At 32.4% G+C, this 57,671-nt stretch carries 55 protein-coding genes (2 of these 55 cut by a window edge); 42 read left to right on the forward strand and 13 right to left on the reverse strand.

Annotated elements, in window-relative coordinates; translation table 11 throughout:
* Positions 1-532, forward strand: the final stretch of a protein-coding gene (ltaS, locus tag LQ611_RS05570; protein WP_103362197.1) for a polyglycerol-phosphate lipoteichoic acid synthase LtaS. The gene continues 1,409 nt to the left of window position 1, outside the view; the window shows 532 of its 1,941 coding nt (coding positions 1,410-1,941); its start codon lies beyond the left edge, outside the window; it ends in the stop codon at positions 530-532.
* A gap of 587 nt (positions 533-1,119) precedes the next feature.
* Here the strand turns inward: ltaS and LQ611_RS05575 are convergent.
* Positions 1,120-1,935, reverse strand: a complete 816-nt coding sequence (locus LQ611_RS05575) for a ZIP family metal transporter (RefSeq protein ID WP_103362198.1) — start codon at positions 1,933-1,935, stop codon at positions 1,120-1,122.
* A gap of 85 nt (positions 1,936-2,020) precedes the next feature.
* Here LQ611_RS05575 and LQ611_RS05580 point away from each other — a divergent pair, with 85 nt between their 5' ends.
* From LQ611_RS05580 to LQ611_RS05605, 6 genes are all read left to right on the forward strand, one after another.
* A complete protein-coding gene (locus LQ611_RS05580) occupies positions 2,021-3,892 on the forward strand; it encodes an ABC-F family ATP-binding cassette domain-containing protein (protein WP_103362199.1) in 1,872 nt (623 codons plus the stop codon).
* A gap of 22 nt (positions 3,893-3,914) precedes the next feature.
* Positions 3,915-5,693 carry a DNA helicase RecQ gene (gene recQ, locus LQ611_RS05585; RefSeq protein WP_025905404.1) on the forward strand — a complete coding sequence of 593 codons (1,779 nt, stop codon included), beginning with the start codon at positions 3,915-3,917 and terminating at the stop codon, positions 5,691-5,693.
* An 87-nt stretch (positions 5,694-5,780) separates the two neighbouring features.
* Positions 5,781-6,743: an ABC transporter ATP-binding protein gene (locus LQ611_RS05590; protein WP_025905405.1), complete on the forward strand. Its 963-nt coding sequence runs from the start codon at positions 5,781-5,783 to the stop codon at positions 6,741-6,743.
* Positions 6,740-8,254, forward strand: coding sequence for an ABC transporter permease/substrate-binding protein (locus tag LQ611_RS05595; protein ID WP_025905406.1), 1,515 nt, complete (start codon positions 6,740-6,742; stop codon positions 8,252-8,254). The genes LQ611_RS05590 and LQ611_RS05595 overlap by 4 nt, the downstream gene beginning before the upstream one ends.
* 102 nt (positions 8,255-8,356) lie before the next feature.
* Entirely contained in the window at positions 8,357-9,424 is a 1,068-nt protein-coding gene (hisC, locus tag LQ611_RS05600) for a histidinol-phosphate transaminase (RefSeq protein WP_103362200.1), read from the forward strand.
* Between the two features lie 64 nt (positions 9,425-9,488).
* Positions 9,489-10,070 carry a 5' nucleotidase, NT5C type gene (locus LQ611_RS05605; protein ID WP_025905408.1) on the forward strand — a complete coding sequence of 194 codons (582 nt, stop codon included), beginning with the start codon at positions 9,489-9,491 and terminating at the stop codon, positions 10,068-10,070.
* Positions 10,071-10,238: 168 nt separating this feature from the next.
* Here LQ611_RS05605 and LQ611_RS05610 read toward each other — a convergent pair whose 3' ends face one another.
* The 4 genes from LQ611_RS05610 to LQ611_RS05625 all read right to left on the reverse strand — a co-directional run bounded on the left by LQ611_RS05610 (position 10,239) and on the right by LQ611_RS05625 (position 15,412).
* Positions 10,239-11,741 carry a peptide MFS transporter gene (locus tag LQ611_RS05610; RefSeq protein WP_025905409.1) on the reverse strand — a complete coding sequence of 501 codons (1,503 nt, stop codon included), beginning with the start codon at positions 11,739-11,741 and terminating at the stop codon, positions 10,239-10,241.
* Between the two features lie 477 nt (positions 11,742-12,218).
* Complete coding sequence (locus LQ611_RS05615; protein ID WP_103362202.1) at positions 12,219-13,733, reverse strand: peptide MFS transporter; 1,515 nt, start codon at positions 13,731-13,733, stop codon at positions 12,219-12,221.
* A 294-nt stretch (positions 13,734-14,027) separates the two neighbouring features.
* Complete coding sequence (queF, locus tag LQ611_RS05620) at positions 14,028-14,528, reverse strand: preQ(1) synthase (protein ID WP_025905411.1); 501 nt, start codon at positions 14,526-14,528, stop codon at positions 14,028-14,030.
* Positions 14,528-15,412 (reverse strand): DMT family transporter, encoded by an 885-nt coding sequence (locus LQ611_RS05625; RefSeq protein WP_025905412.1) that lies wholly within the window; start codon positions 15,410-15,412, stop codon positions 14,528-14,530. Before LQ611_RS05625 ends, queF begins: the two co-directional genes overlap by 1 nt.
* A 375-nt stretch (positions 15,413-15,787) precedes the next feature.
* Between LQ611_RS05625 and nrdI the strand changes: the two genes are divergently transcribed.
* The 8 genes from nrdI (at position 15,788) to LQ611_RS05665 (ending at position 23,810) form a co-directional block, all read left to right on the forward strand.
* Complete coding sequence (nrdI, locus tag LQ611_RS05630) at positions 15,788-16,186, forward strand: class Ib ribonucleoside-diphosphate reductase assembly flavoprotein NrdI (RefSeq protein WP_025905413.1); 399 nt, start codon at positions 15,788-15,790, stop codon at positions 16,184-16,186.
* Complete coding sequence (nrdE, locus tag LQ611_RS05635) at positions 16,149-18,254, forward strand: class 1b ribonucleoside-diphosphate reductase subunit alpha (protein ID WP_025905414.1); 2,106 nt, start codon at positions 16,149-16,151, stop codon at positions 18,252-18,254. The genes nrdI and nrdE overlap by 38 nt, the downstream gene beginning before the upstream one ends.
* Positions 18,255-18,282: 28 nt before the next feature.
* Positions 18,283-19,254, forward strand: coding sequence for a class 1b ribonucleoside-diphosphate reductase subunit beta (gene nrdF / locus LQ611_RS05640; RefSeq protein ID WP_025905415.1), 972 nt, complete (start codon positions 18,283-18,285; stop codon positions 19,252-19,254).
* A 149-nt stretch (positions 19,255-19,403) separates the two neighbouring features.
* On the forward strand, positions 19,404-19,820 hold the full coding sequence (locus tag LQ611_RS05645; protein ID WP_103362203.1) for a FixH family protein: 417 nt from the start codon (positions 19,404-19,406) through the stop codon (positions 19,818-19,820).
* Positions 19,821-19,946: 126 nt separating this feature from the next.
* The gene (locus LQ611_RS05650) at positions 19,947-20,918 is read left to right on the forward strand and encodes an ABC transporter permease (RefSeq protein ID WP_025905417.1); all 972 of its coding nucleotides are present in this window, start codon (positions 19,947-19,949) and stop codon (positions 20,916-20,918) included.
* On the forward strand, positions 20,908-21,873 hold the full coding sequence (locus LQ611_RS05655) for an iron chelate uptake ABC transporter family permease subunit (protein WP_103362205.1): 966 nt from the start codon (positions 20,908-20,910) through the stop codon (positions 21,871-21,873). The genes LQ611_RS05650 and LQ611_RS05655 overlap by 11 nt, the downstream gene beginning before the upstream one ends.
* Entirely contained in the window at positions 21,870-22,670 is an 801-nt protein-coding gene (locus LQ611_RS05660; protein WP_119493800.1) for an iron ABC transporter ATP-binding protein, read from the forward strand. Before LQ611_RS05655 ends, LQ611_RS05660 begins: the two co-directional genes overlap by 4 nt.
* A 102-nt stretch (positions 22,671-22,772) precedes the next feature.
* Positions 22,773-23,810, forward strand: a complete 1,038-nt coding sequence (locus LQ611_RS05665; protein WP_025905420.1) for a ferrated catecholamine ABC transporter substrate-binding lipoprotein SstD — start codon at positions 22,773-22,775, stop codon at positions 23,808-23,810.
* Between the two features lie 44 nt (positions 23,811-23,854).
* Here LQ611_RS05665 and murB read toward each other — a convergent pair whose 3' ends face one another.
* Complete coding sequence (gene murB, locus LQ611_RS05670; RefSeq protein WP_025905421.1) at positions 23,855-24,772, reverse strand: UDP-N-acetylmuramate dehydrogenase; 918 nt, start codon at positions 24,770-24,772, stop codon at positions 23,855-23,857.
* A 69-nt stretch (positions 24,773-24,841) separates the two neighbouring features.
* Positions 24,842-25,363: a GrpB family protein gene (locus tag LQ611_RS05675; protein ID WP_107596544.1), complete on the reverse strand. Its 522-nt coding sequence runs from the start codon at positions 25,361-25,363 to the stop codon at positions 24,842-24,844.
* A gap of 96 nt (positions 25,364-25,459) precedes the next feature.
* Between LQ611_RS05675 and LQ611_RS05680 the strand changes: the two genes are divergently transcribed.
* Positions 25,460-26,347, forward strand: coding sequence for an EMYY motif lipoprotein (locus LQ611_RS05680; protein WP_103361492.1), 888 nt, complete (start codon positions 25,460-25,462; stop codon positions 26,345-26,347).
* Positions 26,348-26,390: 43 nt separating this feature from the next.
* On the opposite strand, the gene LQ611_RS05685 is transcribed toward LQ611_RS05680, so the two are convergent.
* Positions 26,391-26,624: a hypothetical protein gene (locus tag LQ611_RS05685; RefSeq protein ID WP_025905424.1), complete on the reverse strand. Its 234-nt coding sequence runs from the start codon at positions 26,622-26,624 to the stop codon at positions 26,391-26,393.
* Between the two features lie 185 nt (positions 26,625-26,809).
* Between LQ611_RS05685 and ytxJ the strand changes: the two genes are divergently transcribed.
* On the forward strand, positions 26,810-27,130 hold the full coding sequence (ytxJ, locus tag LQ611_RS05690) for a bacillithiol system redox-active protein YtxJ (protein ID WP_025905425.1): 321 nt from the start codon (positions 26,810-26,812) through the stop codon (positions 27,128-27,130).
* 101 nt (positions 27,131-27,231) lie between these two features.
* Complete coding sequence (locus LQ611_RS05695; protein ID WP_107572603.1) at positions 27,232-28,353, forward strand: glycerate kinase; 1,122 nt, start codon at positions 27,232-27,234, stop codon at positions 28,351-28,353.
* A gap of 49 nt (positions 28,354-28,402) precedes the next feature.
* Here LQ611_RS05695 and pepT read toward each other — a convergent pair whose 3' ends face one another.
* From pepT to gdpS, 4 genes are all read right to left on the reverse strand, one after another.
* Positions 28,403-29,629, reverse strand: coding sequence for a peptidase T (gene pepT / locus LQ611_RS05700; RefSeq protein WP_025905427.1), 1,227 nt, complete (start codon positions 29,627-29,629; stop codon positions 28,403-28,405).
* A gap of 36 nt (positions 29,630-29,665) precedes the next feature.
* The gene (locus LQ611_RS05705; RefSeq protein WP_025905428.1) at positions 29,666-30,130 is read right to left on the reverse strand and encodes a threonine/serine exporter family protein; all 465 of its coding nucleotides are present in this window, start codon (positions 30,128-30,130) and stop codon (positions 29,666-29,668) included.
* A 13-nt stretch (positions 30,131-30,143) separates the two neighbouring features.
* Positions 30,144-30,911, reverse strand: a complete 768-nt coding sequence (locus LQ611_RS05710) for a threonine/serine exporter family protein (RefSeq protein WP_107565265.1) — start codon at positions 30,909-30,911, stop codon at positions 30,144-30,146.
* A 98-nt stretch (positions 30,912-31,009) separates the two neighbouring features.
* Positions 31,010-32,080, reverse strand: coding sequence for a GGDEF domain-containing protein GdpS (gdpS, locus tag LQ611_RS05715; RefSeq protein ID WP_037588737.1), 1,071 nt, complete (start codon positions 32,078-32,080; stop codon positions 31,010-31,012).
* Positions 32,081-32,336: 256 nt separating this feature from the next.
* Between gdpS and LQ611_RS05720 the strand changes: the two genes are divergently transcribed.
* Complete coding sequence (locus LQ611_RS05720; protein ID WP_025905431.1) at positions 32,337-33,392, forward strand: glycosyltransferase family 4 protein; 1,056 nt, start codon at positions 32,337-32,339, stop codon at positions 33,390-33,392.
* 6 nt (positions 33,393-33,398) lie between these two features.
* On the opposite strand, the gene LQ611_RS05725 is transcribed toward LQ611_RS05720, so the two are convergent.
* Positions 33,399-34,049: a YigZ family protein gene (locus tag LQ611_RS05725; RefSeq protein ID WP_025904518.1), complete on the reverse strand. Its 651-nt coding sequence runs from the start codon at positions 34,047-34,049 to the stop codon at positions 33,399-33,401.
* Positions 34,050-34,129: 80 nt separating this feature from the next.
* On the opposite strand from LQ611_RS05725, the gene LQ611_RS05730 reads away from it, so the two are divergent.
* The 23 genes from LQ611_RS05730 to LQ611_RS05840 all read left to right on the forward strand — a co-directional run.
* On the forward strand, positions 34,130-34,645 hold the full coding sequence (locus LQ611_RS05730) for a hypothetical protein (RefSeq protein ID WP_107565263.1): 516 nt from the start codon (positions 34,130-34,132) through the stop codon (positions 34,643-34,645).
* A 73-nt stretch (positions 34,646-34,718) separates the two neighbouring features.
* The gene (gene fakB1 / locus LQ611_RS05735) at positions 34,719-35,585 is read left to right on the forward strand and encodes a fatty acid kinase binding subunit FakB1 (protein ID WP_107565262.1); all 867 of its coding nucleotides are present in this window, start codon (positions 34,719-34,721) and stop codon (positions 35,583-35,585) included.
* A 55-nt stretch (positions 35,586-35,640) separates the two neighbouring features.
* Positions 35,641-36,093, forward strand: coding sequence for a hypothetical protein (locus LQ611_RS05740; RefSeq protein WP_239709444.1), 453 nt, complete (start codon positions 35,641-35,643; stop codon positions 36,091-36,093).
* A 9-nt stretch (positions 36,094-36,102) separates the two neighbouring features.
* Complete coding sequence (locus LQ611_RS05745; protein ID WP_107572605.1) at positions 36,103-36,927, forward strand: helicase-related protein; 825 nt, start codon at positions 36,103-36,105, stop codon at positions 36,925-36,927.
* Between the two features lie 224 nt (positions 36,928-37,151).
* Positions 37,152-37,607: a ComF family protein gene (locus LQ611_RS05750; RefSeq protein WP_239709446.1), complete on the forward strand. Its 456-nt coding sequence runs from the start codon at positions 37,152-37,154 to the stop codon at positions 37,605-37,607.
* 48 nt (positions 37,608-37,655) lie between these two features.
* A complete protein-coding gene (gene hpf / locus LQ611_RS05755) occupies positions 37,656-38,228 on the forward strand; it encodes a ribosome hibernation-promoting factor, HPF/YfiA family (protein WP_037588746.1) in 573 nt (190 codons plus the stop codon).
* A 166-nt stretch (positions 38,229-38,394) separates the two neighbouring features.
* The gene (gene secA, locus LQ611_RS05760) at positions 38,395-40,926 is read left to right on the forward strand and encodes a preprotein translocase subunit SecA (RefSeq protein WP_107572607.1); all 2,532 of its coding nucleotides are present in this window, start codon (positions 38,395-38,397) and stop codon (positions 40,924-40,926) included.
* Between the two features lie 12 nt (positions 40,927-40,938).
* Positions 40,939-42,049, forward strand: a protein-coding gene (gene prfB, locus LQ611_RS05765; RefSeq protein WP_107565259.1) for a peptide chain release factor 2 whose coding sequence is annotated in 2 segments (ribosomal slippage) — positions 40,939-41,010 and positions 41,012-42,049 — 1,110 coding nt in all. Because the reading frame shifts where the segments join, the coding sequence is not laid out codon by codon here.
* A gap of 143 nt (positions 42,050-42,192) precedes the next feature.
* Positions 42,193-42,513 carry a cytochrome c551 gene (gene cccB / locus LQ611_RS05770; RefSeq protein ID WP_025904526.1) on the forward strand — a complete coding sequence of 107 codons (321 nt, stop codon included), beginning with the start codon at positions 42,193-42,195 and terminating at the stop codon, positions 42,511-42,513.
* Positions 42,514-42,832: 319 nt separating this feature from the next.
* Positions 42,833-43,717, forward strand: coding sequence for a LysM peptidoglycan-binding domain-containing protein (locus LQ611_RS05775; RefSeq protein WP_107572608.1), 885 nt, complete (start codon positions 42,833-42,835; stop codon positions 43,715-43,717).
* Positions 43,718-43,840: 123 nt separating this feature from the next.
* Positions 43,841-44,416: a TlpA family protein disulfide reductase gene (locus LQ611_RS05780; protein ID WP_037588750.1), complete on the forward strand. Its 576-nt coding sequence runs from the start codon at positions 43,841-43,843 to the stop codon at positions 44,414-44,416.
* Positions 44,416-45,066: an HD domain-containing protein gene (locus LQ611_RS05785; RefSeq protein ID WP_025904529.1), complete on the forward strand. Its 651-nt coding sequence runs from the start codon at positions 44,416-44,418 to the stop codon at positions 45,064-45,066. Before LQ611_RS05780 ends, LQ611_RS05785 begins: the two co-directional genes overlap by 1 nt.
* 8 nt (positions 45,067-45,074) lie before the next feature.
* Positions 45,075-45,305, forward strand: a complete 231-nt coding sequence (locus tag LQ611_RS05790) for a DUF2198 family protein (RefSeq protein WP_025904530.1) — start codon at positions 45,075-45,077, stop codon at positions 45,303-45,305.
* A 132-nt stretch (positions 45,306-45,437) separates the two neighbouring features.
* Positions 45,438-47,420, forward strand: coding sequence for an excinuclease ABC subunit UvrB (uvrB, locus tag LQ611_RS05795; RefSeq protein ID WP_107565257.1), 1,983 nt, complete (start codon positions 45,438-45,440; stop codon positions 47,418-47,420).
* Between the two features lie 5 nt (positions 47,421-47,425).
* Positions 47,426-50,260 (forward strand): excinuclease ABC subunit UvrA, encoded by a 2,835-nt coding sequence (gene uvrA, locus LQ611_RS05800; protein WP_025904532.1) that lies wholly within the window; start codon positions 47,426-47,428, stop codon positions 50,258-50,260.
* Positions 50,261-50,277: 17 nt separating this feature from the next.
* Complete coding sequence (locus LQ611_RS05805) at positions 50,278-50,592, forward strand: SHOCT-like domain-containing protein (RefSeq protein ID WP_107572610.1); 315 nt, start codon at positions 50,278-50,280, stop codon at positions 50,590-50,592.
* A 132-nt stretch (positions 50,593-50,724) separates the two neighbouring features.
* Positions 50,725-51,657 (forward strand): HPr(Ser) kinase/phosphatase, encoded by a 933-nt coding sequence (hprK, locus tag LQ611_RS05810; protein ID WP_025904534.1) that lies wholly within the window; start codon positions 50,725-50,727, stop codon positions 51,655-51,657.
* On the forward strand, positions 51,657-52,475 hold the full coding sequence (lgt, locus tag LQ611_RS05815) for a prolipoprotein diacylglyceryl transferase (RefSeq protein WP_103361504.1): 819 nt from the start codon (positions 51,657-51,659) through the stop codon (positions 52,473-52,475). Before hprK ends, lgt begins: the two co-directional genes overlap by 1 nt.
* Before the next feature lie 18 nt (positions 52,476-52,493).
* Entirely contained in the window at positions 52,494-52,976 is a 483-nt protein-coding gene (locus LQ611_RS05820) for an acyltransferase (RefSeq protein WP_025904536.1), read from the forward strand.
* Between the two features lie 8 nt (positions 52,977-52,984).
* Positions 52,985-54,421, forward strand: coding sequence for a tetratricopeptide repeat protein (locus LQ611_RS05825; RefSeq protein ID WP_107596536.1), 1,437 nt, complete (start codon positions 52,985-52,987; stop codon positions 54,419-54,421).
* Between the two features lie 63 nt (positions 54,422-54,484).
* Entirely contained in the window at positions 54,485-55,432 is a 948-nt protein-coding gene (gene trxB, locus LQ611_RS05830; RefSeq protein ID WP_025904538.1) for a thioredoxin-disulfide reductase, read from the forward strand.
* A 486-nt stretch (positions 55,433-55,918) separates the two neighbouring features.
* Entirely contained in the window at positions 55,919-56,824 is a 906-nt protein-coding gene (gene rapZ / locus LQ611_RS05835) for an RNase adapter RapZ (protein ID WP_025904539.1), read from the forward strand.
* Positions 56,821-57,671, forward strand: partial view of a gluconeogenesis factor YvcK family protein gene (locus LQ611_RS05840; RefSeq protein WP_025904540.1) — the 5' portion only. Its footprint extends 136 nt past the window's final position; only the first 851 of its 987 coding nucleotides appear in the window; the start codon lies at positions 56,821-56,823; its stop codon lies off the right edge, out of view. Before rapZ ends, LQ611_RS05840 begins: the two co-directional genes overlap by 4 nt.

The raw sequence follows: 57,671 nt of genomic DNA on the forward strand, positions 1-57,671 counted from the left end.
CATCATTTACGGAGACCACTATGGTATTTCTGAAAACCATAATAAAGCAATGGCTAATTTACTTGGTGAAGATGAAATCACACCAGCTAAATTCATGGACTTAAACAGAACACCATTCTTTATGAAAGTACCAGGTCTTAAAGGTGGTGTCGATGAAACATACGGTGGCCAAACTGATGTAATGCCTACATTATTAGACGTATTAGGTATTAAATCAAACAACTACATTATGTTTGGTACAGACTTATTAGCTAAAGGACACGATCAAACAGTTGCATTTAGAAATGGTGACTTTATAACGCCAGAATATAAATCAATCGGTAGCACTGTGTACGACAATAAGACTAATAAACCTATGAAGACGAAACCTAAAGATTTAGAAGAAAATAAAAATAACGTCGAAAAAGAACTCGAATTATCAGACCAGTTATTACACGGAGACTTATTCAGATTCTATGATAACCCTGACTTCAAGAAAGTTAAGCCATCAAACTATGAATACAAATCCGGTAACGGCTATCAAGAAAAATAATTATGAGTCGATGAGTACCACAAAATCATGAGATTTTGTGGTACTTTTTTTGTTGGGAATGGGGGTTGTGGGGTGTGACTAGGAAAAGTACTTTTTAATATGGATTATGAGATAGAAGATGATGTGGATGATGCAAGATTTAGGGTAAAGATGTGAGTTAAAGTTGTAGTAAACTCACATCTTTTCAAAAATTATATAATTATTTAAGAATGAACACTTTTGATTAATTAAAAAATATCCAAGTCATGGCTTAACTCCAACTTAAGCCAAGAGGTAGCGCAAGTCGTAGCTTAACTCCTAACTTAAGCCAAGAGATAGCGCAAGTCGTAGCTTAACTTCTAAATAAAGCCAAGAAATCGCTCAAGTCATAGCTTAACTTTCTAATAAAGCCAAGAGATGGTCCAAGTCATAGCTTAACTCCAACTTAAGCCACGACATTCCCAAAAACATCGACATCCCCAAAATCCCCCAATATCATTACCATCCCCAACCCCCACATCTCCCACATCTCCCTCAACCCCCACTCACCAACACATTAAACAATGAAAAAATCCCAATCGTCCTCACGATTGGGATTTCTATTCTATCTAACCTAAAGCAACGTCTAGTATCATCATTATTGTGAAGCCACCCATTAATCCTAATGTTGCTAAGTCAGTGTTGTTACCTGACTGTGATTCGGGGATGAGTTCTTCTACAACGACAAATATCATTGCGCCGGCTGCGAATGCTAATGCATATGGTAAAACTGGTGTCGCGATGACAACTAGTAATGCGCCTAACATTGCGAATACAGGTTCAACTAAAGCTGAAGCTTGACCATAGTTAAATGACTTCCATCTTGATAAACCTGATGCACGGATTGGCATCGAGAGTGCTGCGCCTTCAGGAATGTTTTGTATACCGATACCGATTGCTAAGCCGAGTGCGCCTAATAATGTTGCGCCTTCATTTCCAGTTGCTACACCACCGAAAGCAACACCGATAGCCATACCTTCAGGAATGTTATGCAATGTGATTGCTAAAAATAGCAAAGTGTTTTTGCCTAATTTAGTATCTGGTCCTTCTACTCGCTGACTTTTATCAACTGCGTTTTGGTGTGCGTGTGGTATGACAAAGTCTAATAGTCTAATAAACAATCCGCCTAAAAGAAAGCCGATTGCTGCTGGTAACCAAGGCATTGCTAAATGTGAACTTTGTTCTATAGAAGGTTGTAATAAAGACCAAAAACTAGCTGCAATCATGACGCCTGCAGCGAATCCTTGCATTGTATTGATAACTTTTGTGTCTATATTTTTGAACAAGTAAACGAACGATGCACCGAATGCTGTTAGCAACCATGTGATGATACCTGCGAATAATGCTTGCAAGTATGGTGGTAGTTCTGTAAAAATCTGTTGCATAGTTTTTGCTCCTTCATATCTTTTGTGTGAAAAAAAGTGTATAATATATTAATTGAAAACTGAGAATACTAAAGGATGTTAATTCATGGAAGCATATAAAATTGAAAAACTTAATAAGCAATATGGTGACAAAATTATTTTTGATGATTTAGATTTATCCATTTCTTACAAAGAACGCATTGGTTTAGTTGGAATCAATGGAACAGGGAAAAGTACTTTGCTTAAAGTTATTGCAAATATTGATGATGATTATGATGCGAAGACATCTTATCCTAACCAATACCAAATTGCATATGCAAGCCAAAAGCCTGAACTTGATGAATCTTTAACTGTAATCGATGAAGTATTAAATAACGAAACTGAAATGACGAAAGTGATTTCTAAATATGAAAATGCTTTAAATCAATATCAACAGACGGGTGAATCTAAGGATTTAGATCTTATGATGAAATATCAATCTGATATGGATCGATTAAATGCATGGGATTACAGTGCAGACGTTAAAACTATTCTATCAAAACTAGGTATAAATGACTATCTTAAAAAAATAGCTACATTAAGTGGTGGACAGAAAAAAAGAGTTGCATTAGCAAAAGAATTAATACGTAAACCAGATTTATTATTATTAGATGAACCGACAAACCATTTGGACATTGAAGGAATTGAATGGCTCGTTAACTATATTAAACAATACCCCCACACAATCATGTTTGTTACACATGATCGTCATTTCTTAAATCAAGTTTCTACAAGAATTGTTGAACTTTCAAATGGTAAACTCACAAGTTATCCAGGTAATTATGAAGCGTATATTGAAGCAAGAGCTGAAAAAGAAGAAATTGAGGCACAACAACATGTTAAAAAGAAAGCGCTGTATAAACAAGAATTGAATTGGATGAGACAAGGTGCTAAAGCTAGATCAACGAAACAACAAGCAAGAATCCAAAGGTTTAATACGTTAGAAGAAGATTTATCAAATAGAAAAACACAAGGTGAAGCAAGTTTGAATTTAGCGCATTCTCGCCTTGGTAAACAAGTATTTGAGTTAGACGATATTTCTAAATCTGTTGGAGATAGAAAGTTATTTGAACACTTTACAACGATTATTCAAAAAGGCGATAGAATTGGTATTGTTGGAGAAAACGGTGCAGGTAAAACAACATTACTCAATATTATTAGTGGGTTAGATCAAACTTTTGAAGGTAATCTCATTACTGGTCAAACTGTAAAAATTGCTTATTTTAAACAGCAAGATGAAAGTTTAACTTCAGATAAGAGAATGATTGATTATTTAAGAGAAGAAAGTGAAGTTGCTAAAGAAAAAGATGGCACAGTTGTATCTGTTACGCAGCTGTTAGAAAGATTTCTTTTCCCAAGTCAAACGCATGGCACGCAAATTAATAAATTATCAGGTGGAGAACAAAAACGTTTATATTTATTAAAATTATTAGTTCACGAACCGAATGTATTAATTCTTGATGAGCCTACAAATGATTTAGACACTGAAACTTTAACAATATTAGAAGCTTATATTAATGAGTTTGGTGGAACGGTTATAACGGTAAGTCATGATAGATATTTCTTAAATAAAGTGGCCAATAAATATTGGTATATACATGATCAACAAATCGAACCTATGCTAGGTACATTTGAAGACTATTTAGAATATAAAAGAGAGCTTGAGAAAAAAGCAACACAGCAACATAAAGAAGTTCAAAAAACAGAAACGAAACCTAAGACTTCAGCAAGATTATCGTTCAAAGAAAAGCGTGAACTAGAACAACTCGAGAAAAATATCGAATATATAGAAACAAGATTAGAAGAAATTGACCAAGAAATGGTTGAACATGCTACAAATTATGAAAAATTAAATGAACTCGCAAATGAAAAGACATCAATTGAAACGCAATATGAAGAAGATTATATGCGTTGGTCATCCTTATCAGACAGATTATAAGCGTATAGAGGTGTATATATAGATGCAAAATATTTTAAAAGAGTATTTCGGATATCAACAATTTAGAGATGGACAGAAAGAAATTATTGATAAAGTTATTGATCATCGTCCCACTTTAGGTGTTATGCCAACAGGTGGCGGTAAATCGATTTGTTATCAAGTACCAGGTCTATATTTAGATGGATTAACGATTGTAATTAGTCCATTGATTTCATTAATGAAAGACCAAGTTGATAGCTTGAGATCGATGGGTATCAAAGCTGAATTTTTAAACAGTACTTTAACAGCTAAAGAGAAAAAAAGAGTAGAGAATGAACTTGTCTCAGGACAGTTGAAATTTCTATATATTGCACCTGAAAGATTTAATCAACCACAGTTTATACAAATGTTGAACAAATGTAATGTACAGCTTATCGCATTTGATGAAGCACATTGTATTTCGAAGTGGGGACATGATTTTAGACCAAGTTATCAAGAAGTGATTACACATGTTATGAGCTTGCCTCATCATTTTAGATTGGTGGCATTAACAGCAACAGCTACTAAAGAAGTACAAGAAGATATTTCTCAAAAATTAGGTATTGCTGAAAGTGATATTGTTGAAACGTCTATTAAACGTGAGAATTTAACGTTTAAAGTGAACAATACATATCAGAGACTTAATTTTGTTAAAGATTATGTGAAGAAAAATATTCATCAATCAGGTATTATTTATTGTTCTACTAGAAAACAAGTTGAACAATTAAGTGAAACATTTGATGATTTAGAAATTAAGAATGTGATGTATCATGCTGGCTTACCAAAAGATGAAAGAGAACGTGCACAACGTAAATTTATTGAAGATGATATCAAATTAGCAATCGCAACAAATGCTTTTGGTATGGGGATTGATAAATCAAATGTTAGATTCGTGATTCATTATAATATGCCTCAAGATATCGAATCATATTATCAAGAGGCTGGTCGTGCTGGTCGTGATCAGTTAGACAGTGAATGTATCTTATTATTCTCAGACCGTGATATAGACCTTCAAAAATTCTTCATTTCTTCAAGTTCTGCAGATGATGAATACAAAGAAAAGCAAGGCGAAAAGCTTCGACAAATGATTCAATATACGAAGACGACTAAATGTTTAGAAGCGATGATGATTCATTACTTTAATCCTGATGAAAAATTAGAAGAGTGTGGCAGATGCTCTAGTTGTTTACAATCAGAAAAATCCTATAACATGACAACTGAAGCACAAAAAATATTAAGTTGTATCGCAAGGTTAAAACAAAAAGAAAAACGTAATATGATTATTCAAGTATTAAGAGGTGAACAAACACCTCAAATAACATCTTTAGGATATGATGAACTCAGTACTTATGGCATTTTAAAAGATTATACGACGAATGAATGTCATCATTTACTAGATGAATTGCGTTATAAAGGCTATTTAAATGAACATAAAGAAATATTAAGTGTTGACCAAGATGCAATGGATGTATTGCGTGGAAAAGTTGAAATTATGACTACACCATTTAAATCTAAGCCGAAAGAAATCGTTGATATCCAAACAATTACAGATGTTGATAGATCTTTATTTGATCGATTAATAGAAGTTAGAAAAGATTTAAGTAAAGAATTAGAAGTTTCACCACTTTCTATATTCTCTGACCAAATTTTAGAGCAATTTGCTAAACGATTACCTGAATCTAAAAAAGAAATGATTTTAATAGACGGTATTGGTAGTTATAAATTGAAACACTATTGTCCGATATTTATTGAAACCATTAAAAATTATAAACAACCCATTTAAGAAGAATAGGCATTTTATTGTGAAATTAGGGTAAATAATATAGAAGAAATTCTAGCACTGATAAAAAGAGGAATGTGGTGTCTATTAATGATTAAGTTTGAAGCTGTTTCAAAGATATACGGGGATAAGAAAGCAGTAGACAATGTAAGTTTTAATATTAATGAAGGTGAATTCTTTGTACTTATAGGACCTTCTGGGTGTGGAAAGACTACAACACTTAAAATGATTAACAGGCTAATACCTTTATCAGAAGGGTTTATATATTTTAACGATAAACCAATAAGTGATTATGATGTTGCGGAGATGCGATGGGATATTGGATATGTACTCCAACAAATTGCACTATTCCCGCATATGACGATTAAAGAAAATATCGCGCAAGTACCAGAAATGAAGAAATGGAAAAAGAAAGATATTGCTAATAGAGTCGATGAATTGCTCACTATGGTTGGTTTAGATCCTGAAACATATCGAGATAGATATCCAAGTGAGTTATCTGGTGGACAACAACAACGTATTGGCGTTATTCGAGCACTTGCTTCCGATCCGCCAGTTGTCTTAATGGATGAACCATTTAGTGCACTAGATCCAATTAGTAGAAAGAATCTACAAGATGATTTACTTGAACTTCAATCGCAAATTAAAAAAACAATCGTCTTTGTAACGCATGATATTGAAGAAGCGATGAAAATGGGAGACCGTATTTGTTTATTGAATCAAGGACATGTGGAGCAAATTGGAACGACAGAAGACTTTATTCATCGCCCTAAAAATGATTTCGTAAAATCATTTATTGGTAATGTGGATGCGCATGTATTGAAGCAAGTGAAGCTCGGTGATATTGCGCAACCAATTTCAGACGTAAATACACAATCTATTGATCAATATCCTAAAGTGTCACCAGATCAAACAATTGATGACATATATGGATTATTGGCAGAACACGAAGCGATTGTGATGGATTCAGAAAATACAGCACCTAGCCATATTGTGACAAGACAATATGTGTTTAGTTATTTAGCTGAAAAGAATAGAGGTGTTTCTTCATGAATGCATTAATCGAAACACTTTCAAGCCGTAAAGGGCAACTTTTAGAAACGTTAATTGAACATATTCAATTATCATTTATTGCACTTTTAATCGCAGTCGTCATCGCAGTTCCGTTAGGTATATTACTGACAAAGACTAAAAAGCTAGCCGAAGTTATTATTAACATCGCAGCTGTTTTACAAACAATACCATCTCTTGCTTTACTAGGTTTAATGATTCCGCTATTTGGTATAGGACGTATACCGGCAATTATTGCACTTGTTATATACGCGTTATTACCGATATTAAGGAATACATATACCGGTATTAAAGAAGTAGACCCTTCGTTAATTGAAGCGGCACGTGGTATAGGTATGAAGACTGGTAGAAGATTGTCTAAAGTTGAGTTACCACTTGCAATGCCAGTTATGATGGCTGGTATTCGAACAGCTATGGTATTAATTATTGGTACAGCAACATTAGCAGCTTTAATTGGTGCTGGTGGTCTAGGGGATTTAATATTATTAGGTATTGATCGAAATAATACATCTCTTATATTACTAGGTGCGATTCCTGCAGCTATTTTAGCGATTTTCTTTGATGTATTTTTAAGAATTTTAGAAAGAATTTCATACAAAAAATCTTTAATTATTCTTGGAACAATATTAGTTATATTCTTATTATCTGTGACGATACCTTTATTTGCTCAAAAAGGTGATAAAATTACTTTAGCAGGTAAACTAGGATCTGAACCAGAAGTTATCACAAATATGTATAAGATTTTAATTGAAGAAGAAACTGACAACACTGTTGAAGTTAAAGCAGGTATGGGTAAGACTTCTTTCCTATTTAATGCATTAAAGTCTGACGAAATAGATGGATATTTAGAGTTTACAGGTACAGTTCTTGGTGAATTAACAAAAGAAACACCGAAATCAACAACAGAGCAAGAAGTATATAATCAAGCTAATAATAGTCTTGATAAAAAGTTTGATATGCAATTGCTTGAACCGATGAAATATAATAATACGTATGCTTTAGCAGTTAAAAAAGAATATGCTGAAAAACATAATATTAAAACTATTTCAGATTTAAGTAAGGTTGAAGATGAAATTCGACCTGGTTTCACTTTAGAGTTTAATGACCGCGAAGATGGTTACAAAGGTATTCAAAAGAAATATGATTTAAACTTTAAAGATGTTAAAACAATGGAACCTAAATTAAGATATCAAGCGCTTGAAAGTAATGATATTGATTTAATTGATGCATATTCAACAGATGCTGAGCTTAAAGAATATGGCATGGTTGTCTTAGAAGACGACAAAAAATTATTCCCACCATACCAAGGTGCACCACTTATGAAAAAAGAAACAATTAAAGAGCATCCAGATGTGGTGAAAGCTATGAATAAATTAAAAGGCAAAATATCTGATGAAGAAATGCAAGAAATGAATTATAGAGTTACGATCAAGGATGAAGATGCTTATCAAGTCGCGAAAGAATATTTACAGAAGAATGACTTGATTGATTAAATACCATTGATTTATGAAAATGATTAGGTCTATAATACTAATAAATTAACAAACGGTAAATTTCGGTTTACCGTTTTTATATTTCAACTTGGAGGTCTAAAAATGAAGCAACAATTAAGTGAATTACAAGCATACCAACCGGGGTTATCTCCGAGACAATTAAAAGAAAAGTACGGCATAGATGGAGACATGGTCAAACTTGCTTCAAATGAGAATTTATATGGTCCTTCACCAAATGTTAAAGAAGCAATCAAAGCTAATTTAGATGAATTATTTTACTATCCAGAAGTAAAACAATTTGAAGTGAAAGAAACATTAAGTACATTTCTCAATGTGAAGAAAGAACAAATATTCTTTGGTTCAGGTTTAGATGAAGTGATTATGATTATTTCAAGAGCAGTTCTTGAAAAAGATGATGAAATTTTAACGAGTGACATGACATTTGGACAGTATAGACATCATGCTATTATTGAAAGTGCCCAAGTTAAAACAACACCGATTAAAGATGGATATTTTGATTTAGATGCAATGTATGAACAAATTACAGATAAAACGAAACTGATTTGGATTTGTAATCCGAATAACCCAACAGGCACATATTTACCTCATGATGCTATAGAAGCATTTATTCAAAAAGTACCAGATGATATTATCGTTTTAATCGATGAAGCATATATTGAATTTGCTGTTGCTGAAGACATGCCAAATAGCTTAGAATTGCTTTCAAAATATAATCAAGTCGTTGTCTTACGTACACTTTCTAAAGCGTATGGATTAGCAGCACAACGTATTGGTTATGCAATCGCGAATGAATCATTATTAGACCAATTAGATATTGTCAGATTACCATTCAATGTAACGTCACTTTCAGCTGTTGCAGCAGATGCCGCGATTAAAGATCAAGCTTACTTAAAAGACATTACAACAAAGAATCGTCATGAAATTGAAAAATTCTTAAATGCACCTTTTAAAGAACATATTTACGATAGCCAAACGAACTTTATATACGTTAATACAGACGAACCTCAAGTATTATATGATTATTTAATAAAAGAAGGCTTTATTACAAGACCATTCCCAAATGGTGTGCGTATTACGATGGGCTTTAGTGAACATAACGATAAGATGATACAAGTATTAGAAGAATTCTTTAAAACACACAGTTCGTAATAAAGGAAAGGCAATACGTTCTTTGGTATACTAGTAGACATTGATATATAAAGGAGAAGGTATAATGACGAAGCAAACAATTGGTATCGATATGGATGAAGTGCTAGCTGACACAATAAAAAAACTTTTAAGACGTTACAATGAAGAAACTTCTTCTAATGTTACTATGGAAGAACTTAAAGGTACAAAAATCCGTAATATGATGCCTGAACATCAAGGTATTTTGACAAGTATTTTAAGAGAAGATGGATTTTTTAGAGACTTAGAAGTATTTCCAGACGCTGTAGAAGTTGTACAGAAGTTAAATGAATACTATGACGTTTATATTGTTACAGCAGCAATGGACGTACCAACATCATTTGCTGATAAATATGCTTGGCTAAGAGAACATATGCCATTCTTAGACCCTCAACACTTTGTATTTTGTGGAGATAAAGGTATCGTCAACACAGATTATTTAATTGATGATAATCCTAAACAACTTGAAAGCTTCAATAATCATTCAATTATGTATGCAGCAGATCATAATATTGATATTGATAAATGGCCAAAAGTTCAAAACTGGAAAGAAGTAGAAGCATATTTCTTAGGTGAAAACGGGGAATATAATAAACAACAAGAATCTTTATCAGAATCATATAAATAAAGTAAAAGACTGGGACATAATGTAATGTCTCAGTCTTTTTTAGTATCTTGGCAGTAGATGACTGAATTGAAATGCGCTTGTACCAAGGTTTTCCAACTCTAGTCATCCTTGCCGGGGCGGGACTACGAAATCTTTTTTTACAAATTAGATTTCTGTCCTGCTCCCTTTTTAATGTATGCCTTGCATAAGTTTTTTAATTTTTGGTGTCATTGATAATACAATAAGCGAAACGACAATAGCGATTGCGCCGATTAAACCAAAGTAGTTCTGTTGACCTAATGGCTCAATCAATTTAACTAATTGTCCGTTAATACCTTGTGCTGTTGCGTTCGTTAAGAACCAAAGACTAAGCATTTGTGCTGAAAAGGCTTTTGGTGCAAGTTTAACTGAAACACTTGATCCAGTAGGTGATAAACATAATTCACCTATAACACAAAGGAAGAAGCTGAGTACTAACCAAATTGGATTCATCAGTTCTGCTTGTTGCATCATCATTGCAATCATCATAGCAATAAATGAAATACCAGCGAATGCTAAACCAATTACAAATTTAAGTGGAGTAGAAGGATTGTATTTACCTAATTTTTGCCACAAGAATGAAATAACTGGTGCAAATAGAACGATGAAGATTGGGTTAATAGATTGGAACCAACCTGCTGGTATCACGAAATTAATGCCATATGCATTTAAATCTAATTGTGTATGTTCTTGCGCGAATACACCAAGTACGTTTGATCCTTGTTCTTGAATGCTCCAGAATAAAACAGAAGCTAAGAACAATGGTACATACGCAAGTAATCTTGATTTTTCTGTTTGATCTATATCAGGGCTTCTATACATAATTGTCCAGTAAACAAATGGTATAACGATACCGATAATTAAAACAATTAAACTGATTGAATTAAATGTAAGATGACCTGTTAAATATAAAATAGCTAAAAGAATAACAATACCGATTGCACTATATGTAAACATTTTAGCGTATTTAACTTTTTCTTTATGATTGAGTGGGTTAGAAGGATGATTTTCAACTTCCCCAAGACTTCTTTTTTGGAATAGAATGTATGCTACTAAAGCTAAAAGCATACCGAAAGCTGCGATTGAGAATCCTTGGTGGAAACCAACGCTTACACGTACTTTGTCGATAATAAGTGGTGATAATAAAGCACCCATATTAACTGACATATAAAAGATAACAAAACCTGCATCTAATCTATTATCATTCTTATGATATAAACCACCCACAACATTTGAAATGTTAGGTTTCATAAGTCCCGAACCTACAATGATTAATATCATAGAAATAAGAAATGCACCTAAACCAAATGGTAAAGATAACACTAAGTGACCTAGCATAATAAGTACTGCACCGTACATTAATGATCTACGAGAGCCGAGTAATCTATCAGCTACCCAACCACCTAATATACCTGTCATAAATATTAATGAACCATACATGGCCATAATTTGTTGAGCTGTAATTTTATCTAAACCTAGTCCGCCTTGGCTGACAGTAAAGTATAAATAATACAGTAAAATTGCACGCATTCCATAATAACTAAAACGTTCCCAGAATTCTACAAAGAACAATATACCTAAGCCGCGAGGATGTCCAAAAAATCCATGTTGAGGGACAGTTTCAACCATTTCCTCTCGCGTCATTTTGCCCATAAAAAATCGCTTCCTTTCTAAACTTCCCCTGATTGTCGGGTAAGTTTAAAGAACATTTTAACCCTATATGTTAGTAAATTCAATAAAATTTTAATGAGTTCTAATATTGTGAATATTCTAAAATAATTAATATATCAATAATAAGTATTTTTACACATATTAGTTAATTGTTTAATAGGTTTAGGGAGGGGGAGGATTTATGTGTGGGATCTTGGTGGTATCGTTAGGGACAGAATTCCGAGAAATGTCCGTAAGAGATAGCGTTCTAACTACCACAATTCAGAAAAATGGAAGTCAGAGAATTCTAATTACCAGAATTTGAAATAATGGAAGTTAGAGCATTCTAATTACCAGAACTCGAAATAATGGAAGTTACAGCGTTCTAATTCCCACCTAACTCCCACTAATCAAAACTTTCTTAATACTAAAAAAGGCAAGGACAACTTTTGTTGTCCTTACCTCGTAAATGGCTAGATCTTATTTTACGCCTGCCATTAATGTTTTAATTTTTGGACTTGCTACAAGTAAGATGATTGAAATGATGATTGCGAATATACCTGAGTATAAGAAATAATCATTTGAACTAATACTTGTATAAATTTTTACCATTTGAGCATTCAAACCTTGAGCCATAGCGTTTGATAAGAACCAAACACTCATCATTTGAGCTGTGAATGCTTTTGGTGCTAATTTAGTCGTTGTTGATAATGCGATTGGTGATATACAAAGTTCACCTAATGTTACTAATAAGAAACTTGCAAATAACCAAACTGGGTTAATTAATGTTGATGTGTCTGATAATGGAACGACCATAATAATATATGAAAGTCCTGCTAAGAATACACCTATAGCAAATTTATAAACAGTAGGTGGGTTGAATTTACCTAATTTAACCCATAATACTGAGAACACTGGTGCTAAAATAATAATGAAGAATGGGTTAAGTGATTGGAACCAAGCTGCTGGTATATTAAAATCAATTGCGCCACCTGTTAATTTAGCCATGCTTAATTGTGTCTTAGTATCTGCGAATTGTGCTAATACTGTAGAACCTTGCTCTTGAATCATCCAGAATGCTACTGCTGCAATGAATAATGGTATATATGCATATACACGTGTACGTTCATAATCTTCAGTCTTTTTACTTAATGAAATTTTTACGAAATAGTAAATTGGTAGAGCAACACCAAGTATTGAAATAAAGTTTGCGAAATTAGGCAATGTTAATTGTCCGAATAGACTTAGGATGAAACAAATAATTGCGATAATTACGACAGTGATACCAACAATTTTGACCATTTTTTTCTTTTCAGAAGATGATAATGGATCGGGTACTTCGATACCTGCTAAACCTAAATATTTCTTGTTTGTGATGAAATAAATGATTAAACCGATGAACATACCAACTGCTGCTACTGCAAAACCAGCATGGAAGCCTACGTTTACTTGTAACCAACCGATTAATAATGGTGAAATTAAAGCACCTAAGTTGATTGACATGTAGAAAATAGTAAATGCTGAATCCATTCTTGGGTCATTCTTTTCATATAATAAACCTACTGTAGAAGAAATGTTTGGTTTCAATAATCCTGTACCAATAATTAAGAACAATAGCGCGATTAATAGCAATGTAAAATTATTTGGTAGTGATAATAAGATGTGACCAATCATGATGAGTATTCCACCGTAGAATAATGCATGACGTGTACCAGTAATTCTATCAGCAATCCATCCACCAATAACACCACTCATATAAACAAGTGCACCGTAGATAGAAACGATTTGAAGTGCTAAACCTTGATCAATACCAAAGCCGCCTTTTGCTACTGAATAGTAAATGTAGTAGGCAAGAATAGCCTTCATTCCATAATAACTAAATCTTTCCCAGAATTCGGTAAGGAATAATGTAGCCAAGCCTTTAGGATGACCAAAGAAACCTGTACGTGGTGTACTTTGGATAATTTCCTCTTTAGTATAATGTTTGTTACCCATTTTTTACTTCCCCTCATAATAAACTGTATTCATTTTTAGATGTACTTAAAATTAGCACATGTTAAATTGTAATGCTTTCGCAAAATAAACACAAGGTAAAGATTAACAATATTCATACAATAATGACTATTAAAAATAATAGCGTCAATAGTGGCAAGGCTTAAGATAAATGTGAACAAATTTTTAAAATTGTAAGCGTTTTCTTAATTGGTGAGTAATATGTTTTGAAATGTGAAATTTATACATATAAAAAACCGAGTCATGTTGAATATGACTCGGCTATATATTGAATTATTATCTGTTGTCGATATTTTCAGGATATAAATCGTGGTTCATCATACGGTACTCTGCCATTTTTTCGTATTTAGAATCTGGTCTTCCATAGTTTGTATAAGGATCGATAGAAATACCACCACGTGGCGTGAATTTACCTAAAACTTCTATATAATGGGGATCCATTAATTCTATTAAATCATTCATGATAACGTTCATACAATCTTCGTGAAAATCACCATGGTTTCTAAAGCTGAATAAGTATAATTTTAATGATTTAGATTCTACCATTTTAATGTTTGGTATATAAGAAATATAAATTGTCGCAAAATCAGGTTGTCCTGTGATAGGACATAAAGAAGTAAATTCTGGACAATTGAATTTTACAAAGTAATCTCTACCTTGATGTTTATTGTCGAACACTTCTAATACTTCAGGTTTGTATTGATCATGATATTGATTGTTTTGATTCCCTAATAACGTAATATCTTTTAATTCGTCTTTGTTTCTTCCCTCTGACATTATGATTCTCCTTTATTAATTGCTTCTTTAGGTTTAGGATTTCTTTGGGCTTTCTTGAACATATAATAGCCTGCTAAGAATATAATAATGTATCCTAAATAACTGAGTAAATCTGGTACTTCTTTAAATAAGATGAAACCGAGTATGGCACTGAATATGACAGATGCGTATACAAATATTGAAATATCTTTTGCTGCTGCGAAACTATAGGCAATTGTTATACCGAATTGACCAACTGTTGCAAAGACACCTGATAACAATAATATGATGACTTGTGAAAGTGTCATAGGTTCAAATGTAAAGATGACAAATGGAATTAATGCGACCGTAGAAAAGAATGAAAAGTAAAATACTGTTGTATATGATTTTTCACGTTGTCCTAAAGGTCGTAGGGCAGTATAAGCACCTGCAGCAAAAATTCCAGATAATAAACCGATAACTGCTGGCATCATATCTGAATCAAATGTAGGCTTAATTATAAACAATGCACCAAGAATCGCTACAATCATTGCAATTACTTGGTATTTGCGTGCTTTTTCATTTAAAAATATCGCGCAAAGTAGTATAGTCCAGAATGGGTTTAATTTCATTAACATATCCGCATCACTTAAAACCATGTGATCAATCGCATAAATATTGAGTAATACACCAATAAGTCCAAGTGTAGAGCGCAAAATGAGTAACGGTTGATTTTCTAATTTACCGAAAAATGGTGCTCTATACTTCATGACAAAGTAAATCGGTACAATCATTGCGATGAGGTTTCTAAAAAGTGATTTTTGAAAAACTGGTAAGTCACCAGATAATCTGAAGAATACTGCCATTAAACTAAAACCAATCGAAGAAATGAGTATTGCAATTATTCCTTTTACTGTGGAATTCATGTAAACACCTTCTATTTTTTATCAATGAACATATATTATCATAATTCACTTTAAAAAGTATATGACTTGTTCGTTGATTGTTTTCGACAAATAAATTTTTATGAAAGCAATTTTCAAATGTTGATATAGCAACGCTTAGTCGAAACAAGAAGAAAGTCAACCCTATTTTTTTAAAAAATATAAGGTATTATAAGTGTTATGAATCATTTAAAGTGCTATAATGAATCACATAATATAGTATGTGCTTATAAAACGTAACACTATATCTTGTGTTTTGTGCATTTGAAATAAAAATGAATAAAGTGTTCATTTTTTTGTATTTTTTATTTCATTTATACAGTTGTATAAGCATTTACATGTGGTAGGTGAAAGTTTATGAAGATAATTTATTACTCTTTAACTGGTAATGTACGACGGTTCATACAGAGAGCAGGATTGTCTGACACAATGGCTCTCACTGAGGCAAACAAGACAAATGAAATAAATGAACCATTTATAATGGTTACAGGTACAATTGGATTTGGCCAAGTACCTGATACTGTACAAGATTTTTTGAAAGTGAATCATCATAATCTTAAAGCAGTAGCAGGTAGTGGAAATAGAAATTGGGGACAGAATTTCGCGAAAGCTAGTGAAGAGATCGCGAATCAATATCATGTCCCTTTATTGATGAAATTTGAGTTACACGGTAACCAAGCTATAGCAGATGAATTTAAGGAAAAGGTGGTTAATCTCTATGAAAATGATAAACAAACAAAAGAAAAATCATATTGAATTAAACAATAAGGTAACAAAGAGAAGAGAAGACGGCTTTTTCGATATTGAAAAAGATCAAGAAGCATTAGAAGTATATTTAGAAGAAATTGCAGAAAAAACAATTCAATTCAATGATCCTATTGAACGTTTACACTTTTTAGTTGAACAAGACTTTTATTATGACTTATTTAAAGAATATAGTGAGACATCATTAAAAGAGATTAACCAGTTTGCAGATTCAATTCCTTTTCAATTTGCAAGTTACATGTCAGCTAGTAAGTTCTTCAAAGATTACGCTTTGAAGACTAATGATAAATCAGAATACCTTGAAACATATAAAGAACACGTTATTATTGTTTCTCTATATTTAGCTAAAGGTAATGTTGAACAAGCTAAACAATTTGTTGAAGGTATGATTGAACAACGTATTCAACCTGCAACACCAACATTCTTAAATGCTGGTAGAGCTAGACGTGGTGAGTTAGTAAGTTGTTTCCTATTAGAAGTAGATGATAGCTTAAATTCAATTAACTTTATTGATTCAACAGCTAAACAATTAAGTAAAATTGGTGGCGGTGTAGCAATCAACTTATCTAAATTGCGTGCACGTGGTGAAGCTATTAAAGGTATTAAAGGTGTCGCTAAAGGAGTATTACCAGTTGCTAAATCACTTGAAGGTGGCTTTAGTTATGCTGATCAACTTGGTCAAAGACCTGGTGCGGGTGCAGTATACTTAAACATCTTCCATTATGATGTATTAGAATTCTTAGATACTAAAAAAGTGAACGCAGATGAAGATATTAGATTATCTACTATTTCTACTGGTTTAATCGTTCCATCTAAATTCTTTGATTTAGCTAAAGAAGGTAAAGATTTCTATATGTTCGCACCACATACTGTTGAACGTGAATATGGTGTGACACTTGATGATATCAATCTAGATGAATACTATGATGAACTTGTAGCAAATCCTAATATCATTAAAAAAGCTAAAGATGCACGTGATATGTTAAATACAATTGCTCAAACGCAATTACAATCAGGTTATCCTTATTTGATGTTTAAAGATAATGCGAATAAAGTACATCCTAACTCTAATATCGGACAAATCAAAATGAGTAACTTATGTACAGAAATATTCCAATTACAAGAAACGTCAATTATTAACGATTATGGAACTGAAGATGAAATCAAACGTGATATTTCTTGTAACTTAGGTTCATTAAATATTGTAAACGTGATGGAATCAAAGAAATTCCGTGATTCTGTACATATTGGTATGGATGCTTTAACAGTTGTATCTGATGATACAGATATTAAAAATGCACCAGGTGTAAGAAAAGCAAACAATGAGCTACATTCTGTAGGTTTAGGTGTTATGAACTTACACGGTTTCTTAGCTAAAAACAAAATTGGTTATGAATCAGAGCAAGCTAAAGACTTCGCAAATGTATTCTTCATGATGATGAACTACTATTCTATCGAACGTTCAATGGAAATTGCGAAAGAAAGACAAGAAACATATGTAGATTTCGACAAATCTGATTACGCTTCAGGTAAATACTTTGAAAAATATATCCAACAAGATATTAAACCTGAATACGATAATGTTGCGGCATTATTTGAAGGTTTCGATATTCCAACTGCAGAAGATTGGAAAGCATTAGCAGAAGCTGTTAAAGAACATGGTTTATACCATGCATATAGACTTGCTATTGCACCAACTCAAAGTATTTCATATGTACAAAATGCGACAAGTTCTGTTATGCCAATTGTCGACCAAATTGAAAGAAGAACATATGGTAATGCAGAAACATTTTACCCAATGCCATTCTTATCACCTGAAACAATGTGGTATTACAAATCAGCATTTAATACAGATCAAATGAAATTAATTGATTTAATTGCAACGATTCAAGAGCATGTAGACCAAGGTATTTCTACAATTTTATATGTAAATTCTGAGATTTCAACACGTGAACTTTCAAGATTATACGTATATGCTCACCATAAAGGCTTAAAATCACTTTACTATACACGAAATAAATTATTAAGCGTTGAAGAATGTACAAGTTGCGCAATCTAATCAATTTAATTAAGATAGGAGATCTAACATGAAGGCAGTAAACTGGAATACACAAGAAGATATGACGAATATGTTTTGGCGTCAAAACATCTCACAAATGTGGGTTGAGTCAGAATTTAAAGTATCTAAAGATATAGCAAGTTGGGAAACATTAACAGAACCTGAAAAAAATGCTTTTAAAAAGGCATTAGCTGGTCTTACTGGATTAGATACACATCAAGCTGATGATGGCATGCCTCTAATCATGATGCATACGAAAGACTTACGTAAAAAAGCAGTGTATTCATTTATGGGTATGATGGAACAAATACATGCGAAAAGTTATTCACATATATTCACGACATTATTACCATCTAGTGAAACAAATGAATTATTAGATAAGTGGGTTGTTGAAGAACCACACTTGAAATATAAATCAGAAATGATCGTAGGTAATTATCATAAATTATGGGGTAAAGAAGCTTCAATTTATGATCAATACATGGCTAGAGTATCAAGTGTGTTCTTAGAAACATTCTTATTCTACTCAGGTTTCTACTATCCATTATATTTAGCAGGACAAGGCCGTATGACAACTTCAGGAGAAATCATCCGTAAAATTTTACTAGATGAATCTATTCACGGTGTATTTACTGGTCTAGATGCACAAAGTTTAAAAAATGAATTGTCACAAGACGAACAAATTAAAGCAGATAGAGAAATGTATCGTATGCTTGATTTACTTTATAAGAATGAATACGAATATACAAAAACATTATATGATGAAATAGGATTAACAAATGATGTTATGAACTACGTAACATATAATGCGAATAAAGCATTAGCTAATTTAGGATTTGAACCATATTATGAAGAAAAAGCGTTCAACCCAATTATTGAGAATGCATTAAATACAAGTACTAAAAACCATGACTTCTTTAGTGTTAAAGGTGACGGTTATGTACTAGCATTAAATGTAGAAGCACTTAAAGATGAAGACTTCATCTTTGATGAAAAGTAAAAAATTAAGTAGTAGTCTAGGACATGTACCTTGTCCTAGGCTATTTTTTATGAGGATAAAAAGTTAACATATTTTTCAATATTTATTGGAATTTATGTGATATTTATTGTTTATAATGAAGATAATATATTGAAAGGTGGGTTATATTCATGAAAAGAATATTACTAGGGGTATTAACTGTATTGGTCATTTCTGTGCTAGCAGCATGTGGAAATGACAAGAAAGAGGATGAGCATCATCATTCAGAACATAAGTCTTCTGATAAACCTCAAGCTTTGGAAGTTGCTTTAGATGTGCCTAAAGAAGCTAAAAGTGGTGAAGAAGTAGAGGTTTCAGCAAAAGTGACACTTGGTGATGAAAAAGTAAAAGATGCAGATGAAGTGATGTTTGAAATCGTTAAAGATGGGGACAAAAAATCTTCAGAAATGAAGAAAGTTAAAGAAAATAAAGATGGTGTATACACTTTAAAATATAAATTTAAAGAAGCGGGTCAATACAATGTAACAAGTCATGTTACTGCTAGAGATCAACACACAATGCCAAACAAAGATATTAATATAAAATAATTATAAAAGAGTGGTGGAATTTAATTCCATCACTCTTTTTTATAAATGGCATTGCATTTAGTCATATTCTTCATTACAATAGAGATAATGATAATCGTTATCAACTAAAGAGAAGTAGGGTGTGACATGGGAAAGTTTTTAATGCGTTTAGATGTTTTAATCATATTATTAGTAATTGCAACGTTCTTCTCTATTTTTATAGGTGTTTCAGAAGTAAAACCTTTACATATATTAAATTTAACTGACGAACAGAAGAACATTTTAGTGTCGAGTAGAATTCCGAGAACAGTCAGTATTATTATTTCAGGGAGTTCATTAGCTATTTGTGGACTGATTATGCAACAGTTAACAAGAAATAAATTCGTTTCTCCAACAACTGCAGGGACAATGGATTGGGCGAGATTAGGTATATTAATTTCTCTTATCGCGTTTCCAGAAGCCAATATACTACTTAAATTATTATTTGCTACATTATTAAGCTTATTTGGAACAATGCTATTTATGCAAATTCTCCGTAGAATTCAATTTAAAGATGTTATTTTTATACCTTTAGTTGGTATCATGCTCGGAAACATTGTGTCGAGTTTTTCTTCTTTTGTTGCATTACGTACAAATGCTGTACAAAGTATTGGTAATTTTATGCAAGGTAATTTCTCAATTATTACAAGCGGTAGATATGAAATTCTCTATATTAGTATTCCGTTATTGATTTTAGCGTTTATATTTGCGAATCAATTTACGATTGCTGGTATGGGTAAAGATTTCAGTGTGAATTTAGGACTTAATTATCAAAAAGTTGTCAATATTGGACTTATCATTGCATCAATTATTACAGCACTTGTTGTTGTAACAGTTGGTATGATGCCATTCTTAGGATTAATTATTCCTAACTTAGTTTCAATATTCAGAGGAGATCATTTGAAAAATGCATTGCCACATACAGCAGTATTTGGTGCATTGTTTGTGATGATTTGTGATGTCATAGGAAGATTAATTATATTCCCTTATGAAATTACAATTGGTTTAACAATAGGTGTGATTGGTAGTTTCATATTTATAGTATTGCTGATGAAAGGACGTTCAAGAAATGCTCAATAAATTAACCCCCATACATAAATTAATCCTTTTATCTGTGTTAACGCTATTAATTGCAGCACTTTATTTACTTTATAACATTAATCCTAATATATTGGAGTATCAATTAACCGGACGAGTTAGAAAAGTTATCGCAATGTTATTAGTAGGTGGCAGTATTGCAGTTTCGACGGTTATTTTCCAAACAATCACGAATAATAGAATTTTAACACCTTCCATTATTGGTTTAGATGCAGTCTATATGTTTATTAAAACGTCTTTAATATTTTTATTTGGTTCCACATCGACAGTCGTACTGAATAATCATCTTAACTTTTTAATTACATTGGTAGGTATGATTCTATTTAGTTTATTCTTATTCCAAATATTGTTTAGGTCTAAAGATCAAAATGTATTCTTCATATTACTATTAGGTATTGTTTTTGGAACATTCTTCTCTAGTTTCTCTAGTTTTATTGAAATGATGATAGATCCTGAAGAATTCTTATCAATACAAAGTGCAATGTTCGCGAGCTTTAGTGCAATAAATGAAGGTTTACTTACGATATCAGGCATTGTTTTATTAATTATGATATTCATTGCTTTTAAGATAAAGAACTACTTAGATGTATTGTCATTAGGAAGAGATCAAGCCATTAACCTTGGTGTTAATTATACAAATGTGACGAGATGGTTGATGGTTATGGTTGCACTACTTGTTACAATTTCAACAGCCCTTGTTGGACCCATTACATTTTTAGGTCTACTAGTCGTGAATTTAGCACATGAATTCATCAAAGAATTCGATCATAAATACATATTACCGGCTTCAATACTCATCAGTTGGATAAGCTTATTTTTAGGTCAATGGGTCGTGGAGCACGTGTTTGAAGGTAATACAGAAATTAGCATCATGATTAACTTTATAGGTGGCATTTACTTTATATTCTTAATTTTAAAGGAGCGTAATGTAGCATGATTAAAGTCGAAAGATTAACAAAAGCTTATCATCAGCATAAAGTTGTTGATGAAGTAGATATAGAAATTGAAAAAGGGAAAATCACATCATTCATAGGTCCAAACGGTGCAGGTAAAAGTACGGTCTTGGCTATGGTCAGCCGCTTAATTGATAAAGATAACGGTAAAATTACGATAGACGATCAAGATATCGCTTCAATGAAAAGTAATGAACTTGCTAAGAAACTAGCAATTTTAAAACAAGCTAATCATACAGAACTTAAGATTTCAGTAAGACAACTTGTGAGTTTCGGAAGATTTCCATATTCAAAAGGTAAATTAAAAAAAGAAGATCAAGCTATGATTGATAAAGCGCTAGATTATTTAGGACTCACTGAAATTCAAGATAAATACTTAAGTGAACTATCAGGCGGTCAAAGACAAAGAGCTTATATCGCGATGACGATAGCTCAAGATACAGAATACATTCTATTAGATGAACCATTAAACAATCTAGATATGAAACATTCTGTACAGATTATGAAAATCTTAAGAAGACTTGTGAAAGAAATGAACAAGACAATCGTAATTGTTATACATGATATTAATTTTGCTTCATGCTATTCAGATAGAATTATCGCGATCAAAGAAGGTAAAGTTGAAATCGCTGGTATTAAAAACGATGTTATTTGTGAAGATGTATTACGTGACATTTATGACTTAGAAATTAAAATTCAAGAAATTAATGGTCAACGTATTTGTGTCTATTTTGATGATGAATACATCGAAGAAGAAGAAATTAAAACATTAGCTATGTAGCAAAATTGATACAACATTGAAAGGAGTGATGTTCGTAGTTTGTTGGGCAATAGGGTTTTGGACACATAATTTATCATAATATTTGAAGGAGAGACATTGATAATGAAAAAAGTTTTCAGTTTTATTTTAATTGCAGTATTATCAGTTGTACTTGTAGCATGTGGAAGTAATTCAAGTAGTAAAGAAAAATCATCAAAAGGTGATACGAAGAGTGAGTCTAAAACAGTAGAAATCCAATCGAAATATCAAATTCGTGGTGAAAAGAAAGATGGCAGTGATTCAAAAACTATAGAAGACAAAGTTAAAGTACCTGTTAATCCTAAAAAAGTTGTAGTATTAGACTACGGTGCTTTAGATACAGTTGAAGCTTTAGGTGCTAAAGATGCAGTTAAAGGTGTACCTAAAGGTGAAGGTGGCGCATCATTACCAAAATTCTTAGATGCATTCAAAGGTGACGACATTGTAAACACAGGTTCAGTTAAAGAAGTAAACTACGATAAAGTTGCAGAAATTCAACCAGACTTAATCTTATTCTCTGGTCGTACAGCTGGAACTGAAGTACAAGATGAATTGAAAAAAGCAGCACCAGATGCAGCACGTTTATATGTTGGTGCAGATGATAGCAATTACTTAGAATCAGTAGAAGAAAACACAACTAACTTAGGTAAAATCTTCGACAAAGAAAGCAAAGCAAAAGAATTAAATGCTGATTTAGATAAAAAAGTAAAATCTGCTAAAGATAAAGCTAAAAAATCAGACGACAAAGCAATGTACTTATTAGTTAACGAAGGTGAATTATCTACATACGGTCCAGGAGCTAGATTTGGTAGCTTAATCTTTGATGTATTAGGTGTTACACCAGTAGATAAAGATATTAAAGCAAGCGGTCACGGACAACCAGTAAGTTATGAATATATCACTGAGAAAAACCCTGGAATCATCTATGCTATGGACAGAGGTCAAGCAATCGGTGGTAAATCAACTGCTAAGAAAGCATTATCAAACGACGTAATTAAAGATGTAGATGCAGTTAAGAACAATAAAGTTGTTAACGTAGATGCACAATTATGGTACTTAGCTTCAGGTGGCGTAAGAACAACTGAAAAACAAGTAGACGAAGTTATTAAAGGTTTAGAATAATAACATAAGAAAAGCATGGGACGCGATGTCCCATGCTTTTTTATTTATTCTAAAGGTTCTCCGATGATTCGAACTTCTCTTTTAAGTTCTACACCAAATTTTTCTTTAACGACTTTTTGAACGTGTTTAATGATGTTCTCATAGTCTGTAGCAGTTCCGTTATCAACATTAACGATAAATCCAGCATGTTTGGTAGAAACTTCTACACCACCTATTCTATGGCCTTGTAATTCAGCGTCTTGAATAAGTTTACCAGCAAAGTGGTTTGGTGGTCTTTGGAACACGCTTCCGCATGAAGGGTATTCTAAAGGCTGTTTATCTTCACGACGTTGTGTTAGATCATCCATAGTCGCTTGAATGGAATGAATGTCACCATCTTGCAATTTAAAAGTTGCTTCTAGTACGACTAGGTGTTTACGTTGAACAATACTTGTACGATAGTCCAATTCTAAGTCTTCACCTTTAATGATATGCAACTGACCAGTATCATCGACTGCTTTAATATGGTCGATACAATCTTTGACTTCACCGCCATATGCACCAGCGTTCATATATACTGCGCCACCGACAGATCCAGGTATACCACAGGCAAATTCTAAACCAGTTAAATGGTGATCTCTAGCACGTCTTGAAACATCAATAATTGCTGCACCGCTTCCACATGTAATAGATTGATTTTTCACCGTTATTTGATCGAATTGTAATAAGCTTATAACAATTCCTCTTATACCACCATCACGGATGATAATATTAGAACCATTCCCCAAAAATGTAAGTGGAATTTGATTGTTATAAGCAAATTCTATTATCTTTTGTACTTCTGTATAAGAAGTAGGTGATAAGTAGAAATCTGCATTGCCACCAGTTTTTGTGAAAGTATATTTTTTAAGTGGCTCATTTACTTTTATAAGGGATTTTGGGAGAAATTTAGAAAGCTCCTCCAAAATTGTATGATTCTCCAACGCACGACGTCCTTTCTGTATTATGCTCTCACATTATTATATCAAGATTTATCATCTTAAGCGAATGGGTTATTTTTTATGTTTTTGAACAAGTTGTTGAAACCATTTTTGTTTTTGAGCTTCGTAATCTTTTATACTATTTGCTTCAAGTAAAGCAGCTTTCTTAAATGATTCAAATGTTTGTATGACATCTGTATTATTTGTTAAAAGTGACTCTACAGTTAAATAATCATATAACATTTGATTGTTTTGTTCAACAATATGTAAACGTGCTGTTTGCTTCAAGCTTATCATGTCTTGGAATTGAGCCATCATGACTTTTTTATTGTAACCATTATGTAATCGATATATGCGGTGATAATTGAGTCTTTTTTCGTCAAGGCTTGTAATATCGTGAAGAGACTTAACTGTAACAAGTACATCTACGATAGGTTCTGTAACATATTGTGTTTGTTTCGTACCACCGATATGGAATACATCTATCACTGGCGTATCAAGTAAATGTATTAATAATTGTTGAATACTTTCAAAATTTAGTTTAAAATCATCTGATGATTGTAGTTGAATAAAGGGTTGTGGAAGTTTAAGCATAATAGCTCCTTTCTAAAATCCATGCATGAATATACTATATAACATTTTCATTATCCATGAAATTATGTATAATACAAGTGAAACAGGGGTGCAATGATGAAAATTAAATTATTTTATTTAATGATATTTGTTCTTGTTTTAATTATTGCAGCTTGTGGTAACGAATTACATTCAGATCTTCAAAAGTATAAAAGGGAAATGAAACCTATTTATAAAAAAGAGAATTCAATTCTGAAAGATATAGATAAATTAAGATTAAATCAGTTAGATCAACTTATTGGTACGGAAGTAACAGTTGAAAAACGTAAAGAATTGAATGAACTTCAAGATAAACTCGAAAAGCAAATTATACCTGAAGTTAAAGATCTTAGTAAACAAGCTCATAATATAAATGTAAGCACAAATGAGGTTCAAGATGCTCATAATATTTACATGAGTAATATAGCAAAGAAAGAAAAAACGTTAGAAGAATTAAATGAGTATATTTCATTATTTAAACAATCCATCCAATCTAATGAGAAAATATTAGATTATACAGATGTATTTGAACAGAATAAATCAGATGCAGAGAAAAATGCTAAATTAGCTAAAAATAATCCTGAAGATAAAGAAGATTATGATGCACTTGTTTCTGTTATTGATAAGAATAGTGAAGAATTAAGTACGAAAGCTAAATATTTAAATGATACTCAAAATGTGCAAGATAGAGCGGACTATATTGAGAAAGATATTATCCCGCTATTTTCTAAAAACATTAAATCGCTAAATCAAACGAATATTTCATCTAAACGTGTTAATCAAATGAGACAAGCTCAAATTGAAGTGTACTATACTTTAATTAATTACTATAAAGAACGTAAAAAAGGCATTCTTATTGAAGATAAACTTCAAAAAGTTCAAGTACAAAATGGCGTAAGTTCTCAATTTAGTTACTTAGGTAAAGATGAAAAGTACAACAAAGCGATAGAAAGATTAGATAAGTAAAACACACCAAAAACATTGTTTTATGTAATCGGTGTGTTTTATTTTATTGCTTATCAATTGGATCTTTAGGTTTGTCTTTGTTGCGCTTTGATAAATATATATTTTTACCTATAAGTGAAATGAACCATATAGAAAATGCTATTACAAGAATATACGATAATGCAGGTTGGTTTTTAAAATCAAATAAAAATAAGACAGAAATAATAAGTAAACATGCATTGATCGTATCAATCATACCCCATCTTTTAATAAGTACGGGTGAAGTATTTTTGGACAAATTTCGCACCTCCTTAATATATATTAACAAGTATACCAAAATTGTCTTGTGGTTAATATTATAGATTACGGGTAAAGATAATAAAGATAATAAAGATAATTATTAAAAATAGAATTTGCCATATAAATGGATAAATGATATAGTGTTCAATTGTATTGGTTAAATTATGATAGAGGTGAATTAAAATGGTCGTGAAATTAACTTCCATCGATCAATTTGAAAAAGTACTCAATGATAATCCAAACGTATTTGTTATGAAACATAGCAGTACTTGTCCTATTTCAGCAAGTGCATATGATCAATTTAACAAATTCTTATATGAAAGAGATATGGATGGTTATTACTTAATTGTTCAAGAAGAAAGAGAATTGTCTGATTATATAGCTGATAAAACTGGAATCAAACATGAATCCCCACAAGCATTTTACTTTGTTAATGGTAATGCTGAATGGGATGCAGATCATGAAAATATCACAGTCGCAAGTTTATCGAAAGCAGAAGAGTAAGTGAAACATATGCAAACAGTCTGATTGGACTGTTTGTTTTTTTGTTAATTGAAGTAAAAAACAGTATAATGAATTAAGATAAAAAGCATGAGGTGAAAATTATGAGAGTATTAGTTGCGATGGATGAGTTTGATAGTATTTTATCTAGTTACCATGCAAATCGATTTGTCGAAGAAGCAATAAAGTCTCAATTTAATGAAGCAGATATAGTACAAGTCCCATTATTTAATGGTCAAAGAGAAGTTATAGATTCAGTATTATTATGGCAATCTGGCACTAAATATTCAGTGGATCATCATGACGCTTATATGAGACCAAAGTCGTCTTCATATGTTGTAACAGAGAAAGATATTATCGTTATAGAAGCGGGTAAAGTCTTAACTTCAAGTGAGGATATTATTAAACCACTTGAAACTTCATCATTTGGACTAGGAGAAGTGATTTTAGAAGCGCTGAATGAAGACAGCAAAGAGATGCTAATTTCAGTCGGTGATGTCGCAAGTTACGATGGTGGACTTGGTATGTTACAAGCATTAGGTGCTAAATTCTTTGATGCTGAAGGTAGTTTTATAGATGTTAGCAAAGGTGCTAAATGGATTAAATATATAAGAACAATTGATTTATATGATTTAGATAAAAGGTTAAAAGATAAAAATATCAAAGTCATAACAGACTTTGAATCGAAGTATTATGGTAAGAATAGTCGCATCATGAAAGAGCAAGCAATCAATCAAATTGCTATTGAAGATGCTGTCTCAATTGATAATGCTTTATGGTATATAAGTGAATTATTTAAGAACCAACATAAAATCTTATTAGGTAAAGAAGAACGCGGTGGTGCAGGAAGTGGCTTAGCTGCCTTGTTTAATAGTCTATGGGACGCGCAACTTGTTACAGGTGGAGATGTCGTAAATGAGCTTACTTATTTAGATAAGTTGATTGAACAAGCTGACTTAATCGTATTCGGTGAAGGATTGAAACCTAATCAACAATTGTTAGAAACGACATCTGTTAGAATTGCTGAACTTTGTAACAAATATCAAAAAGTCAATATTGCGATATGCGCAACAGATGAAAAGTTTGATCAATACTTAGAACAAGATGTAACAGCAATGTATAAAGTATTTAATAAAGATCAATATTCAATGAGTGATTTAGAATTAGGTATAGCTTTAAGACATTTAACAACACAATCGCTAAGATTATTAAAAGCTAATATATAAAAATAAGAGCCTGAGACACTGTAATTGTCTCAGGCTCTTATATATTGTTTTAAGACTGTTGTTCAAATTCTGATACGATACCGACTATCGTATGGACTGCTTTTTCCATAACATCAATAGAAGCATACTCAAATGGTCCGTGGAAGTTTGCGCCACCTGTAAATAAATTAGGTGTTGGTAATCCCATGAATGAGAGTTGTGAACCGTCTGTACCACCTCTAATAGGTTCAATAATAGGTGTCATACCTAATGATTTAATAACTTTCTCAGGTATGTTTACAAGTTCAGGTTGTGGTTTGATTTTTTCACCCATATTGTAATACTGATCTTTGATTGTTACAGTAATCAATTCTTGATCATATTTATGATTTAATACTTTTGCGATATCTAATAAATGATTTTTTCTACGTTCGAACTGTGCTTTATCATGATCGCGAATAATATATTGTAGCGTTGCTTTCTCAACAGTACCTGACATGTCAGATAAGTGATAGAAGCCCTCATAGCCTTCAGTATGTTCAGGTACTTCATCACTAGGCAATTGGTCATTAAATGCCATTGCTAAAGTATTAGCATTAACCATTACATCTTTAGCAGAACCTGGATGTACGTTTACACCGTTAACTTCAACGACTGCAGAAGCGGCATTAAAGCTTTCGTATTGTAATTCGCCTTCTAAACTACCATCTAAAGTATAAGCAAAATCAGCGTTAAATCGTTCAACATCAAAATGATGTGGACCTCTACCAATTTCTTCATCTGGTGTAAAGCTGAATCTAATCTTGCCGTGTTTGATTTCAGGATGTTCTAATAAGTAAATGATCGCTTCCATAATCTCAACGACACCAGCTTTATCATCAGCGCCTAGTAAAGTTGTACCGTCTGTTGTCATTAATGTATGACCAATCACTTTTTCAAGTTGTGGGAAAGTCTTCGCGCTTAATACTTTATCAGTATTACCGAGTGTAATATCTTCTCCGTTATATTGCTCTACAATAACAGGATTAACATTTGATGCATGGTAATCTGGAGACGTATCAATATGTGCCAATAACCCTATAGTAGGTACATCCTTTTCTGTATTTGACGGTAAAGTGGCCATTAAATACCCTTTATCGTCTACGTCAACTTCAAGATTTAATGCTTTAATTTCTTCTTCGAGCATACGGATTAAATCCCATTGCTTTTCAGTAGATGGTGTACTTTCACTTGCTGCATCAGCTTGTGTATCTACTTTTACATATCTTGTTAATCGATCAATTAGACGTTGTTTCAAATTGCTCGCTCCCTTTACATCTATTTACGTTATTTATTATACGCTTTTTTGTTTCTTAGAAGCAAAAGAATGTTTTGCTCTGACATAGATTTGAAAAATGATTTCAGAGCATAAAATACCAAACGCGATCGCACCAGAAATAAGCGTCGCTTGTAGTGTTGTATTAATGGCAACATCATAATTGTTGATTACTAAGTTTTTAGTTGCATCATACGCTAAGCCTCCTGGAACGAGAGGGATAATACCGGCAACTATAAAGATAATCATTGGACGCTTGTAATAGCGACTCATAATATGACTCATTAACGCTAAGGCAAAGCTACCATAGAATGATGCTTGTACTTTATCGATGCCAAAGTCTAACGAAATGGTATAAATCATCCAGCCCATCGCACCAACAATACCACATGCTATTAATAGTCTCTTAGGTGCATTAAAAATGACAGAGAAAAATAACGTTGCGGTAAAACTTAACAAAATTTGATATATATAATCTAGCATTTAAAGCACCTCCTTAACTAAGTAGTAATACGATTGCAACACCAGCACCAATAGCAAATGCCGTAAGTGCCGCTTCTACACCTTTAGATATACCTGCAAGCAACTGTCCTGCCATTAAGTCTCTGATTGCATTTGTAATCAAGACACCTGGTACAAGTGGCATAACAGACGCGATTGTAATTAAGCTTAAATTCACGCCAATAAAGAAATTCACACTAATGGTTGCGATTGTAGCAATAATTAATGAACTAATAAATTCTGTGAAGAATTTAATTCTAATCGTATTATGGACGAGGGACATCGTTAAATATCCAACACCACCTGCAATCAATGAAGGGATGACTTCAGCTTGTTTACCACCAAACATAGGTAAGAAACAGGCTGATGCTATCGCTGCAGCTAATACTTTTAACCAAAATGGAAATTGTAATGAAGCATGATGTAAATGGATCAGCTCTGATTTAGCTTCATCAATCGTGAGTTCATTGTTAGCTATCTTACGTGATATTTGATTCGTTAAAGAAATTTTCTCTAAATCGGTCGTACGTTCATCTATTCTAATCAGACGTGTGTTTGTTCTGTCATTAAGCGAGAATATAATCGCGGTAGATGTTACAAAGCTATGTGTATTTTCTAAACCATAACTTGTAGCGATTCTTGCCATTGTATCTTCAACTCGATATGTTTCTGCGCCACTTTCTAAAAGTATGCGACCGGCAGTCATGACAACATCAATGATTTTATTTTCATCTATAATCGTGAAGTCTTGTATCTCTTCCATAGTAACCTCCAGTTTCGTATTGAATTTTATGTAAATAATCAAATTAAAAACAATTCAACAAAAAACATAGAATTGCTAGAGGCAATTCTATGTTCAGTTTATAACTTAATAATTGGATTGAACATTACTTTGTTTTGACCTTGTAATTTGGCTTCATGTAACATATCATCCGCATCTTTAAATACGCGACGTTTCGATTTGTTATCTTGCTCACTTAAATAGCCTACACCAATTGAAACAGATAGTTTAATTGTTTCTTTGTTAGGTAAGTGGAAAGTAGATTGTTGAACGCTATCTCTAATGCTTTCCGCTAATTTAATAGCACTATCTAATGTTTCGCCAACAAGAATAATTGAAAATTCTTCTCCGCCGTTACGAAAAGCTTTAACATCTTTAGGTAAATAGTTGATTAACAATTGCGACATTTGTTTTAAGACCGCGTCTCCAGCCTTATGAGAATATGCATCGTTCACGTCTTTAAATCCATCAATATCAATCAATAATAATGCCATAGATTGGTCTTGTTCAGTTATTTGTTCAGTCGTCTTATTTAAATAGCGATCGAACTCTTTAACATTTCCTAAACCTGTTAAGTAATCAACGGATTCTTCATTTTCATATCTTGAAATTAAATTTTTCAAGATCCAAATGTCTCTATAAACACTTGCACTAATAATACTTAGGATAAAGGAAACTGGCACAAGAAACAACCATTCATTGAGCCATGCATCAGGATTTAAAAAGATAAGTGTTATCGCAATAATCATAATGCTGATTAAATACAATAATTGAATACTCACGAAATCACTTTGTTTAAGAAAAGGACCTATCATCCCAACAACAATTGCAATAATCAGTAAATGGATATCTTCTAAAAAAGGTGTACCCATTACAAATATGTCAAATAGTACAATAACTACGGCACTTAAAACAGAATAAAATAAATTAGTAAATCTTCCTAAGAAGAGAATAGGTATAAAACTTAAAGAGAATGCATAGTCATGATACTGTATAGGATTAGATATTAATAATATTGAAACACCAGTCATTAAGATGGTGATATAATTTTGTGAAAAAGTCACAGTTCTCGTTTCGCTATATTGTATTCGATGGTATAGATAAAATGCTGCAATAGTTACAGATATATTGAATATAATTGCTTGTATCATTTAACACCATCCTTCATTTAGTAAGCCATATGATATTGTAATCTATTAGATTGCTTTTGTCACGATATAACAGGTTATTTTGTTAAAAAAGTTTCTTTTTTCACATGTTTGCTTATAAAGTTAGTTTATACGTAAAAATATTTGATTTCAAAAATGTGGTATACTATTGTTTTTATAGCATGTAGAATGAAATTTTGATATTCTAGAAGTAATGTTTTAATCAAATTCGGTGCAACTACAAAATGAAGGTGACTCAATGTTTACTTTACAACTAATATTACTAACTATGATTGTAAGTTTAATACTAACACCTTTAGTTATCGTTCTTTCTATTAAAATTGGTGCTGTTGATATGCCAAATGTTAGAAAAGTTCATACTAAACCCGTATCAGTATTAGGTGGCTCAGTCATTTTAATATCTTTTCTCATCGGTTTATGGTGGGGGAAACCAGTAGAACATGAAACAATTCCTATTATATTAGGTGCGATTGTTATCTATATTATAGGATTAGTAGATGATTTGTATGATATGAAACCACTTGTTAAATTAGCAGGTCAAATTGCTGTATCTTTAATCGTCGTTTTTAACCACGTCACATTAGATTTTATTACATTACCATTTGGTGTAGTAATTGAATTTGGAATCTTTAGTATTCCAATGACAATCTTCTGGGTTGTTGCAGTAATGAATGCAATCAACTTAATAGACGGTTTAGATGGCTTAGCTTCAGGCATATCATGTATCGCTTTAGTAACAATAGGATTTATCGCAATATTACAGCAGAACATCTTTATTATGATGATATGTAGTGTGTTAATAGGATCATTATTAGGATTCTTAGTATTTAACTCACATCCTGCTAAAATTTTCTTAGGTGACAGTGGGGCATTACTATTAGGTTATATAATCGGTGTGTTATCACTATTAGGTTTTAAGAACATTACATTAATATCGCTATTCTTCCCAATGGTTATACTAGCAGTACCATTTATCGATATGTTATTTGCAGTAATACGTAGACTACATAATCGTCAATCTATCGTTCAGGCAGATAAATCGCATTTACACCATAGATTATTAGATTTAGGCTATACACATAGGCAAACCGTCATATTAATTTATATGATTGCCATCTTATTCAGCATATCAAGTGTCATCCTTTATTTATCACCACCATACGGCGTATTAATGATGTTTATAATGATATTAATAACAATAGAATTAATAGTAGAATTTACAGGACTCGTAAATGCAAATTACAGACCAATATTAAACTTATTAACAAGAACAAAGTATAAAAAAGAACGCTAATGTCGATTAGCGTTCTTCTTCTTTATTATATGGAAATGGTAGTGCGATGATATCTTGTCTGTTTAATTCGTACTTACCTTGGTTGACTTCGTTTAGGAAATCAATAAATGGTTCTTCTTCTGATGCTATTACATGTATGGTGTATGTTACTTTGTCTGTATATGCAGTATCTACAAGTTGATAATCAGTTTGTTGTAACTCATGCTCGAAGCGTCCTGTTTGATCATAGTCTAATGTTACTTCGAATGGTATTGCATCTAATAAAATAATTCTGCCGACTTCTTTAATAACTTGGCTGACTGCACTTCCATATGCACGTATTAATCCACCTGCGCCTAATTTAATACCACCAAAATATCTTGTAACGACAACAACAACATTATGGAGTTGTTGTTTTTTTAATACTTCTAACATAGGCACGCCTGCTGTTCCTGATGGTTCACCATCATCATTTGCTTTTTGGATAAGCATTGTAGGACCGATAACATAGCTAGAACAATTATGTGTTGCATCATGATGTTCTTTTTTCTTTTGTTGTATGAATGCTTTCGCTTCTTCTTCAGTTTCTGCAGGATGAATGCTCGCGATAAATCTCGATTTATTAATGACAATTTCAGTTTCATGTGCTGATTTGATTGTAATTAGTCCTTCTGCCATGTTAATACTTCTCCCTTTACATCGTAATCTGTTACGATTATTATATACTATTGAAATTAGTCGGGAAAGGATTGTATGAATTGAAGAATAAATTATTGATGTTGTGCTTAGTGTTGTCTATCGTGTTAGCAGCTTGTGGATCCAAAGAAGAGGAGAAACAAACGACTGACGAAGCGGATGATAGTCAAGGTGTCCTATTAGATGACAAAGGAAATCCGAAAGATGCGATTCAAGTAAATAAAGATACTGAAAAAGCAGTCAAAGAAGCTATTGAAAAAAATAGAAAATCTTTAAATGATGGTGATGTAGAAGCTTACATTAAAACAATCGACACAGATTCAAAACAACTAGACGTTAAAGAGGAAGAAAAAGTGTTGAAAGATACACTTAAAAGTTATAAATTCGATAAAAAAATATCCAATATTAAGTTTTTAGAACAGAAAAAAGATCAAGTGGTTGTATTCTATAATGTGGAAACAACAGCTCATCCTAAGAATGGAAGTAAAGATGAGAAAAAAACATTTAACGAAGTTGTGACGCTTGTTAAAAAGGACGGCACATATAAATTTTCTAAAATGGCACAGGCAGCAATTTAGTTCATAAACTTCTTTTCAAATAACCAAGAATTAGATATGATGAGTATGGAAGAGAATCAAGGAGGATAATTTTATGAAGATTGCTGTTATAACAGATTCAACAGCATATTTAGATCAAGCATATATAGATAAATATAATATTAGAACAATGGCGCTAAATGTTATATTTAATGATGAAGTTTATAAAGAATTGTCAGAGATAAGTACAGAAGATTTCTATAAAAGAATGAGAAATGAAAAACAATTACCGACAACATCTCAACCAGCTATGGGTCAATATGTGGAATTACTTGAGAGTTTGAGAGACGAAGGATATACAGATGTGATTGCAGTTCACTTATCAAGTGGCATAAGTGGTACATATCAAACAGCTGTGACGTTAAACGATATGGTAGAAGGTATAAACGTACATGCATTTGATTCTGAAATCTCTTGTTCAGTACAAGGTTTCTATGCTTTAAAAGCAGCTCAACTTATCGAACAAGGTATGACAGTTATTGATAATATTCTAGAACAATTAGAGACTATGAAACAAACAACTAATGCATATTTTATAGTAGATGATTTAAATAACTTGAAAAAAGGTGGCCGCTTAAATAGTGCACAAGCATTAGTTGGCACGATGTTACAAGTGAAACCATTGTTACACTTCGTTGATACAAAAATTGTCCCTTACGATAGAGTGAGAACAAAGAAAAGAGCAATGAAACGTATTGAAGAACAATTAGCTAAAGAAGTTGAAGGTTATAAAAACTTATCTATTGTTATTATTGAAGGAAATGATAAAGAGACAGCACTTTCTTGGAAAGCGCAAGTTGAAGAACAATTCCCTGATGCACAAATTATAATGAGTTATTTTGGACCAGTAATTGGGACGCATTTAGGAGAAGGTTCATTAGGTTTAGGATTCACAACGACCGAATTAGATTTAAGTATATAATATAACTACATCACAAAAAGCCCAGGCTTTTTGTGCTTTTTTTATGGAGGTTAGTATGAAATTATACGGACGTATATGCCGAGATTTAAATGATATAACGACTGAAAAAGTTAAATATACTAAACCTGGCGTGTCTTTAGTTCAAGGTAAATATATTTGTAATCAGTGTGGAAACAAAGATCAAACATTGTTTTATCAATATTTTTGCCACCATTGCAAGCAAATTACAACCTATTGCAGATATTGTATTGCACTTGGTAAAGTTCAAAGTTGTAAAGACATTTATTTCATTGAGAGTTTGCAAGAAAAATCAGAATGTCGTTATCAATTGGATTTTGAATTAAGTAAACAGCAACAACTCGCATCCTCTAAAATTAAAGACGCTATTTTAAAGCAAGATCATTTATTACTCCATGCTGTGACAGGTGCAGATAAGACAGAAATGATATTTGAAGGTATATCGCAAGCCCGAAAAAACGGTATGAATGTTGCAGTTGTATCACCATGAGTAGATGTCGTGAAAGAAGTTTATTTAAGGCTGATAAACGCATTTAAAGATGAGCACATTGATTTAATGTATGAAGGACAATTCGCTCAGTTTAACAGTTCGTTTGTCGTATCGACTGTCCATCAACTTATACGCTATGACGGACATTTTAATGTGGTCATCGTTGATGAGGTAGATGCATTTCCGTTAGAAATGGATAATCAACTGATGCATACCATTCGAAAAGCTTCTTTAGAACAATCTAGTCATATTTATTTAACTGCTACACCTAACAAGCAACTTCTTTCTATATTTAATCACAATCAAATAATTAAACTCCCCGCAAGATATCACAAACATCCATTACCGATTCCGGAATTTCAATTTAATAACATTAAAGAAAATAAACTCAATCAGAAGTTACTTGCGTTTCTTAAATCCCAAATAGAACAAAATAGAAAGACATTTGTCTTCTTTCATAATATTCATTATATGGAACAAATATTTAAAGTATTTCAATGCTACTTTTCAAAAATTGAATATGTATCCAGTCATGATGAGATGAGGCATGAAAAGGTTACGCGTTTAAGAAATGATGAAATAGACATTATGTTTACGACGACAATATTAGAAAGAGGCGTTACGTTAGAAAAACTAGATGTCGTCATCGTGCACACAGAAAAGTTTACAAGTAGTGCCATCATTCAAATTGCAGGTCGTGTTGGTCGAAAATTATCTTGTCCGAGTGGCAAGGTGTTGTGTTATCACGAAGGTATCACACGAAATATGATACAGGCGAAGCGTGAAATTATTGAAATGAATGATTTAGCACGAGAGAAAGGATGGTTAATTTGAATAAGTGCATAATTTGTCAAAATCATATCAATGAAGTGATCGATTTGTTAAATCTTTTTTCAAGGCAATCTACAACATGTGAGCAATGTGCCAATCAATTAACATTTAATCATGAAGCAAGACGATGCGAAAAATGCTTAAAAATAATGTCTGAAGAAGAGGAGGATTGCTTAGATTGTCAGTGACTTTCAAATAAATATCCATTAATTAATCAACTATATACCTTGTATGACTATGATGGTCTTGTCAAAGCGCTCATACAACAATATAAGTTAAATGGGGATGTTGCACTCAATCAAGTATTTCAATTACCACCGAAATTATTTAAACATTATGATTATGTTATTCCGGCACCTATTCATCCTAATAAGTTAGAGCAGCGAACATTCGATCATGTAACAACGGTATTGGATAATCAAAAAATTAAATATATACAGATTTATGAAACTGAAGAAAGGCAAAAGCAATCAGAATTAACTAAATTAGAAAGGTCATCTCAACATAATCCATTTAAAATAAATAAGGACATAGACTTTGAAAATAAGAGAATATTACTCGTAGATGATATTTATACAACAGGGTTAACCATGCATCGCTTAGCGGAACTTTTATTTATTAGAAAAATCAGAAAAATAGATGCCTTAACATTTGCAAGAGCGGTAAATAATGATAAAATATAGGTAGGAAGAAACACAAGAGAAATTGAGCGTTAAAGGAGTCGGTGTTTTATGATCAGATTTGAAATTCATGGTGAAAACATCACAGTGACTGATCCGATAAGAAATTATATTGAGGACAAAGTAAGTAAACTAGAAAGATATTTTACTAATGTCCCAGAGGCGATAGCCCACGTTAAAATCAAAACTTATCAGGATTCTAGAAGTAAAATTGAAGTAACTATTCCGTTGAAAGATGTTACTTTAAGAGCTGAAGAAAGACATGAAGATTTATATGCTGGAATCGACTTAATAACTAACAAACTCGAAAGACAAGTACGTAAGTACAAAACTAAGGTTAATAGAAAGTATCGCGATAAAGGGCGAGATAAAGATGTCTTTGCAGTAAGTCCAGATTCAGCTGCACCTGAAGAAGTTGAAGAGAATGATAGCGATAATGAAATTGAAATCATTCGTTCTAAGCAATTTGCTTTGAAACCAATGGATTCTGAAGAAGCAGTATTACAAATGAACTTACTAGGACATGATTTTTACATCTTTACTGATGCAGAAACAGATGAAACAAGCATCGTTTATAAACGTAAAGATGGTAAATATGGATTAATTGAAACTTCAATACAATAAAAATCATTCACACGAACTGGTGCAGAATTTCTGCACCAGTTTCTTTGGGTATTGATAGCTTTTAATCTACAGAGGTGGTAATCTTAAATAGTGTAAAAAGAGATATAAACGTGATATGATATATTGTTGTAAGATTACTAGTTTTCTAGTTGAAGGAGAGAACAAAATGGGTTTTTTATCAAAAATAGCTGATGGTAACAAACGAGTTGTTAAATCACTCGGAAAATTAGCAGATCAAGTCATCAATTTAGAAGATGAAATTGCTAAATTAACAGACGCTCAATTAAGAGAGAAGACAGAACAATTCAAAAAAGAATTGTCAGAAATAGAAGATTATAAAAAGCAAGAAAAATATTTAGATAAAATACTACCTGAAGCATATGCAATCGTAAGAGAAGCATCTACTAGGGTATTTAATATGACACCATTTAAAGTACAAATAATGGGTGGTATTGCCATTCATCGTGGTGATATTTCAGAAATGAAAACTGGTGAAGGTAAAACATTAACAGCAACAATGCCAGTTTATTTAAATGCGCTAACAGGTAGAGGCGTTCATGTTGTTACAGTCAATGAATATTTATCAAGTTCACAAAGTGAAGAAATGGCGCAATTATATAATTTCTTAGGTTTATCAGTTGGACTTAATTTGAATTCAATGGATACGGATCAAAAGCGTGAAGCATATGCAGCAGATATCACGTATAGTACAAATAATGAACTTGGATTCGATTATTTAAGAGACAACATGGTTACGTATAAAAAAGACCGTGTTATGAGACCTCTTAACTTTGCCATCATTGATGAGGTTGACTCAATTTTAATTGATGAAGCGAGAACACCACTAATCATTTCAGGTGAAGCAGAAAAATCAACAACGTTATATACACAAGCTAACGTATTTGTAAAAATGCTTAAAGGTGAAGATGATTTTAGTTATGATGAAAAAACTAAAGCCATCACATTAACAGAACAAGGTATTGATAAAGCTGAACGCATGTTCAAAATTGATAACTTGTTTGACGTGAAACATGTTAACTTAATGCATCATATTAATATTGCATTAAAAGCAAATAGAACAATGTTTAAAGATAAAGATTATGTTGTTGAAGATGGCGAAATTATGATTGTCGACCAATTTACAGGTCGTACAATGCCAGGTCGAAGATTCTCTGACGGATTGCATCAAGCAATTGAAGCAAAAGAAGGTCTAGAGATTCAAAATGAATCTAAAACAATGGCATCTATTACGTTCCAAAACTTCTTTAGAATGTACAACAAATTATCAGGTATGACAGGTACAGCTAAGACGGAAGAAGAAGAGTTCAGAAATATTTATAATATGACTGTTACGCAAATTCCAACCAATAGACCGATACAACGTATAGACGAAGCGGATTTAATTTTTGCATCTCAAAAAGGTAAGTTTGATGCAGTTGTTAAAGATGTAATCGAGCTTCATAAGAAAGGTCAACCAGTTTTATTAGGTACAGTTGCGGTTGAAACAAGTGAATATATTTCACAACTATTAAAGAAAAAAGGCGTTAGACATAACGTATTAAACGCGAAAAACCACGAACGTGAAGCGGAAATTATTTTAAATGCAGGTCAAAAAGGTGCAGTAACCATTGCAACTAACATGGCAGGTCGTGGTACGGATATTAAACTTGGAGAAGGCGTTGTTGAACTTGGAGGTTTAGCTGTAATTGGTACAGAACGTCATGAATCAAGACGTATCGATGACCAATTAAGAGGACGTTCAGGTCGTCAAGGTGACGTTGGTCGAAGTAGATTCTACTTATCATTACAAGATGAATTGATGGTTCGTTTCGGATCAGAACGTATGCAATCTTTAATGGGTAAATTAGGTATGAATGATGATACGCCAATTGAGTCTAAAATGGTTTCTAGAGCAGTAGAATCTGCTCAAAAACGAGTTGAAGGTAATAACTTCGATGCACGTAAACGTTTATTAGAATACGATGATGTACTAAGAAAACAACGTGAAATCATTTACGGTGAGCGTAATGATATTATTGAAAAAGACGATGTACAAGACATTGTTAAAGATATGATTAAATCATCATTAGAGCGTGGCGTGAACTATCACTTCGCAACAAATGAAGAAGAAATTGATTTTGAAGCACTCGTTCAATATATTGAAGACTCATATGTACCACAAGGTGCAATTAAAGTTGACGATATTCGCGGTAGAGATTATGAAGATATCGTAGAAATTGTATTAGAAAAAATTAAAACACAATACAAAGCTCAACAAGAAGACTTTGGTGATCAAATGTCTGAATTTGAACGTATGATTGTGTTAAGAACAATAGACCGTAAATGGACTGATCACATTGATACAATGGATCAATTACGTACAGGTATCCACTTAAGATCTTATGGTCAAATCAATCCACTAAGAGAGTACCAAAATGAAGGTTTGGATTTATTTGAAACAATGTTGAATGAAATAGAAGATGAAGTAAGTAAATACATTCTTAAATCAACAATTGACCGTGGTGAACAAGTTGAACGTGAACAAGTTGAAATAGGTGAAGCTAAACATGTGAGTGCGAACGATGGTAAAGAAAAAGTTAAACCAAAACCTATCGTCAAAGATGAACAAGTTGGCCGAAACGATCCATGTCCATGTGGTAGTGGTAAGAAATATAAAAACTGTCATGGTCAAGCATAAAGGAGTAATTTTATGGAATTAACGGAAATTAGACAAACATTAAATAAAAATAATGAAAAATTAATGAATATCAGGGGGTCTCTTTGACTTAGAAAATAAAGAGACGAACATTCAAGAATACGAAGAAATGATGGTTGATCCATCATTCTGGGACGATCAGAATAAAGCACAAGACATCATTAACAAAAACAATGTATTAAAGTCTGTAGTCGGTGATTTTCATACATTAAATCAACAGATTGAAGATTTACTTACAACTGTTGAACTTTTACAAGAAGAATATGATGAAGATATGCATGAAATGCTTGAGCAAGATTTAAAAGCGTTACAAACAGACATCGATCAATTTGAATTGAAACTTCTACTTAATGGTGAACATGATGAAAATAACGCAATATTAGAATTGCATCCAGGTGCAGGTGGTACAGAATCTCAAGATTGGGGTTCAATGCTACTTAGAATGTATCAACGTTTTGCAGAACAAAAAGGATTCAAAGTGGAAACGTTAGATTATCAAGCTGGAGATGAAGCGGGCATTAAAAGTGTCACAATTCTTATCAAAGGTCATAATGCATATGGATATTTAAAAGCTGAAAAAGGTGTCCACAGATTAGTGCGTATTTCTCCATTCGATTCATCAGGAAGACGTCATACATCATTTGTATCTTGTGATGTAACACCTGAATTTAATAATGAAAAAATAGAAATAGAAGTTAATTCTGAAGACATTACAGTCGATACTTATAGAGCATCTGGTGCAGGTGGACAGCACGTCAACACGACTGATTCAGCTGTTCGTATTACACACCAACCAACTGGTATCGTCGTAACATGTCAAAATGAAAGATCACAAATTAAAAACAGAGAACAAGCTATGAAAATGTTAAAAGCGAAACTCTACCAAAAAGAACTTGAAGAACAAGCAGCAGCTCTAGATGAAATTAGAGGCGAACAAAAAGAAATTGGATGGGGTAGTCAAATACGTTCATACGTATTTCATCCATATGCTATGGTTAAAGATCATAGAACTAATGAAGAAACAGGTAATACAAACGCAGTTATGGATGGGGACTTAGATCCATTTATCGATGCATATTTAAGAAGTCAAATTAATGAAAAATAATTTAAAGCAAGAAGCTAGGATGATTTTAAATATCCTAGCTTCTTTTATGATAATTAAAATTGTGAATTATTGAACAAAATGATGTCAGACGCTGGTTTACATGGTAAAATATAGTTGATAATAAAATGAATGGAGTGTTATACATGAAAATCAAAATGGGCATGATTTCTGTAATAGCATTATCATCGTTAGTATTTGCAGGATGTGGACAATCAAGCGATGATAGCAGCAAAGAAGAATACAGTTCACAAGGGGAAAAAATCTTTAAAAACAATTCTTGCGTAGGATGTCATGGTAAAGATTTAGATGGTGCATCTGGACCATCACTTAAAAAAGTCGGTGCCAAAATGTCTGAGTCAGATATTGAAAAAATTATCAACGAAGGTAAGGGGAATATGCCGAGTCAAGTTGTAGATGAGAAAGAAGCAAAAGAAGTTGCTAAATGGCTAGCTAAACAAAAATAATCATTTATATTCAATTTGTATATAAATTGGAAATTTTAACGTTGGAAAACATATGTAATTTAATTGAATATTGATAAATAAAAAAGACGATGTTAATTGTGTGTAAATAATTAACATCTCTTTTAAAATGTCTACATGACAGTCTTTAGTAACATTTTTATCTATAAAATTATAGAATGTTAACGTTTATATTACAGATTTGTAACAATACAATATTGCGATAGATATTGTGCTATATTATTTCCAGTATTAATTGAGAAACATCATATAAATTTAAAATATAAACGTAAATACATACACTTCGGGAGGATATTTCATCATGAAGAAGACTTTCATTACATTAGCATCTGTTACAGCTTTAACAAGTTTAGCAAGTTCATCTGCTTATGCAGCTGATATTAAAGTTAAAGAAGGACAATCATTAGAGAATATTGCAGAAGAATATGGCACATCAGTATCTGAAATTAAATCATTAAATAATATCGACGTAGACGTTAAAGAAGGACAAACATTAAAAGTATTAGAAGATAACATCTATACAATTCAAGAGGGAGATACACTTAACAAAATAGCTGAAAAATTTGATGTTAATGTATCAGACTTAAAAGAATGGAACAATTTATCTTCAGATTTAATTTTAGTAGGTGATGAATTAAAAGTTGCAGCAGAAACTTCAGAACCAACTGCTGAACCTACTAGTTTGACAGTTAGTGCACCTGAATCTCCTGCTCAAGAAGATTCATTATTAAGATACGTATTTGAACAAACATCATATGGTAATGTATACAATAGTGAAGATTCAGTAGCTTATGTTGCACCGACATTTAACTACAGCCAATCAACACAATATACAGAACCAGTTTCATACAGCCGACCAAATTCTGGTGGTGGAAGTAACTTATACACTTCTGGACAATGTACTTACTATGCATTTAGTAAACGTCCAGATCTAGGTAATACTTGGGGTAATGCTAACAACTGGGCTAATGCAGCAGCTCAAGCTGGTTACACAGTAAACAACAGACCATCAGCTGGTTCAATTTTACAATCAACTGCTGGTGGATATGGACATGTAGCTTATGTAGATAAAGTGAATGCTGATGGTTCAATTCAAGTTTCTGAAATGAACTATCAAGGTGTTGGCGTTGTATCTTCACGTACAATTTCAGCATCAGCAGCTGGTTCATATAATTATATTCATTAGTTTTTATAGTAATTTAATAAATAAGCAAGTAGTTAATTCAGTTTAAGAATTTTAACTATTTGCTTTTTTTTATCATTATAGTTGATATAATAAACGTAAATGTTAGTGTAGAGGTTTGAAGACATGAAAAAAAGGTTAAAAATCATATTAGTTATACTTTTGTTATTGATTATTAGTATCAGTGTTTATAAAGTATTAGATATCAATAAGTTTCAAACGAACGAACAGTTTAAAGAGCAACAAGGGAAGCAATCGTTTCAAAACAGTCATCCAGCTACAGGCATGAATGTAAATAATGAAACTGTAAATGTTTTTTCAACTGAAAAATCAAAACAATTAAAAGAGGTAACATCTAAAAATGATATTACAGTTATTAATTTATTTGCCTCTTGGTGTGACCCTTGTAAACGAGAAATGCCTGAACTTGTAAAATATGCAAAGCACGAAGATAAAGGTGTCGAATTAGTTGGTTTAAATGTTAAAGATAAACGAAAGCCAGCTAAACAATTAATGGACGATGTAAATGTGAATTACGATGTTTACGTTGCGCAAGATGATTTTCTAGAAAAATATAAATCGTATAATATACCTACAACTTTGTTTGTAGATAAAAATGGCGAAATCAAAAAAGTGTATTTAGGTGAATTATCTGAAAAGACACTAAACAACTTAGTTACACAAGTTAAGGAGGAAATTTAATGGGGGTACATCAATATTTTAAAAGTTTGTCTGATTTAGAGAAATTAGTAAGATGTCCAGGTAAATTTAAGTATCAAGACCATAATGTCGCAGCACATTCCTTTAAAGTAACGAAAATAGCGCAATATTTAGCAACAGTAGAAGAACAAAATGGTCAAGAAATAGACTGGAAACTTGTATATGAAAAAGCTTTGAACCATGATTATCCTGAAATATTTACAGGTGACATTAAGACACCCGTGAAATATGCGTCTTATGAAATTAAAAAATTATTCTCTCAAGTTGAAGAAGAGATGATCGATAAATTTATAACAGAAGAATTCCCTGAGCAATATCAAGATATATATAGACATAGACTACAAGAGGGTAAAGATGATAGTATAGAAGGGCAAATATTAAGTGTTGCTGACAAAATTGATTTATTGTATGAATCTTTTGGTGAAATTCAAAAGAGAAATCCAGAACCTTTATTCTTCGAAATTTATGAAAGTTCATTGGAAACGATCATGCAATTTGATCATTTAGCTTCTGTACAAGATTTTATTCAACATATTATACCTGATATGTTACAAGAAAAATTTATACCACGTTCAGAGTTAAGAGAGATAACAATGACGATACTTGAGAAACGTGAAACAAAAAGGAGTTAGTGAATTGAATGATTTGGCCGATTCTAGCTTTGTTTCTTCCTTGTTTAATGGTTATTATTTTCACGCAAATTGCTCAAAATAAATGGATTGGATTACTTGTATCCAGCATTATAATTGGTGTTTCGGTTTATAAAGGCTTTTTTAACAATGAGCTTATCATGTTGTTAGATGTACTGAGTTTAGTGGCAGGCTTTTATATAGTTGATACACTTAAAATAGATAAAATTGAATCAAGATAGATAAGAGGAATAATCATTTAGATTTTTCCTCTTATTTGTATGTAAATTTAAAATTAACGAACAAATGTTTGGTCATTTTTACAAATTTTTGATAAAATAAATATATATATTACAGAAAATGAGGAGGTTCCTATGCAACATTTTCCTTTTAAAATACATTCTGACTATTCACCTCAAGGGGATCAGCCAGAAGCTATTAAATCTCTTGTAAATGGTATAAATGAAGGCAAGAGACATCAAACTTTACTAGGTGCAACAGGTACAGGTAAGACATTTACGATGAGTAATGTCATCAAAGAAGTCGGTAAACCTACATTGATTATTGCACATAATAAAACGTTGGCTGGACAGCTATATAGTGAGTTTAAAGAATTCTTTCCTGAGAATAGAGTAGAATACTTCGTTAGTTATTACGATTATTATCAACCTGAAGCATATGTACCTCAAACGGATACTTTTATTGAAAAAGATGCCTCTATAAATGATGAAATTGATAAACTTCGACATTCAGCTACTAGCGCATTGTTTGAACGAGATGATGTTATCGTTATTGCGAGTGTCAGCTGTATTTATGGTTTAGGTAATCCAGAAGAATATAAAGACTTAGTTGTAAGTACGCGTGTCGGTATGGAAATGGAACGTAATGAATTGTTAAGAAAGCTTGTCGATAACCAATATTCACGAAATGATATAGATTTTAGACGTGGTACATTTAGAGTTAGAGGAGATGTTGTAGAAATATTTCCAGCATCACGAGATGAATTATGTGTCAGAGTAGAGTTCTTTGGAGATGAAATCGATAGAATTAGAGAAGTGAATTACTTAACAGGTGAAGTTATTGCTGAAAGAGAACATTTTCTATTTTATCCCGCATCTCACTTCGTAACACGTGAAGAAAAAATGAAAGTTGCGATTGAGCGTATTGAGAAAGAACTTGAAGAACGATTGGCTGAACTTCGAAAAGAAAATAAACTTTTAGAAGCTCAACGACTTGAACAAAGAACGAATTATGATTTAGAAATGATGAGAGAAATGGGCTTTTGTTCAGGCATTGAGAACTACTCTGTACATTTAACGTTACGACCAAAAGGATCTACACCATATACATTATTAGATTACTTTGGTGATGATTGGTTAGTGATGATTGATGAATCTCACGTAACGCTTCCTCAAATTAGAGGTATGTATAATGGTGACCAAGCGAGAAAAAATGTCTTAGTAGAACACGGCTTTAGATTACCAAGTGCTTTAGACAATAGACCACTTAGATTTGAAGAGTTTGAAGAAAAAACGAAACAATTGGTTTATGTTTCAGCAACACCGGGACCATATGAAATTGAACATACTGATGAAATGGTCGAACAAATTATTCGTCCTACAGGTTTATTAGATCCAATTGTCGAAGTCAGACCAAGTGAAAATCAAATAGATGATTTAATGGCTGAAATTAATGAGAGAATAGAAAGAAATGAACGTGTATTAATTACAACATTAACTAAAAAAATGAGTGAAGATTTAACGACTTATTTAAAAGAAGCCGGCATTAAAGTGAATTATTTACACTCAGAAATAAAGACATTAGAAAGAATAGAGATCATTCGAGACTTAAGAATGGGTGTTTATGATGTATTAGTTGGGATTAACTTACTAAGAGAAGGTTTAGATATCCCAGAAGTTTCACTTGTGACGATTTTAGATGCAGATAAAGAAGGTTTCTTGAGATCAGAGCGTTCGTTGATTCAAACGATTGGTCGAGCTGCACGTAATGATAAAGGTAAAGTTATTATGTATGCTGATAAAATTACAGATTCTATGAGAACAGCATTAGATGAAACAAGTAGAAGACGTGCTACTCAAGAAGCGTACAACGAAGAACACAATATAACACCGCAAACAATTAACAAGAAAATACGTGATGTAATATCAGCAACTGTAGAAACGGATGAAGTAACCGAAAAAGATACTAAAAAAGCGCCTAAGAAACTTACGAAAAAAGAAAGAGAAAAGACAATCGAGCGCATAGAAAAAGAAATGAAAGATGCTGCGAAAGATTTAGACTTCGAGCGTGCATCTGAACTAAGAGATATATTATTTGAACTAAAAGCAGAAAGGTGACTGAGATGAAAAACAAATCCATCATCGTAAAAGGTGCAAGAGCACATAATTTAAAAGATATAGATATAGAAATACCTAAAGACCAACTTGTAGTTATGACTGGATTATCTGGTTCAGGAAAGTCGTCTTTAGCATTTGATACGATTTATGCAGAAGGTCAAAGAAGATATGTAGAATCATTAAGTGCCTATGCGAGACAATTTTTAGGGCAGATGGACAAACCAGATGTAGATTTAATTGATGGTCTTTCTCCAGCGATATCAATCGATCAAAAGACAACAAGTAAAAACCCAAGATCAACCGTTGCTACCGTAACTGAAATATATGATTATTTAAGACTATTATATGCAAGAGTTGGAAGACCAATATGTCCAAACCATGGTATTGAAATTAAATCACAAACGGTTCAACAAATGGTTGATCAAGTTATGGAATTAGAAGAAAGAACAAAAATACAAATTCTTTCACCAATCGTTTCAGGGCGTAAAGGTACACATAAGAAATTAATCGAAGACATTGCTAAAAAAGGCTATGCAAGATTAAAAGTAGATGGCGATATATTAGATGTTGATGATGTTCCAGATTTAAACAAAAATCAAAACCATTCTATTGATGTCGTGATTGATAGACTTGTTATTAAACCAGGTATTGAAGCAAGATTAGCTGATTCCTTACAAACAGCGCTAGAATTAGCTGACGGTAATGCAGTTGCTGATATTATTGATGGTGATGAAATTAAATTTTCTGAACACCATGCTTGTCCTATTTGTGGTTTCTCAGTAGACCAATTAGAACCTAGAATGTTCTCATTTAACAATCCGTTTGGTGCTTGTCCATCTTGTGATGGCTTAGGAAGTAAATTAACTGTAGATGTTGATTTAGTCGTGCCAGATAAGACTTTAAGTTTAAATGAAGGTGCCATTTTGCCATGGCAGCCAATCAGTTCTAATTATTATCCAACTTTATTAAAACAAGCTTGTGAACATTTTAAAATTGATATGGATAAACCATTTAACAAATTAACGAAAAAAGAAAAGAACATCGTCTTAAGAGGTCATGATGATGAAATAGAATTTAAATTTAATCAAGATTATGGCGTTAAAACAGAAAGAAAAAGAACGATGGCTTTTGAAGGTGTGCTAAATAATATTGAACGTCGTTACCATGATTCACCATCTGAATACGTCAGAGAAGTGATGCAAAAATACATGGTCGAAAAAACTTGTGAAACATGTGATGGCTATCGTTTAAATGAAAAAGTACTTTCAGTCAAAGTAGATGGCCAACATATCGGTGAAGTAGTTAGATATTCAATTTATAATGCAATTAAACATTTTGATAACCTAGATTTAGATGAAACGGAACGTAAAATTGCGAAGCTCATCTTAAAAGAAATACATGAAAGATTATCTTTCTTAAATAATGTAGGTTTAGAATATTTAACACTTAATAGAGCATCAGGTACTTTATCTGGTGGGGAAGCACAACGTATTAGACTGGCAACTCAAATTGGTTCTAGATTATCTGGTGTGTTATATGTGCTTGATGAGCCTTCAATCGGTTTACATCAAAGAGACAATGATCGCTTAATTGATACATTGAAATCAATGAGAGATATGGGTAATACATTAATTGTCGTTGAACATGATGAAGATACGATGAAAGCTGCCGATTATTTAATTGATATAGGTCCAAAAGCAGGTGTACATGGTGGTGAAGTAGTTGCAAGTGGAACACCTGAAGAAGTGATGGCAAATGAACAATCTTTAACAGGTAAATACTTAAGCGGTAAAGAAAAAGTGTTTGTACCATCTAAACGAAGAAAAGTTACAAAACGTAAAATATCTGTTAAAGGTGCGACAAGTAATAACTTGAAAAATGTCGATGTAGACTTCCCGTTATCAGTTATGACGTGTGTAACAGGTGTTTCAGGTTCTGGTAAAAGTTCATTAGTTAATGAAGTGTTGTACAAAGGTTTACAAAAACAATTGTATAATACGAAAACAAAACCAGGTGAACATAAATCTATAAAAGGTGTAAATGAAATTGAAAAAATCATAGATATTGACCAATCACCAATTGGTAGAACACCACGTTCAAACCCTGCAACTTATACAGGTGTATTTGATGACATTAGAGATGTATTTAGCCAAACTAATGAGGCAAAAGTGAGAGGTTATCAAAAAGGAAGATTTAGTTTTAATGTTAAAGGTGGCCGTTGTGAAGCTTGTAAAGGTGACGGTATCATTAAAATTGAAATGCATTTCTTACCAGATGTATACGTACCATGTGAAGTTTGTGATGGAAAACGTTATAATAGAGAAACATTAGAAGTAACTTATAAAGGAAAAAGTATTTCTGATGTATTAGAAATGACAGTAGAAGATGCTTATCACTTTTTCGAAAGTTTACCTAAGATAAATAGAAAATTAAAAACAATAGTAGATGTTGGTTTAGGATATGTTAAGCTAGGTCAACCCGCAACAACTTTATCAGGCGGTGAAGCACAACGTGTGAAACTTGCTTCTGAACTTCATAGACGATCTAATGGTAAGTCATTATATATACTTGATGAACCAACAACAGGTTTACACGTAGATGATATTAAACGTTTATTAAGTGTGTTAAATAGACTCGTAGAAAATGGCGACTCTGTCATCATTATTGAACATAATTTAGATGTCATTAAAACTGCAGACTATATTATAGATTTAGGTCCAGAAGGTGGAGATGGTGGCGGTGAAATTATTGCTACTGGAACACCAGAAGACATTGTAGAAGTAGAAGCATCTTACACTGGTAAATACTTAAAACCAATTTTAGAACGAGATCGATCATAAACCAGGAGGGGTTATTTATGAACGAAGTACAATTAAAAATTTTAGACCTTATTGAAGATGGGAAAATTACTGTTGATGAAGCGGTGAAATTACTTGATGCAACATCTCATAATCAAAAATCATCATCACCATTTGATAAGAAATCTAAAGAAAATGTTGAAAATTTATTTGAAGACTTATTAGATAAATTTAAGACAACTGCCAAATCAGGTAAAACTGAATTTGAAAAGCAGTTTAAAGATAATGAAGGAACAGGTCAAGATCCTATTCAACAATTAGATGAATCTTTAAGAAATATCATTAGAAATTTCAACAAAAATAACGATATTTAATTTTAAGCCCTGGAAACAATAAAACGTTTCTAGGGTTTTTATATTTGCAGAAACTGTTGTAATATTGATAATGATTGCAGTTAAGGTTAAAGTTCATTAGAATTAACATATATTAACCTAGAGGTGAACCCTATGATATCAAGTAGTAAATTAATAGAGCAATTTAATTTGGAAGTTATTGCCGGGAAAAATGGCTTACATCGTAAAATAACAGAAACGGATATATCACGTCCTGGTCTAGAAATGGCTGGGTATTTTTCACATTATTCTTCAGATAGAATTCAAGTATTAGGCACAACTGAGTTGTCATTTTATAATTTGTTGCCTGATGAAGAGAAAAAAGGTAGAATGGCTAAATTATGTAGACCTGAAACACCAGCTATTATTATCACACGAGGTCTAGATGCACCAGAAGAACTCGTTCAAAGTTGCAATGAAAATAATACACCACTTTTAAAAAGTGAGTCTTCAACGACTAAATTGATGGGGCAAGTAACCGGATATTTAGAGCGTGAACTAGCACCTGAAACATCATTGCATGGTGTTCTCGTCGATGTTTATGGCGTAGGTGTATTAATTACAGGTGATAGTGGTGTCGGTAAAAGTGAAACGGCATTAGAACTTGTTAAGCGCGGTCACAGACTTGTTGCCGATGATAATGTTGAAATTAAAGAAATTAATAAAAACGAATTAATCGGTAAAGCACCGAAAATCATTGAACATTTACTTGAAATACGAGGTCTTGGTATTATCAACGTTATGACTTTATTTGGTGCGGGATCTATCTTGATGGAGAAAAGAATCAAATTAAACATCAATTTAGAAACATGGAACAAAGAAAAAATATATGACAGAGTCGGATTGAATGAAGAAACTTTAAAAATCTTAGATTCAAAAATAACTAAAAAGACGATTCCTGTTAGACCGGGTAGAAACTTAGCAGTTATCATTGAAGTTGCTGCAATGAACTATCGATTAAACAACATGGGAATTAATACTGCTGAAGAGTTTAATAATCGTCTTAATGCAGAAATTTTGAAAAATGCACGTAAGGAGAATGAATAATGGAAGTGTTAGGCATTGATCCCGTAGCGATACAATTAGGGCCGCTAGCAATACGATGGTACGGTATTATCATTGCTTCTGGTATATTAATTGGATATCTTATCGCACAAAGAACTGCTAAAAAAGTTGGAATAAAAGAAGAATCACTTATTGATTTAATTATATGGTGTGTCGTAATGGCAATTATCTGTGCACGTATTTATTACGTAGCTTTTGAATGGGATTATTACAGTCAACATTTAGCAGAAATACCTCTTATTATGAATGGTGGTATAGCTATTCATGGTGGATTGATTGGTGCCTTTTTAACAGGGTTCATCATATGTCGTAAAAAGAATTTGTCATTCTTCCAAATGGTTGATATTGTCGCGCCAAGCATCATTTTGGCACAAGCGATTGGTAGATGGGGTAACTTTATGAATCAAGAAGCGCACGGTGGACCTGTTTCACGTAGTTTTCTTGAAAATTTACATATACCTGAATTTATCATTAACCATATGCAAATAGACGGTATTTATTATCAACCAACATTTTTATATGAATCAATTTGGAATATAATTGGGTTTATCATTTTATTACTCATTAGACCTCAATTGAAAATTGGTGAGACATTCTTTGCTTATTTAATTTATTATTCAATTGGTAGATTCTATATAGAAGGTTTAAGAACGGATAGCTTGATGCTTACTGAACATTTAAGAATTGCTCAAGTTATATCGATTGTGATTATTGTTGTTTCTATTATTTGTATTATTTATAGAAGAGTACGTTATAATCCGAAAAAATTCAGAGATGTTAAAGGTTATTATCATAACTAATGTGAAAGAAGTGTTTACGTGAGAGCATTAAAGACTAAAAAAGTAGATGGTGCGAATCCATTATGGAAAATGTATGAAACAGTACGTTTTATAAAAGTGTTTAAAAATGTTATTATCATTGAAATTAGTAGATATTTACCGAGTGTTAAATGGAAACATTTTCTATACAGAAAAGGGCTTAAGATGAAAGTTGGTCAAAAGACTGCTTTCGCATTTAAAGCAACGCCTGATATTATGTATCCTGAACTTATCACTATCGGTAAAAACTGTGTAATAGGATATAATGCAACCATTCTATGTCATGAATATTTAGTCGAAGAATATAGAATTGGCCGTGTAAACATTGGAGATAATGTCTTAGTTGGTGCAAATGCCACTATACTTGCAGGCGTGAGTATAGGTGATAATGCTGTTATAGCAAGTGGTACAATTGTGACGAAAGATGTACCTAATGATATGATGGCATATGGCAATCCTATGGAACTTAAAAAAAGGCGGTGAGTCAGTCGTTGGGAGAAAATTCAAATGTCATACACGTAAAGTTTGATAAAGACTTCTATTATCATAAAGCAATGGAAAAAATGAGAGAACAAGATTTCGGATATGCCGAGTCTTTATTTAAAAAAGCGCTTGAACTATCACCTAATGATTTTGTGATTATACCGCCTTATGCTGAATGTCTTGTAGAGCTAAATAAAAATACTCAAGCAGAAGAAATGATGTTCGATCAAATTGTGAAAGAAAATTTTGTGACAGATTATTATTTTTATTTAAGTCAAATGTATATAAAGACGAATGAACCTAATAAAGCATTTTTATTTGGGTTAAGATATGTAACTGAAGAGGACGACCAAGATTATTTTGAAGAAATGATTCAAATGTTTGAAGTGAAGTATGATGATCAAACAATTGTGGAAGAAGAAGCGGAAAGATTTGTGATTCAACATATTTTCCAATACTTATTTTCAAATGGTAGGTTACAAGAAGCGAATGAATATATTGATAGACAACGTGCTAAATTGCAAGAAGATAAGCATATTATGAATTTAAAAGCGATGTCTATGTTATACAATAGTCAATATGACGAAGCGGAGATATTATTACAAACGATATTGGAAGATAATCCTTCTGATATTTACGCTTTATGTCATATGACATTGTTGCTTTACAACACACAACAGGTGGAACGTTATGAGCAATATCTGAATCAATTAAGTAAATTACATCCTATTAATGATGAAGAATCTTTTAAATTGGGTGTTGTTCTAAGCTATTTAGGAAAGCATAAACCTTCTAATCAATTATTAGTGCCTCTTCTAAAAAAAGCACAAGCTGCTACGCCACAATTACACCACGCCTTAAGTTACAACTTCTATCATTTAGGATATTTAGATGAAGCGAAAAGACATTGGCAAAGATTTGAAGATAGTGTACAATATCATAGTCAATTGCCACCTTGGAAAATTGACGAACTGAAAGATATGTTAGACCGTCATGTATTACCTTTATTAAAAGACGAAGACTATCGATATAGATTATATGGCATCTTTTTATTAGGGCATATGAAACATAGAGAACTCGTTATGTCTCATGAAATATGGGAAGTTCTAGAAAGTTTACCAGACTATGAAAGGTTATATATAACGTATACTTTTCAAGATTTACATTTAAACAAGTTAGGCTTTATTGATAAAGGTATGAAGCTTATCGAACAATCTATATATCAAAAATATGGAAAAGAGATTTTTGTATCATGGATTGAACATGCAGAAATGCTCATTGCAGATAATGAATCGATTGAACAAGTTGAACATTATGTTGCAGCATCAATTTATATTTATTTAAAGATGTTAAATAAAAAAATAACTAAAAAAGAGATTAAAGATACATTTCATATTACGACGTATCGCTTGAATAAAGCGATCAATGCTATTTTGAGCATATAGTTATGAATAGTAATGATTATGATGTACAATTCTACTGAATTAATAAGAGGAGGCAGTTTATAAATGACTACACAAGTAGATTATGATGTAATTATAGTTGGGGCAGGACCAGCAGGAATGACTGCTGCAGTGTATGCTTCAAGAGCAAATTTATCAACTGTAATGATAGAACGAGGTATGCCAGGTGGACAAATGGCAAACACTGAAGATGTAGAGAACTTCCCTGGCTTTGATTTAATAACAGGTCCAGACTTATCAACTAAAATGTTTACACATGCACAAAAATTTGGTGCTAAATATGAATATGGTGACATTAAAGAAATAGAAGATAAAGGTTCTTATAAAGTTGTAAATATGGGTGACAAAACATTAACAGCTCGTGCAATTATCATTGCAACTGGTGCAGAATACAAAAAAATAGGTGTACCAGGTGAACAAGAATTAGGTGGACGCGGTGTAAGTTACTGTGCAGTATGTGACGGTGCATTCTTTAAAGGGAAAAACTTATACGTAATCGGCGGCGGAGATTCAGCTGTCGAAGAAGGTATTTTCTTAACTAAATTTGCAGACAAAGTTACAATTGTTCACAGAAGAGACGAATTAAGAGCTCAAAAAATCATTCAAGACCGTGCATTTAAAAATGAAAAAATTGATTTCATTTGGAACACAACATTAAAAACAATTAATGAAAAAGATGGTAAAGTAGGATCAGTAACATTAGTTTCAACTGAAGACGGATCAGAGTCAGAACACCAAGCTGATGGTGTATTCATCTATATCGGTATGAAACCATTAACTAAACCATTTGAATCATTAGGCATTTTAAATGAAAATGGCTATATCGAAACAAATGATGAAATGGAAACTAAAGTACCAGGTGTATATGCAGCAGGCGATGTTCGTGAAAAAACATTACGTCAAATCGTTACAGCAACAGGTGATGGAAGTATCGCAGCACAAAATGCACAAGCATATATCGAATCATTAGAAGACGAAGAACAATTAATATAATTTGAGTAGTGAAGAGGCGAGGACACATGTCCCGCCTCTTTTTTATGTGGAAGTAGGGTGCGGAATGTGATTATCGGTAGGGCAGGATGTGGGGAAATATGGACCGATAAAAATAATTACCGGTCCAGAAATGTGGAATATGGACCGATACGGAAAATTACCGGTCCAGAAACGAGAAATATGGACCGATAAAAATAAATACCGGTCCAGAAACGAGAAATACGGACCGATAAAATAAATTAGCGACCCGAAAACGGGATTTCAAGTCCGATAAAATAAAATAGCGACCCGAAAACGAGATTTTCAGTCCGATAAATAAAATTACCGACCTGAAAACGAAACGTCAATATAATCTACGCTATTTCATAAGTGATTACTACCTTTATATTACGGGAAAGATACACTTGTATTAGCCATTTATTTAATGTTTTTTGTGGTGTAATCATGTAAGATAAAAGTATACATGATTGTTAAAGGAGAACTGTTATGCAACCTATCGACAAAACTAATGTAAAAAATGAACTTCTTGTAGTGACAGGAATGTCCGGTGCAGGTAAATCAGTCGCGCTACAAGCTCTAGAAGATTTAGGATACTTTTGTGTTGATAATTTACCACCTATATTATTGCAAAAATTTGTTGATTTAATGGATCAAGGCAATCCTTCTTTATCAAAAGTTGCAATTGGTATCGATTTAAGAGGTAAGGATTTCTTTGGTAATTTAAGAGATGAATTAGATTATATACAAAGTGAGAAAAAAGTATTAGTAGATATTTTATTTTTAGAAGCGAGCGATAAAAAATTAATTTCTAGATATAAAGAAACTAGAAGAACGCATCCTTTAAGTGAGGAAGGTAGTTTATTATCTGCAATTGAAAGAGAAAGATCTTTATTAAGTGATATTAAAGGTATCAGTAACTTTGTGATTGATACGACTGAAAAAAAACCTAAAGAATTGAAACAAGAACTTGTAGAAGCATTTGAAGAAGATCCATCTACAACATTTCAAGTAAGAGTGATGAGCTTTGGATTCAAACATGGTATGCCTATTGATGCAGATATAGTCTTTGATGTACGATTTTTGCCAAATCCATATTATGTTGAAGAGTTAAGACCTATGACTGGTCTCGACGATGAAGTTTATCAATATGTTATGAAATGGAAAGAGACGAATACATTTTATAAAAAGTTTAGTGATCTGTTAATGTTTATGTTGCCAGGTTATAAGAAAGAAGGGAAATCCCAATTGACGATTGCAATCGGTTGTACAGGTGGTCAACATAGATCTGTTGCACTTGCAAAACGTTTAGGTGAAGATATTAAAGAGAACTTTGACTATGTTGTGTATACATCACATCGCGATGCACATATTGAAAGTAAGCCAAGAACATGAAAAGATTAAAAGTCGTCTTAATTGGCGGAGGAACCGGCCTTTCTGTATTAGCAAGAGGGTTAAAGGAATATCCAATAGATATTACAGCCATCGTAACTGTAGCAGATGATGGTGGTAGTACTGGTAAAATTCGTGATGTGATGGATATACCTGCTCCTGGCGATATCAGAAACGTATTAGCAGCACTTAGTGACACAGAACCAATGCTTGAAAAGTTATTCCAATATCGTTTTGAAGAAGAAGAACTTGGCAGTCATTCAATTGGAAATTTATTGTTAGCTGCCATGACAAATATTACGGATGATTTTGGACATGCTGTAAAAGAATTAAGTAAATTGTTGAATATTAAAGGGCAAGTCATTCCATCAACAACGAGAAGTGTTGTACTGAATGCAGTTATGTCAGATGGTGAAATCATTGTCGGAGAATCTAAAATTCCTAAGACAGATAAGAAAATTGAAAAAGTATTTTTAACGCCTCAAGATATTGAACCGATGAAAGAAGCAATAGATGCGATTGAAGAAGCAGATTTAATCGTTATGGGACCAGGTTCTTTATATACAAGTATAATGCCTAATTTAATTTTGAATAAAGTTAAAGATGCAATAGTTAATACTGAAGCGGAAAGATTATATGTATGTAACCTCATGACTCAAAAAGGTGAAACAACAGGTTATTCAGTAAGTGACCATGTTAAAGCTATTCATGACCATGTAGGTGCATCATTCATTGACTTTGTTATATGTCAAAATGAGCGTTTCAACAAAGATATCTTATTAAGATATGAACAAGAAGAGGCTAAACAAGTTGAATTTGATGGTGAGAAATTGAAAGAAATGGGTGTACA

Source organism: Mammaliicoccus sp. L-M44 (assembly GCF_022386355.1).
GTDB lineage: Bacteria > Bacillota > Bacilli > Staphylococcales > Staphylococcaceae > Mammaliicoccus > Mammaliicoccus sciuri_A.

What these genes read in the sequence shown, in the direction of transcription:
- LQ611_RS05575 (WP_103362198.1), bottom strand. Translation starts at nt 1,935, where the DNA reads ATGCAACAGATTTTTACAGAACTACCACCATACTTGCAAGCATTATTC.
- LQ611_RS05580 (WP_103362199.1), top strand. Translation starts at nt 2,021, where the DNA reads ATGGAAGCATATAAAATTGAAAAACTTAATAAGCAATATGGTGACAAA.
- recQ (WP_025905404.1), top strand. Translation starts at nt 3,915, where the DNA reads ATGCAAAATATTTTAAAAGAGTATTTCGGATATCAACAATTTAGAGAT.
- LQ611_RS05590 (WP_025905405.1), top strand. Translation starts at nt 5,781, where the DNA reads ATGATTAAGTTTGAAGCTGTTTCAAAGATATACGGGGATAAGAAAGCA.
- LQ611_RS05595 (WP_025905406.1), top strand. Translation starts at nt 6,740, where the DNA reads ATGAATGCATTAATCGAAACACTTTCAAGCCGTAAAGGGCAACTTTTA.
- hisC (WP_103362200.1), top strand. Translation starts at nt 8,357, where the DNA reads ATGAAGCAACAATTAAGTGAATTACAAGCATACCAACCGGGGTTATCT.
- LQ611_RS05605 (WP_025905408.1), top strand. Translation starts at nt 9,489, where the DNA reads ATGACGAAGCAAACAATTGGTATCGATATGGATGAAGTGCTAGCTGAC.
- LQ611_RS05610 (WP_025905409.1), bottom strand. Translation starts at nt 11,741, where the DNA reads ATGGGCAAAATGACGCGAGAGGAAATGGTTGAAACTGTCCCTCAACAT.
- LQ611_RS05615 (WP_103362202.1), bottom strand. Translation starts at nt 13,733, where the DNA reads ATGGGTAACAAACATTATACTAAAGAGGAAATTATCCAAAGTACACCA.
- queF (WP_025905411.1), bottom strand. Translation starts at nt 14,528, where the DNA reads ATGTCAGAGGGAAGAAACAAAGACGAATTAAAAGATATTACGTTATTA.
- LQ611_RS05625 (WP_025905412.1), bottom strand. Translation starts at nt 15,412, where the DNA reads ATGAATTCCACAGTAAAAGGAATAATTGCAATACTCATTTCTTCGATT.
- nrdI (WP_025905413.1), top strand. Translation starts at nt 15,788, where the DNA reads ATGAAGATAATTTATTACTCTTTAACTGGTAATGTACGACGGTTCATA.
- nrdE (WP_025905414.1), top strand. Translation starts at nt 16,149, where the DNA reads ATGAAAATGATAAACAAACAAAAGAAAAATCATATTGAATTAAACAAT.
- nrdF (WP_025905415.1), top strand. Translation starts at nt 18,283, where the DNA reads ATGAAGGCAGTAAACTGGAATACACAAGAAGATATGACGAATATGTTT.
- LQ611_RS05645 (WP_103362203.1), top strand. Translation starts at nt 19,404, where the DNA reads ATGAAAAGAATATTACTAGGGGTATTAACTGTATTGGTCATTTCTGTG.
- LQ611_RS05650 (WP_025905417.1), top strand. Translation starts at nt 19,947, where the DNA reads ATGGGAAAGTTTTTAATGCGTTTAGATGTTTTAATCATATTATTAGTA.
- LQ611_RS05655 (WP_103362205.1), top strand. Translation starts at nt 20,908, where the DNA reads ATGCTCAATAAATTAACCCCCATACATAAATTAATCCTTTTATCTGTG.
- LQ611_RS05660 (WP_119493800.1), top strand. Translation starts at nt 21,870, where the DNA reads ATGATTAAAGTCGAAAGATTAACAAAAGCTTATCATCAGCATAAAGTT.
- LQ611_RS05665 (WP_025905420.1), top strand. Translation starts at nt 22,773, where the DNA reads ATGAAAAAAGTTTTCAGTTTTATTTTAATTGCAGTATTATCAGTTGTA.
- LQ611_RS05675 (WP_107596544.1), bottom strand. Translation starts at nt 25,363, where the DNA reads ATGCTTAAACTTCCACAACCCTTTATTCAACTACAATCATCAGATGAT.
- LQ611_RS05680 (WP_103361492.1), top strand. Translation starts at nt 25,460, where the DNA reads ATGAAAATTAAATTATTTTATTTAATGATATTTGTTCTTGTTTTAATT.
- ytxJ (WP_025905425.1), top strand. Translation starts at nt 26,810, where the DNA reads ATGGTCGTGAAATTAACTTCCATCGATCAATTTGAAAAAGTACTCAAT.
- LQ611_RS05695 (WP_107572603.1), top strand. Translation starts at nt 27,232, where the DNA reads ATGAGAGTATTAGTTGCGATGGATGAGTTTGATAGTATTTTATCTAGT.
- LQ611_RS05705 (WP_025905428.1), bottom strand. Translation starts at nt 30,130, where the DNA reads ATGCTAGATTATATATATCAAATTTTGTTAAGTTTTACCGCAACGTTA.
- LQ611_RS05710 (WP_107565265.1), bottom strand. Translation starts at nt 30,911, where the DNA reads ATGGAAGAGATACAAGACTTCACGATTATAGATGAAAATAAAATCATT.
- gdpS (WP_037588737.1), bottom strand. Translation starts at nt 32,080, where the DNA reads ATGATACAAGCAATTATATTCAATATATCTGTAACTATTGCAGCATTT.
- LQ611_RS05720 (WP_025905431.1), top strand. Translation starts at nt 32,337, where the DNA reads ATGTTTACTTTACAACTAATATTACTAACTATGATTGTAAGTTTAATA.
- LQ611_RS05725 (WP_025904518.1), bottom strand. Translation starts at nt 34,049, where the DNA reads ATGGCAGAAGGACTAATTACAATCAAATCAGCACATGAAACTGAAATT.
- fakB1 (WP_107565262.1), top strand. Translation starts at nt 34,719, where the DNA reads ATGAAGATTGCTGTTATAACAGATTCAACAGCATATTTAGATCAAGCA.
- LQ611_RS05740 (WP_239709444.1), top strand. Translation starts at nt 35,641, where the DNA reads ATGAAATTATACGGACGTATATGCCGAGATTTAAATGATATAACGACT.
- hpf (WP_037588746.1), top strand. Translation starts at nt 37,656, where the DNA reads ATGATCAGATTTGAAATTCATGGTGAAAACATCACAGTGACTGATCCG.
- secA (WP_107572607.1), top strand. Translation starts at nt 38,395, where the DNA reads ATGGGTTTTTTATCAAAAATAGCTGATGGTAACAAACGAGTTGTTAAA.
- cccB (WP_025904526.1), top strand. Translation starts at nt 42,193, where the DNA reads ATGAAAATCAAAATGGGCATGATTTCTGTAATAGCATTATCATCGTTA.
- LQ611_RS05775 (WP_107572608.1), top strand. Translation starts at nt 42,833, where the DNA reads ATGAAGAAGACTTTCATTACATTAGCATCTGTTACAGCTTTAACAAGT.
- LQ611_RS05780 (WP_037588750.1), top strand. Translation starts at nt 43,841, where the DNA reads ATGAAAAAAAGGTTAAAAATCATATTAGTTATACTTTTGTTATTGATT.
- LQ611_RS05785 (WP_025904529.1), top strand. Translation starts at nt 44,416, where the DNA reads ATGGGGGTACATCAATATTTTAAAAGTTTGTCTGATTTAGAGAAATTA.
- LQ611_RS05790 (WP_025904530.1), top strand. Translation starts at nt 45,075, where the DNA reads ATGATTTGGCCGATTCTAGCTTTGTTTCTTCCTTGTTTAATGGTTATT.
- uvrB (WP_107565257.1), top strand. Translation starts at nt 45,438, where the DNA reads ATGCAACATTTTCCTTTTAAAATACATTCTGACTATTCACCTCAAGGG.
- uvrA (WP_025904532.1), top strand. Translation starts at nt 47,426, where the DNA reads ATGAAAAACAAATCCATCATCGTAAAAGGTGCAAGAGCACATAATTTA.
- LQ611_RS05805 (WP_107572610.1), top strand. Translation starts at nt 50,278, where the DNA reads ATGAACGAAGTACAATTAAAAATTTTAGACCTTATTGAAGATGGGAAA.
- hprK (WP_025904534.1), top strand. Translation starts at nt 50,725, where the DNA reads ATGATATCAAGTAGTAAATTAATAGAGCAATTTAATTTGGAAGTTATT.
- lgt (WP_103361504.1), top strand. Translation starts at nt 51,657, where the DNA reads ATGGAAGTGTTAGGCATTGATCCCGTAGCGATACAATTAGGGCCGCTA.
- trxB (WP_025904538.1), top strand. Translation starts at nt 54,485, where the DNA reads ATGACTACACAAGTAGATTATGATGTAATTATAGTTGGGGCAGGACCA.
- rapZ (WP_025904539.1), top strand. Translation starts at nt 55,919, where the DNA reads ATGCAACCTATCGACAAAACTAATGTAAAAAATGAACTTCTTGTAGTG.